Genomic DNA, 54,270 nt, shown 5'->3' with positions numbered 1-54,270 from the left:
GCCCGGGGGGCAGAGCCCCCCGCTCAAGCATCCGGGGCAGCGCCCCCCGTCCGCCATGTCAGCTCCGGGCCGCGTCCATCAGCCGGCGCATTTCGCCGATCGCCGCGGGCAGGCCGCGGAAGATCGCCTCGCCGATCAGGAAATGGCCGATGTTCAGCTCCATCACCTCCGGGAAGGCCGCGACCGGGGCGACCGTGTCATAGGTCAGGCCGTGGCCGGCATGAACCTCGAGCCCCAGCGAATGCGCGAAGGCCGACATCTCGCGCAGCCGCGCCAGCTCGGCGTCGCGGGCCGCGAAATCGCCCTCTGCATGGTGGTCGCAATAGGCGCCGGTGTGCAGTTCGACCACCGCGGCCCCGATCCGGGCCGCCGCCTCGATCTGGGCGGCATCGGCGGCGATGAAGATCGACACCCGGCAGCCCGCATCGCGCAGCGGCGCGATGAAATGCGCCAGCCGGTTCTCTTCGCGCGCCACCTCTAGCCCGCCCTCGGTCGTGCGCTCCTCGCGCTTCTCGGGGACGATGCAGACCGCGTGCGGCCGGTGGCGCAGCGCGATCGCCTGCATCTCCTCGGTCGCGGCCATCTCGAAGTTAAGGGGCAGGCTCAGCGCCTCCATCAGCCGCTCGATGTCGCGGTCCGAGATGTGGCGGCGATCCTCGCGCAGATGCGCGGTGATGCCGTCGGCCCCGGCCTCTTCCGCCAGCTTCGCCGCCCGCACCGGATCGGGATAGGCCGAGCCGCGGGCGTTCCGGACGGTGGCGACATGGTCGATGTTGACGCCGAGACGCAGCCGGCCAAGGGGGGCGGTCATCCTGAAACCTCCGGGACTAGGTGACGGGGCGCAGACTAGACGCCGGGCGGGCCGGGAAAAAGGCCCCCGATTGTACCTGCATCAATCGCTCGCGGGTTCAGTCCGCCAAGGGTGCGGGGGGCGGTGGCGACGCCTCGGCGGCAAGCTCGGCGCGGGTGCGGGCCGCGGCGCGCAGCTTCTCGGCCCGCTCGCGCAGCTTCTTGGTGCGGCGCTTCTGGTAGGCGGCGATGACCGGCAGCGTCAGGTAGTGCCCGGCCACGGCCGCGATCAGCCCCAGCACGCAACCGCCCAGCATGTAGGGCAGGAAGACGTTGTCGTAGAAGAGCTTCAGCCCCGACCAATGCATCGCCTCGCCGGCGAACAGCGCCAGGAAATTGTCCCACAGATCCTGCGTGGCATGCGAGAAGGCGGCGACCAGCCGGTGGAAGCGCATCTCGGCATCGATGCCCAGCATCCAGCCGCCCAGCCGCATCGAGACATAGGCGATGAAGGGGAAGGTCACCGGGTTGCCGACGAAGGTGCCGACTAGGGCGGCGAGCACATTGCCGCCGATGATCCAGGCCAGGATCCCGCCCCCGAAGAAATGCGCGCCGAAGAGCGGCGTGAACGAGATGAAGATCCCCGCGCCGACGCCGCGGGCAATGCGGTGCGGCCGGTCGGGCAGGCGGCGCAGCCGGTACCAGGTGTAGGTCGCGGCCCTCAGCCAGCCGCCGCGGGGATAGACGACATCCTGCGCGCGTTGGACATAGGTTTTCGGGGTGCGCCGTCTGAAGACCATGTCCGTTCCGTTCCGCCTCGGCTGTGCTCAGGGCCTGCGCGACAGGTCGCGCCAGCGCTCGACCTGGGCCACGTCGCTTTCCGCCTCGAGCGCGGTCAGGATCATGTGCAAGTGCTCGACATCCCTGAGATCCACCTCGACCACCAGCCGGAAGAAGTCCGACTTGCGGTCGATGAAATGCAGGTCCGAGATATTCGCCCGCTGCTGGCCGATCAAGGTGCAGATCCGCCCCAGAACGCCGGCATCGTTCGCGATGGTGAGATTGAGAGACACCGTGTGCACCGCCGGGTGGCGGCCGGGCTTCCAGTGCAGGTCGATCCAGCGGTCGGGCTGGTCCTCGAACTCGGCCAGTGCCGGGCAGTCGATCGCATGCACGATCGGGCCCTGCCCGCGATAGGTGATGCCGACGATGCGCTCGCCCGGCAGCGGCTGGCAGCAGTTCGCGCGGCGATAGGGCTGGTCGGGGGCAAGGCCTGCGACGGGGCGCTGGGCATCGACCTCTTCGGTGGTGCGGATCGCAAGCTCCGGGTAGATCGCGCCGATCACCTCGCGCGCGCTGATCTCGGACGAGCCGATGCGCGCCAGAACCTCGTATTCGTCGGCCAGCCCCAGCGTCTTTGCCGCGGTGCGCAGCGCCTTGTCGGTCAGCTTGCGGCCCACATGCTCGAACGCGACGCGCGCCAGTTCCTGTCCCAGCTTCACGAAGCGTTCGCGGTCGTCCTCGCGCAGCGACTTGCGGATCGCGGCCTTGGCGCGGCCCGTCACAACGATGTCGAGCCAGGTCGCCTGCGGGCGCTGTCCGGCGGCGGTGATGATCTCGACGGACTGGCCGTTGCGCAGCCGCGTCCACAGCGGCACCCGGATGCCGTCGACCTTGGCGCCGACGCAGGAATTGCCGATCCGGGTGTGGATCGCATAGGCGAAGTCCAGCGGCGTGCCGCCCTTCGGCAACTGGATCACGTCGCCCTTCGGCGTGAAGCAGAACACCTGGTCGGTGTACATCTCGAGCTTCACGTTCTCGAGGAACTCGTCGTGGTCGCCCTCGTCGAAACGGTCGGTCATCGCCTTGATCCACTTCGCCGGATCGACGGCGAAGGGGTTCTTGGCAAGCTTGCCGTCGCGATAGGACCAGTGCGCGGCGACGCCGGCCTCGGCGACCTCGTGCATCTGCCGCGTGCGGATCTGCACCTCGACCCGCTTGCCGTCGCGCCCCGACACCGTGGTGTGGATCGAGCGGTAGCCGTTGGCCTTGGGCTGGCTGATGTAGTCCTTGAACCGCCCCGGCACCGCGCGCCAGCGGGTGTGGACGGCGCCCAGCACTTTGTAGCAGTCGGCCTCGTTCCGGGTGATCACCCGGAAGCCGTAGATGTCGCTGAGGCGCGAGAAGGCGAGGCTCTTCTCCTGCATCTTGCGCCAGATCGAATAGGGCTTCTTCGCGCGGCCGAAGACATCGGCCTCGATCCCCGCCTTCTCCAGCTCCAGCCGGATGTCGCCCGAGATCTTGGCAATCGCGTCGCCCGATTCGCGCTGCAGCATCAGGAAGCGGCGGATGATCGAGTTGCGGGCCTCGGGGTTCAGGACCTTGAACGACAGGTCCTCGAGCTCTTCGCGCATCCACTGCATGCCCATCCGGCCGGCCAGCGGCGCGAAGATGTCCATGGTCTCGCGCGCCTTCTGCGCCTGCTTTTCCGGGCGCATCGACTTGATCGTGCGCATGTTGTGCAGCCGGTCGGCCAGCTTGACCAGGATCACCCGCAGGTCCTTGGACATCGCCATGAACAGCTTGCGGAAGTTCTCGGCCTGCTTGGTCTCGGACGAGCTGAGCTGCAGGTTCGTCAGCTTGGTGACGCCGTCGACCATCTCGGCGATGTCCTCGCCGAACTTGCCCGCGATCTCCTTCCACGAGGCGCGGGTGTCCTCGATCGTGTCGTGCAGAAGGGCGGTGACGATGGTCGCATCGTCGAGCTGCATCTCGGTCAGGATCGCGGCGACCGCGACGGGATGCGTGAAATAGGCCTCGCCCGACTGGCGCGTCTGGCCGTCGTGCATCTTGAAGCCGTAGTCATAGGCCTTGCGGATCAGCTCCGCATCGGTGCGGGGATTGTAGTTGCGGACCAGTGCGATCAGGTCTTCGACGTCGATCATCTGGCTCTCGCGGTCCGCGCGCCCGGGGCTGTCCGGGCGCGGCCGTTTCCGGCGGTCACTCCTGCCCTTGCGCTTCCATGAGTTGGCGCAGCAGGCGCTCTTCGTCCATGTCGTCGGCGACGGGGCGGTCCATCTCGACGGTGCCGCTGCCCATCAGCAGCGACATCGAGTCCTCTTCCGGCTCGTCGACCTCGATCTGGGTCTGGTAGCTGGCGATCATGCGCTCGCGCAGGTCGTCGGCGCCCTGCGTCTCTTCCGCGATCTCGCGCAGGCTGACGACGGGGTTCTTGTCGTTGTCGCGGTCGATGGTCAGACCCGAGCCCGAGGCGATCTCGCGGGCCCGGTGCGCGGCGAGCATCACCAGCTCGAAGCGGTTCGGAACCTTGTCGACGCAGTCTTCTACCGTCACGCGAGCCATGGGCTTCTCCTGTCGGGGCTTGGAGATGAGATCGCGTATGTAAGGGTTTCGCGCCCTATTGACAAGCAAGTTTCCTTGGCCCGAGGGCGCGGGGCGGATTCAGGCGGCAAGCGGGGTCAGCCCGGCGCGGGCCGCGGCGGGCAGGGCGGCGGCCATCTCGGCCACGGTGCGGCCGCTCACCGGATCGCGCCAGCCCGGCGCCACCTCGGCCAGCGGCAGCAGCACGAAGCCGCGCTCGGCCAGGCGCGGATGCGGAAGCATAAGGTCCTGCGGGGTTTCTTCCGTCTGCCGGTCGGGCGGCAGCGCGCGCCAGCGCGCCTGTTCCGCCGCGTCCGGCAGCACCAATCCGCCCCAGCCCACGAGGTCGAGATCGATCACCCGCGCCCCCCAGCGCTGCCCGCGCACCCGGCCCAGATCGGCTTCGACCGCGTGCAGCACCTCGAGCAGGCGCCGGGCGGCGGCGGCCGAGGGCGCCGCCTTCGGGGCCAGCACCGCGGCGGCGTTGACATAGTCGGGACCGCTGCCCGGCGGCCAGGCCGGCGAGCGCCAGAATCGGCTGACCGCGGCAAGGCCCACATCGCGTGCGAGGGCCGTCAGGGCTGCCCGCAAAGTGACCTCTGGCGCGCCCAGTCTGCCCGGCAGATTCGCCCCTAGCGCGATAGGCGCGATTCCGCCACACTCGGCCGGCGTTGTGTCTTGCGACATTCTTGACAACCTCTATTTTTAAACTTCGCTTCGCTGTTCATGATTATATCCGTGCCCGTCCACTCCGGCGCACATGTTGTTTTCCTCCCCGGGCCGGCGAAGCGGTTTGAAAGGGAAATATATGTTCTACAAGGACGAACGGCTCGCGCTGTTCATCGATGGATCAAATCTCTATGCGGCTGCGAAGGCGCTGGGGTTTGACATCGACTACAAGCTCCTGCGCCAGGAATTCATGCGCCGGGGCAAGCTGCTGCGTGCGTTCTACTATACGGCCCTGCTGGAGAACGACGAGTATTCGCCGATTCGCCCGCTTGTCGACTGGCTTCACTACAACGGCTTCAGCATGGTGACGAAGCCCGCGAAGGAATACACCGACAGCCAGGGTCGCCGGAAGGTGAAGGGCAACATGGACATCGAGCTTACCGTCGATGCCATGGAGCTTGCGCCGCGCGTCGACCACATCGTGCTCTTCTCCGGCGACGGCGATTTCCGTCCGCTGGTCGAAAGCCTGCAGCGTCAGGGCGTCCGGGTGTCGATCGTCTCGACCATCCGTTCGCAGCCGCCGATGATTGCCGACGAACTGCGCCGCCAGGCCGACAACTTCATCGAGCTCGACGAGCTTCGCGAAGTCATCGGCCGCCCGCCGCGGGAAGACCGTCAGCCCCGCGACGAAATTCCGGCCGCGACGCATTGACCCGACATGGCCCGGCGCGGCTGGACCCGCGCCGGACCGACCGCCCCCTGCGCGCCGTGGCTGGACCCGCGACGCCCCGGGGCGGCAAGGACGCCGGCGCGGCCGGCGAAGAGTGCGGCGAAGATCGTGCCGGCGTTTTGCCCGCCATGGCTGGACCCGAGCCGGCCCGGACCCCATCTTTCGTCCGGCGCGGCTGGACCCGCGCGGGACGAGCGCCTATGCCTGTCCCGGACTGAACGGGAGCCTTCCATGACCGAAGCCCAGCCGAAATCGCCGCTGACGCTGTATCTCGCGGCCCCGCGCGGCTTCTGCGCCGGCGTCGACCGCGCGATCAAGATCGTCGAGATGGCGCTCGAGAGATACGGCGCGCCGGTCTATGTGCGCCACGAGATCGTCCACAACCGCTTCGTCGTCGACGGGCTGCGCGACAAGGGCGCGGTCTTCGTCGAGGAACTGGACGACTGCCCCGACGACCGCCCGGTGATCTTCTCGGCCCATGGCGTGCCCAAGGCGATCCCGGCCGAGGCGCTGCGCCGCAACATGATCCATGTCGATGCGACCTGCCCGCTGGTGACCAAGGTCCACAACGAGGCCGCACGCCATCACGAGAACGGCCTGCAGCTGGTGATGATCGGCCATGCCGGCCACCCCGAGACGCTGGGCACCATGGGCCAGCTGCCAGAGGGCGAGGTGCTGCTGGTCGAAACCGTCGATGACGTGGCGACCCTTGCTCCGCGGGATGAGACGAAGCTGGCCTTCATCACCCAGACCACGCTTTCGGTCGACGACACCGCGGGCATCGTCGCGGCGCTGAAGGCGCGGTTCCCCGCGATCCTTGGCCCCGCGCGCGAGGACATCTGCTATGCCACCACCAACCGGCAGGCGGCGGTGAAGGCGATCGCGCCGAAGATCGACGCGCTTCTGGTGATCGGCGCCCCGAACTCGTCGAACTCGCGCCGGCTGGTCGAGGTCGGCTCGGCCGCGGGCTGTGCCTATTCGCAGCTCGTGCAGCGCGCCGGCGACATCGACTGGCGGGCGCTGGGCGCGATCCGGTCGGTCGGCGTCACCGCCGGCGCCTCGGCGCCCGAGGTGCTGGTCAACGAGGTGATCGCGGCCTTCCGCGACCGTTTCGACGTGACCGTCGAAATCGTCGAGACCGCGACCGAGACCGTCGAGTTCAAGGTGCCGCGCGCCCTGCGCGAACCGGCGTGAGCGCCGGCGAGGCTTGGGACGGCCAGCCCTTCACCGGCGCGAAGCTGGTGGCGCTGGCCCCTGACGGCGCGTTGCTGACCTATCTGCGCGACGATTTCGACCATCTGCCCTGGCCCGGCTGCTGGGATCTTCCCGGCGGCGGCCGCGAGGGCGACGAAACCCCGGTCGAGACCGTCCTGCGCGAACTTGACGAGGAATTCGGCCTTGCCCTGCCGCCGGCGCGGCTGGTCTGGCACCACCGCCGCGCGGCCGGCGCGCTGCCCGGCCATTACTACGGCGCGCATCTGACGGTGGCCGAGATTGCGGCGATCCGCTTCGGCCCCGAAGGCCAGTTCTGGCAGCTGAGCCCGCTTGACGCCTTTTATGACGATCCGCGCACGATCCCGCATCAGATGCAGATCGTGCGCGCCTTCGCGGCCTCTCAGCGGGTCGGAACCGGCACCTCGCCGCGATAGTCGTAGAAGCCGCGGCCCGACTTGCGGCCCAGCCAGCCGGCCTCGACATATTTCGTCAGCAGCGGGCAGGGGCGGTACTTGGTGTCGGCCAGCCCGTCATGCAGCACGTTCATGATCGCAAGGCAGGTGTCGAGCCCGATGAAATCGGCCAGCTCCAGCGGGCCCATCGGGTGGTTCGCGCCCAGCTTCATCGACTCGTCGATCGACTTCACGTTCCCCACGCCCTCGTAGAGCGTATAGACCGCCTCGTTGATCATCGGCATCAGGATGCGGTTGACGATGAAGGCCGGGAAATCCTCGGCCGAAGCCGCGGTCTTGCCCAGCTTCGCCACCACCGCATGCAGCGAGTCGTAGGTGTCCTTGTCGGTGGCGATGCCGCGGATCAGCTCGACCAGCTGCATCACCGGCACCGGGTTCATGAAGTGGAAACCCATGAACTTCTCGGGCCGGTCGGTGCGGCTGGCCAGACGGGTGATCGAGATCGACGAGGTGTTCGAGGTAAGGATCGTCTCGGGTTTCAGATGCGGGACCAGATCCTCGAAGATCGCCTGCTTCACCGTCTCGCGTTCGGTCGCGGCCTCGATCACCAGGTCGGTCTGGCCAAGGTCGGTCAGCGTCAGCGTCGTCTTGATCCGTGCCAGCGCGGCGGCCTTGTCCTCGGCCGAGACCTTGCCGCGGCTCACCTGCCGTTCAAGGTTCTTGTCGATGGTGATCAGCGCCTTGTCGAGGCTGTCGCGCGAGATGTCGTTCATCAGCACGTCGAAGCCGGCCAGCGCGAAGACATGCGCGATGCCGTTGCCCATCTGGCCCGCGCCCACGATGCCAACCGTCCGAATGTCCATGTCGTTCCCCGAGGCCTGATCCTTGTGTGACCGCGACTCTAGGCAGTGGCGCGGGCGCGGGCAAGAAGCCTGCGGCACTGCGGCATCGCCCCCGGCCGACCCGGCGCAACGTCACCACGCCCGCACGCCCGGCCCGGCGGGTGCCCGCGGCGGTGGGCGAAATCCCCCGAAGCGTTCGCCCGCCGCCGGATTTTTCGCGTTTTGCGGCGAAAAGGCGCACAATCATTGCGCTCGACCGCGATGGCGGGGGCTATTTTTCTTTTTTGGAAAATTGAGACGCTAATGATCCGAAAATGACATACAACAGGGTAAGTGCGATGACCCGAGTGACCCCGATGATTCCCGACACGCTTTCCGCCCTGGAAGACCGCCTGGCCGAGGACCTGCTCTGGCTGAACCTGCCGGCGAAGGACTGGATGGTCCCGCAGCCGGGCGTGCTCGACGTGGCGGTGATCGGCGGCGGGGTGATGGGGCTGGTGACGCTGGCGGCGCTGCGCCGGCTAGGCGTCTACAACGTCCGCGCCTTCGACCGTGCCCCGGCCGGGCGCGAGGGGCCCTGGGTCACCTTCGCCCGGATGGAGACGCTGCGCACCCGCAAGGAGGCCGCGGGCCCGGCGCTGGGCGTGCCTTCGCTGACCTTCCGCGCCTGGTTCGAGGCGAAGTTCGGCCGCGACGCCTGGACCCGGATGACCCTCGCCCCGCGCGAGATGTGGATGGACTACCTCGTCTGGTATCGCCGCGTGCTCGACCTGCCGGTGGTCAACGAGACCAGCGTCACCGCCGTCGTTCCCGAAGGCCCGCTGGTGCGGCTCGAGATCGCGGGCCCGCAGGGGCCCGAGACGCTGCGGGCCCGCCGGGTGGTGATCGCGACCGGGCTCGACGGGCTGGGGGCGCCGTCGCTGCCGGCGGTGGCGCGCAGCGTCGATCCGCGCTTCGTCGCCCACGGGGCCGACATGATCGACATGGCCGCGCTGAAGGGCCGCCGGGTCGCGGTGGTGGGGGCAGGGGCCTCGGCGATGGACAACGCCGCCGCCGCGCTCGAGGCCGGGGCGGCGCAGGTCGACATCTTCGTGCGCCGTCGCGATATCCCGCGGGTCGACAAGTTCACCGGCATCGGCTCTCCCGGCATGACCCAAGGCTATCTGGGCCTGCCCGACGCGGTGAAATGGGCCTACATGGTCGAGGGCGAACAGGCGCAGATCCCGCCGCCGCGCCATTCGGTGCTGCGCGTCAGCCGCCATGCCGGCGCGCGCTTCCACCTGTCCAGCCCGATCGACGCGCTTGTCGAGGAAAACGGCGGCATCACGGTGGTGACGCCCAAGGGCCGCTACCCGGTCGATTTCGCGATCTTCGCCACCGGCTTCTCGGCAGACATGGCCGAGCGCCCCGAATTCGCGGCGCTGGCGGGCCGCGTGCGGCTGTGGCGCGATGCGCATCGCCCCGCCCCGGGCAGCGAGCATGCCGGCATCGGCCAGATGCCCTACCTCGGCCCCGCCTTCGAATTCCTGCCGAAGGCCGAGGGCGACAATGTCGGCCACATCCATTGCTTCGCCTACCCGGCGGTGCCCACCCACGGAAAGATCACCAGCGGCGTGCCCGCGATCAGCGATGGCGCGACGCGCCTAGCGCAGGGGATCGCCCGTTCGCTCTTCGTCGAGGACGCAGAGCTTCACCTAGGCCGGTTCCGCGCCTTCGAAACGCCCGAGCTGCTGGGCGACGAGTGGACCGACGCCGATCTCGAGGAACCTACCCATGTCTGAGCCCGTGCTTCAGGCCTTCTACGGCATCTCCTCTCCCTGGGCCTATTTCGGGGCCGAGCGGATGGTGGCCATCGCCCGCGAGGCCGGCGCGAAACTGGTGCTGCGTCCGATCCGGATCATCGAGGCGAACGGCGGCATCCCGCTGCGCACCCGCCCCGACTACCGCCAGCGCTACCACGAGACCGAGCTGCGCCGCTGGCGCGAGCATCTGGGCATCCCGCTGAACCTCAAGCCGAAGTTCTACCCCTGCCGCACGATCGAGACCGCGGCGCAGGCGGTGATCGCGGTGCAGAAGGCGGGCATTGACGCGACCGGGTTCTCGTTCGCGATCCAGCGCGCGCTCTGGGCCGAGGATCGCGACATCGCCGATCTGGACACGCTGAAAGAGCTGGCGCTGAAGACCGTCGGCGCGGCGGGCGCGGCGTTGGTCAAGGACCCGCAAGAGGCCGACATCATCGCCGACTGGCAGGCCAACCTCGCCGAGGCCGAGGCGCGCGGCATCTTCGGCACGCCGACCTACGTGTTCAACGACGAGCTGTTCTGGGGACAGGACCGGCTGGACTTCGTGGCCCGCGCGCTCGCGGCGGCCAAGCAGAAGGAGACCCTGTGATGGAAGATCACGTCTGGACCGTTCCGCCCGAGGCACAGGCCCTGCACGACCGCGCCATCGTCGTCGACGGGCTGCAGACCTCGCTCTGGGGGCGCCCGATCTTCGAAGAGATGCGCGCGGGCGGCATCACCGCCGTCAACGTCTCGACCGTGCTGTGGGAGAACTTCAAGGAAGGCATCGACTACGTGTCGATGTGGAAGCACTTCCTGCGCGAGAATTCGGACATCCTGCGCCCGGTGCGCAGCGTCGCCGACATCGAGGCGGCGAAGCGCGAGGGCAAGACCGGGATCATCCTCGGCTGGCAGAACACCTCGCCGCTGGAGGACAAGCTCGATTACGTCGAGATCTTCAAGGATCTGGGCGTCAACATCATGCAGCTGACCTACAACACCCAGAACTACTCGGGTGCCGGCTATCTGGAAGAGCATGACTCGGGCCTGACCGGCTTCGGCCGCGAGGTCGTGGACGAGATGAACCGCCTGGGCATCCTGATCGACCTCAGCCATGTCGGCGACAAGACCTCGGCCGACACCATCGCCTATTCCAAGGCCCCGGTCTGCATCAGCCACATCCTGCCGCGCGCGCTGCACGACGTGAAGCGCAACAAGAACGACGATTTGTTCGTGGCCTGCGCCGAAAAGGGCGGGCTGGTCGGGATCTCGCTCTTCGCGCCGGGCCTCGCCGCCGGCAACGACGCCACGGTCGAGCATGTCATCGACGCAATGGAGCATGTGATCGACCTCATAGGCTTCGACCATGTCGGCATCGGCACCGACTTCTCGCTCGACCGGCCGCGGCCCTCTCCCTGGCTGCTCTACGCCAACAAGGACAAGGGCACCGCCCGCAAGCTGACCGAATTCGGCAGCGTGAAGATCAACAAGCCCGCCGGCATCCGGCGGATGACCGACATGCCCAACATGACCGCCCGCATGCTCGCGCGCGGCTGGGGCGAGGACAATGTGACGAAGATCCTGGGCGGCAACTGGCTCTCGCTCTTCGACAAGACCTGGAAACCTTCCGCCTGACGGCGATCCCATAGGAGCAAGACCATGAAGACCGGACTGTCCCTTTCCCTGATCGCCCTTCTGGCGGCCGGCACCGCGCAGGCGCAGGACAAGACCACGCTGAACGTCGTGGGCTTCTCGGGCGTCTTCGCCGAGAACTACGAGAACTTCATCATCAAGCCCTTCGAGGCGGCCCATCCCGACATCGACGTGGTCTACCAGCCCTCGAAGAACTCGGCCGAGACGCTGGCGCTGCTGACCCTGCAGAAGTCGGACCCGACCGTGGACGTGGCGCTGATCGACGTGTCGGTTGCGATCAAGGCCAATGGCGAAGGGCTCTTCGCGCCGCTCGACGCGGCCTCGGTCCCGAACCTGGCCGAGCAGCCGGACTGGGCGCGCATCGACGGCGACAAGTCGATCGCCTTCAGCCAGGACAACCTGACGATCCTCTACAACACCGAGAAGGTGAAAGAGCCGCCGACCAGCTGGGCCGACCTCGCCGACCCGAAGTGGAAGGGCAAGATCGCCGCCAAGCTCGCCGACACCCGCGGCGTGATCCTGATCCCGATCCTGACCAAGATGGCCGGTGGGGATTATAAGCAAAGCATCGACCCGGCGATCGAGGCGATGAACAAGTTTGGCCCCAACGTCTCGACCTGGGAACCGGCGCCGGACTGCTACGCGGTCGTTCAGTCGGGCGAGGTCGACCTGTCGATCTGCTGGAACGGCCGGTCGCAGTTCCTGCATGACACGCAGGGCGGCGTCATCGGCGTCTCGGCCCCGAAAGAGGGCTCGATCGGGCAGACCAACACCATCAACCTCGTCGCGGGCTCGAAGCACGCCGACGCGGCCAAGGCCTTCATCAACTACGCGCTGTCCGCCGAGGCGCAGGGCACCTTCGCCGAAAAGTCGTTCTACGGCCCGGTGAACACCAAGGTGACGCTGGCCCCCGAAGTGGCGACGCGGATCTACGGCTCGAAAGAGGCGCAGGACGCGCAGATGTCGCTCGACTGGCCCTGGATCGCGACCGTCTATTCGCAGTGGATCCAGCGCATCAACCGCGAAGTCATCGCGTTCAACTGACCTGAAGCCAGCGGAGGGCGGATCATGGCCGAACAGCACGTCGTCGTCGAAAACCTCGTGAAGACCTATCCGGGTGCCGCCACGCCCTCCGTCGACCATGTCAGCTTTTCGCTGCCCAAGGGCGAGATGCTGGCCTTGCTGGGCCCCTCGGGCTGCGGCAAGACCACGATCCTGCGGATGATCGCCGGGCTGATCGACCCGACCGGCGGCGCGATCCGCGTCAATGGCCGCGAGATCTCGCAGACGCCGGTCCACAAGCGCAACATGGGCATGGTCTTCCAGGCCTATGCTCTGTTCCCGCACATGAGCGTGGCCGAAAACGTGGCCTTCGGGCTGGAAATGCGCGGGATCCCGAAATCCGAGCGCGCGGCGAAGGTCGCCCGCGCGCTCGACATGGTGAAGCTCGGGGCGCTGGGCGACCGCAAGGTTACCCAGCTGTCGGGCGGCCAGCAGCAGCGCGCGGCCATCGCCCGCTCGCTGGTGATCGAGCCCGAGCTGCTGCTTCTGGACGAGCCGCTGTCGAACCTCGACGCGAAACTGCGCGACGAGATGCGCGACGAGATCCGCGACATCCAGTCCCGCACCGGCGTGACCGCGATCTTCGTCACCCACGACCAGGACGAGGCCCTGTCGATGGCCGACCGGCTGGCGGTGATGTCGGCGGGCCGGCTGGAACAGATCGGCACCCCGCGGCAGATCTTCGACGCCCCGGCGACCGAATTCGTCGCGGGCTTCATCGGCGCCGGCAATTTCCTGTCGGGCCGCGTCACCGCGCCGGGCGAGGCCGAGATCGAGGGGCTGGGCCCGATGCGCTTCGCCGCGCCCGATCCGGGTGTGGCCGTCGGCAACCGGGTGAAGCTGATGGTGCGCCCGCACCGCTTCACCCTTGCCCAACCCGCTCTTGCACAAACCGGCCCGAACAGCTTCACCGGCCGGGTCGAGACGCTGGTCTACCGCGGGCAGGTGCTGACGCTGGGCGTCGATGTCGGCGGCAAGCGGCTGACCGCGGACCTGCACACCCATGCCGGCCACCTGCCGGCGCGGGGCGAGACCGTGACCCTTGCCGTCGCGCCCGAGGATGTCACCTTCCTGTCCGGGGCAGCGGCATGAGCGCGACCGCCTTTCCCGCCCAGCCCGCCGCCGGCTCGGCGCGCTGGATGCTGCTGGCGCTGCTGGTGCCGGGGCTTCTGGCGCTGATGGCCACCTTCCTGCTGCCGATGGCCTGGCTGCTGCGGGCCTCGTTCTCGACCTCGTCGATGTCGGCCTTCGGCGGGGGCATGACGCTCGAACATTACCGCGCCGCGATCACCGATCCGTTCTACTGGAAGGTCGCGGTGAACACGCTGTGGCTGGGGGTCACTGTCAGCTTCTTCGCGGTGGTGCTGTCCTATCCGATCGCGCTGTTCCTCACCCGCAGCGAAAGCCGCTGGCGGGGCGTGCTGACGGCGCTGGCCGTGGCGCCGCTGCTGACCTCGGCCGTGGTGCGCACCTACGGCTGGATGGTGATCCTCGGCGACCGCGGCGTGATCAACGGCACGCTGCAGTCGCTGGGCCTGACCGATGCGCCGATCCGGCTGTCGAACAACAGCTTCGGTGCCACCGTCGCGCTGGTCGAGATCCTGATGCCCTACGCGATCCTCGCCATGCTGGCGGGCTTCGGCCGGCTGAACCCGCAGCTGGAGGAAGCCGCGGCGATGCTGGGCGCCAACAAGGCGCGCGTCTTCTGGCGCATCGTCCTGCCGCTGTCGCTGCCCGGCGTGCTGACCGCGGCGCTTCTGGTCTTCGTCCTTGCCATCTCCAGCTTCGTCACCCCGCGGCTGATGGGCGGCGGCCGGGTCTTCGTGCTGGGCACCGAGGTCTTCCAGGAGGCGACGGTCACGCTGAACTGGCCGCTGGCTGCGGCGCTGTCGGTGGTGCTGCTCGCGCTCTTCTCCTCGGTCATCGTCATCTACCAACGCGCCCTGCGCCGGCTGGAGGCCTGAGATGTCGCGCATCCTCTGGAAGGGCCTGATCGCACTTCTCTACCTGTTCCTGCTGGCGCCGATCCTCGTCGTGGTGATCGTCAGCTTCGACACCCGCCAGTATCTGGCCTTCCCGCCGGAAAGCCTGTCCTTCGGCAGCTATGCCAAGGTCTTCGCCAACCCGACCTTTCTTTCTGCCTTCGGGCGCTCGGTGGTGATCGGGCTGGTGGTCGGGCTGGCCGCGGTGGCGATCGGCACGCTGCTGTCGCTGGCGCTGGTGCGCTACCGCTTCCGCGGCCGCGAGGGCGTGAACTTCCTGATCCTCGCGCCCTTCCTCGTGCCGCACATCGTGCTTGCCGTCGGCATCATGCTGGTGCTCGCGCCGATGAGCCTGCTGGACAGCTACGCCGGCATCATCCTCGCGCATCTGGGCATCACCGTGCCCTACACCGTGCGCACCATCACCATGAGCCTGATGTCCGTCGACCGCCGTGTCGAAGAGGCGGCGATGGTCCATGGCGCGGCGCCGTTCACCGTCTTCCGCCGCATCACCCTACCGCTGATCGCGCCGGGGCTGATCGCGGGCGGGGTGATCGCCTTCCTGATCTCGTTCGACGAGGCGACGATCTCGCTCTTCATCGTCTCGGTGAAGGTCTCGACCCTGCCGACCGAAATCTACAACTACCTCGAGGTCTCGACCGATCCCCAGATCGCCGCGCTCTCGGTCCTGCTGATCGCGATCTCCATCGTCGTGGTGATCGCGGTCGAGCGGCTCATCGGCCTGAGGCGCGCGCTGTGAGCGCCGTCCCCTCCCCGGCGCTTCCGGTTGTCGAGACCGGATCAGGGCGCGTCTCGGGCCGGTTCGAGCCCTGGGGAGGCATCGCCTTCCTCGGTCTTCCCTATGCCGCGCCGGTCACCCCGGCGCAGCGTTTCGCGGCCCCCGAACCGGTGGCGCGCTGGGCGGGCATCCGCGCCTGCGACCGGCTGGGGCCGGTCTGCCCCCAATCGCCCACCTACGGGCCCGTCGGCACCGCCGCGGCCTCGGCCCTCGGGCAGGGCGAGGATTTCCTGACGCTGAACATCCGCACGCCCTCACTGACCGGGCGCGCGCCGGTGCTGGTCTGGATCCACGGCGGCGGCTATGCCGTGGGCTCGGCCAACGAGCCGGTGGTGCAGTCGGGCGCCTTCGCCGCCTCGGGCGTGGTCGAGGTGACGGTGAACTACCGCCTTGGCGCGCTGGGTTTCCTCAGCCTGCCGGGCTGCCCCGAGAACCGCGGGCTGCTCGACCAGATCGCGGCGCTGGGCTGGGTGCGGGACAATATCGCGGCCTTCGGCGGCGACCCCGCGCAGGTCACCTTCGCCGGGCGGTCGGCCGGCGGCTTCTCGATCGCCGCGGTGATGGCGATGCCCGCCGCGCGCGGGCTCTTCGCGCGGGCGATGCCGCAGTCGGGCGCGTCGACCGGCCTCGCCCGACGCGAGGATGCCGCGAAGCTGACCGCGCGGATGGCCGCGGCGCTGGGCTGCACCCCTGACCGGATCGCAGAGGCCCCGCTGCAGGCGCTGATCCTTGCCCAGCGCGACCTCTGCAACGAAAGCTACGAGCGTCACGACGCGACCCGTGACGGGCGCGCGGCGATGCTGGGCGTGCCCTTCGTGCCGGTGATCGACGGTGACAGCCTGCCCGACCACCCCGAGGCGCTGGCCGCGCGCGGCCAGACCGCGCCGGTGCCGATGATGATCGGCTGCACCACCGCCGAATACCTGACCCATTCCAGCGTCCTGCCCGCCGATCTCGACTTCGCCGGCGCCGCGCGGCTGCTGCACGAACGCGTCCGCCCCTGCGGCCTGAGCGGCGACGAGATCGTCGCGCGCTACCGCGCGGCCCTGCCGGACCATGGCCCGCAGGGGATCTGGCGCGCGGTCGCGGGCGATCTGGTGTTCCAGAACCCCACGACCCGCTTCGCCCGGGCCCATGGCCGCCACCAGCCGGTCTGGAAATACCTCTGGGGCGCGCTCGGGCCCGACGAGACCGGTGCCGCCCATGGCGCCGAGGTCGGCGAGGTCTGGTATCGCCCCGGCATGGACCAGTCGCAGCGCCCCGCCCGCCAGCGCGTGGCCGACCCCGCGGCGGCGGCGCGGACCCATGCGCTGTGGCTGTCGTTCCTGCGCGGGGACATCCCTGCGACCGGCGGCGTCACCGCCCCCCGCCACGCGGTCGACGCGCCCGAGGTGCTGTGGCTCGACCCGCTCGGCGCCCGCAGCACCCGCGATCCCTTCGATGCGCGCACCGCGCTGTGGGACCAGCCGGCAGGGCAGGGGGAATGAGCGCCCGCGGCGACCGATATGCCGCAGTCCCGGCCGATCCCGCGGTCCGTCCCGGCTTCGCGCTCGACTTCCGCCCCCGTGGCGGGATGATCGGCGCGAACCTCGCGGCGGGGACCCGGACCGAATGCAGCCCATGACCAGCCCCTATCTCGACACCCGCCAGCTCGAGGCTTTCGTCGCCGTGATCTCGATCGGCTCGATGACAGGGGCCGCGCGGGCGCTCGGCCGCTCGCAGCCGGTGATCACCCGCCTGATCCAGGAGCTCGAGGCCGAGCTCGGCTTCCCGCTGCTGCACCGCAACGGCCCGCGGATCTCGCCCACCCAGCAGGGCGTCGCCTTCTACGAACAGGCCGAGGTGATCCTCGGCGGCCTGCGCACCATCGCCGAGCGTGCGCGCGGCATTTCGACCGCCGCGCCGCAGCCGATCGAGATCGCCTCGCTGCCCTCGCTCGCCGCCAGCGTGGTGCCGAAGGTGCTGGCCGGGCTCGACCCCGCGCAGGTGCCGGCGCGGGTGCACCTGCGCTCGACCGCGGCAGAGACCATCGTGCAGGCGGTGGCCGACCGCACCGCCGACCTGGGCCTGACCTCGCTGCCGCTCGACAACCCCGGCGTCGAGGTGCACTGGACGGCCGAGGTGCCCTGCGTCGCCGTCGTCGCCCGCAGCCATCCGCTGGCCGACCGGGCCGAGATCTCGCCCGCCGACCTGGCCGGCGAACGGCTGATCGCGTCGCACAATCCCTACCGGCTGCGGCTGGCGATCAACCAGGCGCTCGGCGCCTTCTCGGTCGATCCGCCGGCGCTGATCGACAGCAACTCGAGCCCGGTGTCGATCGCGCTCGCCCGCGAGGGGCTGGGCGTCGCGGTGGTCGAGGCGCTGACCTCGACCGGGCTGCCGGTCGCCGATGTGGCGGTGCTGCCCTTCAGCTTCCGGATCCCGTTCCGCTTCGGCGTCATCACTGCCGCTGGCCGGCCGCTGTCGCCGCTGGTCGAGCGGTTGATCGGCGACCTGCGCGACAGCGCCGCGCGGCTGGTGCCCGGCTTCCGCCTGCTCGACGGGACCGAGACCGCGCAACCCTCGAACCTCGGTGGACAAGGTCCCGCCTGAGCCACCGCCATCCCCCCGCAGTGCACCCTCCGCATCCCGCGCATCGCGGCAGCGGCGCGGGCTCAGCCCATTTGCGCGCCTCCGCAGTCAAAGAAGGACTCCGGATGACGACGCTTTCCCGTCTTGGCTGCACGGCGGGTCATCATCGGGTCGAACCAGATCGCGAGAGACCCGCGCCGGCGCAGAGCGGCCCATGATATTGGGCGCGGACCGTTGGCGCCGCGATCGCACGATAATTGAGCCAGTTCGTCGCGTGGTAGCGAAGGGAAGAGGGCCTCGGAAGGACGCAAAGCTGACGATCAGATGTCGCGACGTGGCTCTGTCTCGTCGATAAGTGCCGCAACGCGATGCAGGGATCGCAACGGTCCTCCGGCCGTCGCCTGAACTGAGCGAGGTGGGTCAGCGCCTCCAGCCGATGCCCAGCGTCGGCATGATCGTCGCCGCCATACTCATGGCCAAACCGTCAGCGATCGACACGACTGGCCGCCGAAAGATCGCAGCGCTCATTAGTTTTGCGGCGATGGGCCAGAGAACCTGCCCCGAAGGTCAGGCTCTCTGGCGGGTCAGTGGTTGTTCCGGGGCAGGCTCGCGCGGGCGATGTCGTGGTAGGCATCCGCCCCGTCGAGGACCATCCCGGCGTCGAGCTGGCCGGTGAGGGACCGGAAGATCCCCTGCCAGGGCGTCTGGCTCGGCGGCACCGGGTAGCCGCCGGCCGCCTGCATCGCCGCACGGCGCGCGGCCAGCTCCGCCTCGGGCAGCAGGACGTCCACCCGCGCCTTGCGCAGATCGATCCGCAGCCGGTCGCCGTTGCGCAGCAGGGCAAGGCCGCCGCCGGCCGCCGCCTCGGGCGAGGCGTTCAGGATCGAGGGCGATCCCGAGGTGCCCGATTGCCGGCCGTCGCCGATGCAGGGCAGGGCGGAAATCCCGCGCTTCAGGAGGTAGGCGGGCGGGCGCATGTTCACCACCTCGGCCGCGCCGGGGTAGCCGAGGGGACCGGCGCCGCGCATGACCAGCACCGCGTCCTCGCCGATCGCCAGCGCGGGATCGTCGATCACCGCGTGGAAATGCTCGGGCCCGTCGAAGACGAAGACCGTGCCCTCGAAGGCTTCGGGATCCGCGGGGTTGGACAGGTAGCGGGCCCGGAAATCGGCCGAGATCACGCTGGTCTTCAGGATCGCGCTGTCGAAGAGGTTGCCCGACAGGTTCAGGAAGCCCGCCTCGGGCTTGAGCGGTTCCGCGACGCCGTGGATCACCTCCGGCGACAGGCTGCGGATGGCGGCGGCGGACAGCGGCGCGCCGGACACGGTCGGCGCATCGGGATGCGGCAGCAGCCCGGCGGCGATCAGTTCGCCCAGCACCGCCGGCACGCCGCCGGCACGGTGGAAGTCCTCGCCCAGATACGTGCCGGCCGGCTGCAGGTTCACCAGCAGCGGCACGCGGTGGCCCAGCCTTTGCCAGTCATCGTTGTCCAGCGCGACCCCGGCATGGCGCGCGACGGCGTTCAGGTGGATCGGCGCGTTGGTCGATCCGCCGAAGGCCGAGCAGGCCACCACCGCGTTCTCGAAGGCGGCGCGGGTCAGGATGTCGGAGGGGCGCAGATCCTCCCACACCATCTCGACGATGCGGCGCCCCGTGGCGTGCCCCATCTGGCCGCGCTCGCGGTAGGGGGCGGGGATCGCGGCCGAGCCCGGCAGCTGCATCCCCAGCACCTCGGCGAGCGAGTTCATGGTCGAGGCGGTGCCCATCGTGTTGCAGTAGCCGACCGAGGGGGCCGACGAGGCGACGAGTTCGTAGAAGCCCTCTTCGTCGATCTCGCCACGGGCCAGCAGTTCGCGCGCCTTCCACACCACGGTGCCCGAGCCGGCGCGTTCGCCGCGGTGCCAGCCGTTCAGCATCGGACCCACGGAATAGGCGATGGCGGGGATGTTGACGGTCGCCGCCGCCATCAGAAGCGCGGGCGTGGTCTTGTCGCAGCCGATGGTCAGCACGACGCCGTCGATCGGATAGCCGTGCAGCGCCTCGACAAGGCCGAGATAGGCGAGGTTGCGGTCGAGGCTGGCGGTCGGGCGCTTGCCGGTCTCCTGGATCGGGTGGACCGGGATCTCCATCGGGATGCCGCCGGCGGCGGTGATGCCGTCGCGCACGCGTTTGGCCAGTTCGACGTGGTGGCGATTGCAGGGCGACAGGTCGCTGCCGGTCTGGGCGATGCCGATGATCGGCTTGCCGCCCTGCAACTCGGCCCGCGTCAGGCCGTAGTTCAGGTACCGCTCGAGGTAGAGCGCCGTCATCTCCGGATCGTCGGGGTTGTTGAACCACAGCCGCGAGCGAAGCTGGTCGGGGGTGATCCGGGGGCGTTGGGTCATGACGGGTCCCTGTGTATGGACGGCGGTCAAAGGCAAGGAGGGCGGGGCCTGAGCCCCGCCCTGTCCGGTATCAGTACATCGCGATGCCGGGGAAGAGGATCATCACCGCAAGGCCGAGGATCTGCAGCGCGATGAAGGGCACCAGCGCCTTGAAGATGTCGCCGAGCGAGATCCCCGGAGGCGCCACCGACTTCAGGTAGAAGGCGGCGGGGCCAAAGGGCGGCGACAGGAAGCTGACCTGCATGTTCATGCAGAAGAGCACCCCGAACCACACCGGGTCGAGCCCCAGCGACTTCACGATCGGCACGAAGATCGGCATGGTCAGAAGCGCGATCCCCACCCAGTCCAGGAACGCTCCCAGCACGAAGAGGATCGCCATCATCAGCAGGATGATCACGGTCGGATTGTCCGACACGCCGGTGATCAGGCCCGAGACGAAGCTGATGCCGCCCATCAGGTTGTAGACGCCGACGATCGCGGTGGCGCCGATGCCGATCCAGACGATCATCCCGCAGGTCGCGAGGGTCTGCATCGCGCTGTCGCGGACGAAGGCCCAGTTGAACTCGCCGCGTAGCAGCGCCGACAGGGCGACACCGCCGACACCCACGGCCGAGGCCTCGGTCACCGAGGCGATGCCGCCGTAGATCGAGCCCAGCACGAAGACCACCACCATGATCGGCAGGATCAGGCCCTTCAGCAGGCGCAGCTTCTCTGACGTGGGGATCTTCTCGTTCGTCGGCGGGGGGGCGGTGCCGGGCACGAAGTAGGACATGACCAGCACGTAGATGACGTAGAAGCCCGCCAGCATCGCCCCGGGGATGAAGGCCGCCGAGAAGAGCGAGCCGATCGAGACGTTGGCGGTCAGCCCGTACATGATCAGCACGATCGAGGGTGGGATCATCGCGCCCAGCGAGCCGCCGGCGCAGACCACGCCGATCGCGAGGTTCTTGTTGTAGCCCAGTCGCAGCATCTGCGGCAGCGCGAGCAGGCCCAGCAGCACGATCTCGCCGCCGATGATGCCCGACATCGCCGCCAGGATGACCGAGACGAAGATCGTCTGCACCGCGACGCCGCCGCGGATGCGCCCGCCGATCAGCTTCATCGCGTCGAACAGGTCGCGCGCCACGCCGGAACGGTCGAGCATCGCCGCCATCAGCACGAACATCGGCACCGAGACGAAGATGAAGTTGTTGACGAAGGTATAGATGCGGCTGGTGATGATGCCGACCGCCATCGGGCCGAAGCCCAGAAGCGCGAAGATCAGCGCCACCAGCAGCGTGACGAAGGCCAGCGGCATGCCGGTCAGCAGCAGCACCACCATCGTGCCGAACATCAGCAGCGTCGAGGTGCCGATCCCCAGCGCCGCGAGGTCGAGGATCGCGTTCATGCCGCGCCTCCGGTCCGCGTTTCGGCGCTGCGGCGCAGTTGGTTCCAGGCGAAGATGGCGAACTGCAGGGTCATGACGATGAGCACCACGAAGAGGAAGATCTTGGTCCAGGCCGGGATCGCCGGATTCCAGGCGCTGCCCGAGCGTTCGAAGCGGACCTCGCCGCTGGGGGCCCAGACCGATTTCGCCACCATCAGCCAGGCCGCCCAGGCGAAGAAGGCCGAGGCCAGTGCCGACGAGGCAGAGATGAAGATGTCGAGCCCGCGCCGGATCCCGGCGGGCAGCGCGTCATAGATCAGCACGACGCGAATGTGGGTGTCGCGCGCCGCGACGAAGAGCCCGCCGTAAAGGAAGGCCAGCGCGCAGAGGAAGGTCGATGTCTCGTGCGCCCAGATCGTCGGGCGGTTCAGCACGTAGCGCAGGAACACTTCCATCAGCAGCATCACCGCGGCGGCGACGATGCCCGCGGCGAAGATGAAGCCGAAGCGTTCGACCACGCGGCCAAGCGCGCCAGCGGCGCGCGGCACGCCCAAGGGGCTTTCGACCGGCAGCACCGAATGGTCGCCGGCGGGGTGGGTGTTGGGATCCGACATGGGGCCTCCTCCGCGGGGAATGCGGCCGGGCATCGGCGACGTCCGGCCCGCAGGGAACGACGGGCCCCGACGCGGCAATGCGCCCGGGGCCCGTCTTCGCGTCACTTCGCCATCAGGCCCTTGTCGGTGAGATAGGCGACCAAGGTGTCGTAGACCTTCTGCGACATCGGCGATTTGGTCGCGACCTTCTCCCATTCGCCCCGCGCGATGCCGCGGAACTTGGCGCGCTCTTCATCCGACCAGTTGTGCACGGTGATCTTGCCGCCGGCCTTTGCCGCCTCGACGGCCTTCAGGTCGCGCTGGTGCAGCGTGTCGATCTGGGTCTGCTGGAAGATCTTCTCGGCTTCCTTGATCTTGCCCTGGAGCTCGGGCGAGAGCGCATCCCATTTCGCCTTGTTCATCGACACTTCGATGAGCGGCAGCGAGTGGAAGCCCGGGTAGACCGGGTTCATCGCGATGTCGTTCATGCCGGTGTCCTGGTTGACCGAGAAGACCGAATAGTCGGCCGCGTCGATCACGCCCTTGTCGAGCGAGGTGTAGACCTCGGACGAGGGCAGGTTGACCGGGTTCGCGCCGGCGGCGGCGAAGACGTTGGCGATCAGCCCCTCGGGCGAGCGGATCTTGACGCCCTTCAGGTCATCCACCTTGTCGAGCGGCACCTTCGAGACGAAGGCCTCGAGCCCCGGGGTCGAGACGCCGATGAACTCGAGCCCGTAGGGGTTGATCAGCTCGTTCATCAGCTCCTTGCCGCCGCCGTTCTCGACGAAGTCGATCATCTGCGCGGGGTCGGCCCAGGCGCCGACCGGGTTCGCGATCAGGCCGAAGGCGGGATCGCGGCCGGCGAAATACGAGGTGTCGGTGATGTGGCCATCCAGAAGCCCCGCCTGGATCGCGTCCGGCGTCTCCTTGTAGTCGACGATGGTGCCGACCGGCAGCAGCTCGATCGTGACCTCGCCGTTGGTCAGTTCCTTCACCTTGTCGACGAAGACGTGCTGAAGCTCGAAGTTGGGGTTGCCCGCCGGGTCCGAGGACTGGAAGCGGAAGTGCTGCTCGGCCATCGCGGCAGAGCCGGCACCGAGGGTGGCGATCAGCGCCACGGCGGTCGTCGTCAGGTAATTCATCAGGTCTCCTCCCTTACTGAATGCGTCATCTGAACAGCAGCCCGCCCCATCACGGGGACGGGAAGGCGATCTGCACCTTCATCGCCCGGCTCTTGTCCGAGGCGAGGTCGAAGGCGTCGGTGGCCTCTGCGACGGGCAGGACCCGGGTCAGCAGCGGCGACACGTCGATGCGGCCCGAGGCGATGGCCCGGGCGGCGGTGGCGAATTCCGCGTCGAAGCGGAAGCTGCCCTGCATGCGGATCTCGCGCGCGACCAGCGCGGTCACCGGCAGCGTCACCTCGGGGCCGAGGCCAACGGCGACCAGAAGGCCCTGCGGCCGCAGCACCTTCAGTGCGGCCAGGATCGCCGGCGGCGCGCCCGAGCATTCGAAGGCGACATCGATTTGGCCCTTGGCTTCGGCGTAAGGCGCAAGCGCGTCCGCGTCGCCGGCAAGGTCGAGCACGGTGTCGGCGCCGACCGCGCGGGCGCCGGCCAGTGCCGGGGCGGCGATGTCGGTGGCGATGATCTCTTCTGCCCCGGCTGCGCGAGCGGCGAGGATCGTCAGGCAGCCGATCGGGCCGCAGCCCGAGACCAGCACGCGCCTGCCGATCAGGCTGCCGGCGCCTGCAACGGCGTGCAGGCACACGGCGAGCGGTTCCGACATGGCCGCTAGCGCGAGGTCGGTGCCCGCGGGCAGGCGCACCGCCTGGGCCGCAGGCAGGGTGACCGCGGCGCGGAACAGGCCCTGCTCATGCGGGAAGCGCATGGCCGAGCCGTTGAAGCGCATGTCGAGGCAGTGATGCGCCAGCCCCTTGCGGCAGTAGTCGCAGTGCCCGCAGGGACGCGAGGGGTTCACCGCGACAAGGTCGCCTTCGGTCAGGCCAGTGACCCCGGCGCCCAGCGCGGTGATCGTGCCCGAAACCTCGTGGCCAAGCGCCATGGGTTCGCGCACACGCACGGTGCCGAAGCCGCCGTGGTGGTAGTAATGCAGGTCGGACCCGCAGATGCCGCCATGGCTGACGGCGATCTGCACCTCGCCCGGCCCGGGGGCGGGCGCGGGGGCGATGTCGTCGAAGCGCAGATCGTGCGGGGCGTGAAGGACGACCGCTTTCATCACAGCACCGAAATCATGCCGCCGTCGGCATAGATGATCTGCCCCGAGACATAGTTCGACGCATCCGAGGCAAGGTAGATCGCGGTGCCGGCCAGTTCCTCGGGCAGGCCCCAGCGGCGCATCGGCGTGCGTCCCTTGACCCAGCCGTCGAACTCGGGGTTCGACAGCAGCGCCTCGTTCATGTCGGTGACCATGTAGCCCGGGCCGATGGCGTTCGACTGGATGCCCTTCTCGCCCCATTCGGCGGCCATGGCCTTGGTCAGCATCTTGATGCCACCCTTGGCGACCGTGTAGGGCGCGACCGTCGCGCGGGCGAGCTCCGACGTCAGCGAGCCGATGTTGATGATCTTGCCGCGGCCGCGCGCGGCCATGCGCTTCGCCGCCTCGCGCCCGATGACGAAGGCCGAGGTCAGGTTGATGTCGATCACCCGCTGCCAGTCGGCGGTGTCCAGCTCCAGCATCGGCTTGCGGAACTGGATGCCCGCGTTGTTCATCAGGATATCGACCTCGATGCCGTCCGCGTCGAGCCTGTCGAACGCAGCCTTGATCGCGGCCTCGTCGGCCACGTCGAAGGCCGAGGTCAGCACGTCGAAGCCCGCCGCGCGCATCTCTGCCGCGGCCTCTTCGAGCCGCGCGGTGTTGACGCCGTTCAGGATCACGCGGGCGCCCGCACCGGCCAGACCTTCGGCAAAGGCGCGGCCCAGACCGCGGGACGAGCCGGTGATCAGCGCGGTGCGCCCGGTCAGATCGAAGAGTTTCAGCGACATCACGCGGCCTCGGACAGACGGGTGGACAGGTCGGAGCGTTCGAAGAACTGCGGCACAAGCTCGGTGCCGAGGCCCGGGCCCTCCATCGGGTAGACATAGCCGCCCTCGATGCGCGGCACCTCGGTGACCAGTTCGCGGTACCAGCCCTTGTAGAAGGCGCGCACCGATTCCTGGATCAGGGTGTTGGGCTGGCTGATCGACATGTGGATCGCGGCGGCGAAGCCCACCGGGCCGATGCAGTCATGCGGCGCGAAGGGGCGGTGGTAGGTGTCAGCCATGGCCGCGATCTTGCGCCCCTCGGTCAGCCCGCCGGTCCAGCACAGGTCGGCCATGACGACATGGGTCGCGTCGCGGTCGAGATATTCCTTGTAGGCGAAGCGCGAGCCCAGCGTTTCCGAGGCGCAGGTCCAGGTCGTGGTCGAACGCGCGAATTCCGCCAGCGCCTGCGGCGAGTTCATGCGGATCGCGTCCTCGTACCAGCGCGGCTGATAGGGTTCGAGCGCGCGGGCGATGTCCATGGCGACCGGCAGGTTCCACAGGCTGTGCATCTCGACCATGATTTCCATCTTGTCGCCGACGGCCTTGCGGATCAGCTCGAAGGGCTTGATCGCGGTCTTCATCTGCTCGGCGGTGATGAACATGCCCTTGTTCTCGATCGCGGCCGGATCGAAGGGCCAGATCTTCATCGCCGTGATGCCGTTCGACAGCAGGTCCTCGGCCAGCTCGCCCGCACGGGTCATGAAGGCGTCGAGATCCTCGTAGGGCGAGGGCGCGTCGGCCCCCTTCGCGCCGAGGTTCCAGGTATCGACCGGTTTGATCTTGTTGGTGCGCACATAGCGGGTGCCGGCACAGGTGTTGTAGATCCGCATCCGGTCCCAGCTCTGCCCGCCCAGCATCATGTGCACGGGCTGGCCGGCGACCTTGCCGAAGATGTCCCACAGCGCGATGTCGATCGCCGAAGCCGCGCGGTACTCGACCCCGGTCGAGGCCTGCGCGTTCGGCAGCGACACCATTTCCTTGTGCAGAAGCTCGATGTTCAGCGGGTTCTGGCCCACGAGGCGGACGGCGAGCGTGTTGTGGATATGCGCCTCGCAGGCCTCGGCGCCGTAAAAGGTCTCGCCCAGCCCGGTGATGCCCGCGTCGGTCTCGACATGGACCCACAGCACGTTGGCGAATTCCTCGACCCGATAGGTCCTGATCGCGGTGATCTTCATCCGTCCTCCTCCGCGGCGGCGCACCGGCCGCCCGCCCTGCCGCGGTGATGCCGCGGTCCTGTCCCCTGCGCCCCGAAGGACCACGCCTCCCTGCGCAGTTCCCCTGACCTAGGCCGGGGGGCGAAATCAGTCAACCCGAATCGTCAATGCGAACACACCAAAGGATGTAACCTGTCTTACAATACGGCGCCATCCGGCGCGCGCGGGTCTATGGCGCGGGCCTGGGCGACGGCGTCCCCCGTGGCCTGCATCAGCTCGATCTCCAGCCCGTCGGGCATCCGCAGCCAATTGCGCCCGGCCGGCAGCGTGACCCCGCCATGCGCCAGCGCCCCCTCGATCGCGGCGTCGAGATCCGCGACCATCAGGCCCAGGTGCAGGCAGCGCCCCTCGGGCCCGGCGAAGCCGTCGCGGCGCACCAGCTGCAGGCCGCCGTCGAGCCAGACCGAGCTTGGCGCGTCCTCGGGCCCGGCGGTGCGGTTGATGCCCATGCCCAGCACCTCGCCGAAGAAGGCGATGTGCGGCGCGTAGTCGGCGACGATCAGCGCCATGTGTTCCAGATAGCCGCGGGTCTGCATGTCATTCCTCACCATTCCGCCACCGAGCCGTCAGCGTGCCGCCACAGCGGGTTGCGCCAGCGGTGACCTTGTCCGGCGGCGCGGATCACCGCCGCCTCGTCGATCTTGATCCCCAAACCGGGACCGGTCGGGATCGCGACGGCGCCGTCCGCGTAGCGGAAGACCGAAGGATCGACGAGATAGTCCAGCAGATCGCTGCCGGCATTGTAGTGGATGCCCAGGCTCTGTTCCTGGATGAAGGCGTTGTAGGACACCGCATCCACCTGCAGGCAGGCCGCCAGCGCGATCGGGCCGAGCGGGCAGTGGAAGGCCACGGCGATGTCGTAGGCCTCGGCCATCGCGGCGATCTTGCGGCATTCGGTGATGCCCCCGGCGTGGCTGAGGTCAGGCTGGATGATGTCGACGCAGCGCGTCTCGAACACGCGCTTGAAGTCCCAGCGCGAATACAGCCGCTCGCCCAGCGCGATCGGGGTCGCGGAACCGCGGGTGATCTCGGGCAGCGCCTCGAGGTTCTCGGACAGCACCGGCTCTTCGATGAACATCAGCCGGAACGGCTCCAGCTCGCGGATCAGCACCTTCGCCATCGGTTTGTGCACGCGCCCGTGGAAGTCGACGGCGATGCCCACGTGGGGGCCGACCGCGTCGCGCACGGTGCCGATCGTCTCGAGGATGCGGTCGACCTTGTCGTGGCCGTCGACGATCTGCAGTTCCTCGGCGCCGTTGAGCTTGAGGGCAGTGAAGCCGCGCGCCACTGCGTCGCGTGCGCCCTGCGCCACCTCTTCGGGGCGGTCGCCGCCGATCCAGGAATAGACCCGGATGCTGTCCCGGCAGGCCCCGCCCAGCATCTGGTGGACGGGCAGACCCGCTGCCCGGCCCTTGATGTCCCACAGCGCCTGGTCGATGCCCGCCAGCGCGCTCATCAGCACCGGGCCGCCGCGGTAGAAGCCGCCGCGATAGAGCGCCTGCCAGTGATCCTCGATCCGCAGCGGGTCCTGTCCGATCAGGTAGTCGGCCATCTCCTGCACCGCGGCCTCGACCGTCAGTGCCTTGCCCTCGACCACCGGCTCTCCCCAGCCCGAGATCCCTTCATCGGTCTCGATCTTCAGGAACAGCCAGCGCGGCGGCACCAGATAGGTCTTGAGCGCGGTGATCTTCATCTGGTCTGGCGTCCCGGGTCCGAAAGCGGCGATGGATTGGCAATATCATTAGTAGTATTATTCGAGTCGGTAAATAGGATTAAATTGTTCCGCAACGGCCTTCTCGGGGCTGCTGGTTTGGGATAGGGATCGCGCATGTCCGCATCTCCCGCTTCACCACGCGTCCACCCTGCCGCCGGCCCGAAAGGCGCGGGCCAGCATGTGGCGCGGGAACGGGATCTTCCGGCGGGGCGGGTGATGCGCGAGGTGCTGCTGCATTTCGTGGACGCGATCGTCTCGGGACAGTTCGCCCCGGATACGCCCCTGCCGGGCGAGGCCGAGCTGATGCGGCAGTTCGGCGCGAGCCGCACCACCCTGCGCGAGACCATGCAGCGCCTTACCGCGCTGGGCATGCTGCGCGCCCGGCCGCGGTCGGGAACCATGGTGCTGCCGCGGGCCCGCTGGAACATGCTGGATCCGGTGGTGCTGGATGCCGCGCTGCGTCAGGAGCCCGACATCGAGTTCTTCACCGCGCTGCTCGACATCCGCGCGCTGATCGAGCCCGCGGCGGCGGCGGCCGCGGCGCAGGCCGGCAACCTGCCGGCACTGATGGCGATCGGCGACGCGCTCGACCGGATGGCGGCCGCCTCGGGGCGGGACGCCGAGGCCTGGAGCCTTGCCGATCTGGATTTTCACAGCGCGATCATCGAGAGCAGCGGCAACTGGGTCTATGCCCAGCTGATCTCGGCGGTGCGTGCGGCCCTGCTGGCGATCTTCCGGCTGACGAACCGCGGTAGCCAGTCCCACGAAGAGGCGATCGCGATGCATCGCGCGGTGCTCGAGGCGATCCGCCTGCGCGACCCCGAGGCCGCCCATGCCGCCATGCTGGCCGTTGTGGCGCGCGGCAGGGTCGATCTTGAAAGGGCCCTGCGCGCGGCCGCGGCCGCGGCCAGAACGGCGCCCGGCGCCTGAGCGCGGCTTTGAAGGCGCTGACAAAGCGCCAATCCTCGGTTATACCGCACGGATGCCGTGCATTGTAGGGCGCTATGACTGATATTGTCAGACAGGACGAAGAGGGGCCGCGCGTCGGCCTTGTCGAACGCACGATGGAGGGTCTGCGCAGGCTGATCCGCCAGCGCGGGCTGCGGCCGTCCGACGCCATGCCGTCCGAAACGGTGATCGCCGAGATGCTGTCGGTCTCGCGCCCCGTCGCGCGCGAGGCGCTGCGCGGTCTTGCGACCCTGGGCATCCTCGAGGTCGGCAACGGTCGCAAGGCGCGGGTGGCGATGCCGGACGCGCGGGCGCTGAGCCTGATCCTCGATCACACGACCTGGACCGGGCAGCTGACGATCCAGCAGGTGCTCGACGTGCGCCGGACGCTCGAGATGCGGACGACCGCGCTGGCCGCCATGCGCCGCAGCGACGCGATCGCGGCCGAACTGCTCGAGATCGTGGCGCAGATGTTCGCGGGGCTCGACGGGCCGCCAGAGGCGCTCATGGAGCTCGACATCAAGTTCCACGAACTGATCGCGAAGGCCTCGGGCAACCTGCTTTACGAAATCCTGATCCAGAGCTTCGGCGTCACCACCCGCCAGACTTGGCCGATCGGCTGGCGGTCGCGCGGCACCCGCGAGAACCGGCTCGAGAACCTGCGCTGTCACGAACGCATCGCGACGGCGATCCTCGCGCAGGACGCGGCGCGGGCCGAGGCCGCGATCTCGGACCATTTCGACAGCGCCGTCACCGTGCTGCTGCGCGCCGGCGTCACCTGATCTGCCTCTTGGGGCGAGCGGTTCAGGCCACGAGCCGCGCGCCGTCGAGGATCGAGAACACCGGCCGCTCGGTCGCGCGGCGCAGCGCGGCCGCATAGGGCGGCAGGTTGCCGCATTCCAGCACCAGCGCCGCGATCCCGGGATGGGCTGCGACAAGCGCCGCGGCGCGCGCCAGAACCGCGGCCTCCATCGCGGCGGGATCGAAGCTTTCGCGTTGCTGCGCCTTGGCGTTCAGAAAGGTCTCGGCGAAGGCGGGCTCGGCCTCCATCCCCGCGACATGCACCTGCAGCCCCTCGCATCCGGCGGCGGCGAGAGCGGCGGGCCCGAGGCTTCGCGACGACGCGGTGAGAATGCCGATCGCGCGACCGCCCACCAGCCGCGACACCATCGGCACCAGCGACAGGCCGGACAGCAGCACCGGGACCCGCACCGCCTGCGCCACCTCGGCCTGGACGCTCACCAGGAAGCCGCAGGTCGAGGTGATCAGCACCGCGCCCTCCGCCTCCAGCGCGCGGGCCGCGGCGATGAACCGCGCCACGAGCGCGGGGTCCGGGCGGCCGTCGCGGACGATGTCGGGGCTGCCCGCGCCCTCGACCACGCTGACGCGGGCGGGCAGGTGGTAGCTGCCGGGGTTTCCCGCATCGCCCGCGATCCGCGGAAAGCGGGTGTCGAGGCTCAGGATTCCGATGAAAGGCTGCATCTGGCGAGGATCCGGTCGTAAAGGCCCAGCAGGGCAGGGGTGAGGTAGATCGGCACCTGGGCCAGACCGACGAAGAAGGCGATGGTCGGATCTGGCATCGCGGCCAGGATCACCGAGGTGTTCCGGTTTCCGAAGACCAGCCCGAAGCTGGCCGCGACCGGGGCGGGCAGGCGGTGCCCGAGGGTGCCGCGCATCAGCAGGTTGCCCCCGAAGTTCAGCAGGCAGGCAAGCCCGGCCAGCAGCGCGGCCAGCTGCGGCATCGCGACGATCCGCGCGGCCAGCCCGTCGACCAGCGGCAGCAGGAAGGCCAGCATCAGCAGCGCCGCCACGCCATCGAGCGCGCGGGCCTGCCGTGCGATCCGGTCCCGCCCGATGGCCTTGCGCGCGCAGAGCCCGAGAATCAGGCCGCCGGCCAGCATCGCGCCGGTGCGCAGCGCCATCTCCAGCGGCAGGCTGCCGGGCAGGTCCGCCAGCCAGAAGCTGACCGGCACCATGAGCGGCGACAGCAGGGTTCCGGCCAGCATCAGCCTGAGCGCGACCGTCGCGTCATAGCCCAGCATCAGTGCCAGCGCCGGGGCAGAGCTGAGCGGCGGCGCGGCGGCGAAGACCACCAGCACCAGGATGACGGTCTGAGGCAGGTCCAGCCAATGGCCGGCCTGCGACAGGACGAGGGCCAGCACGGGCTGGAACAGCGTCAGGACCGCCAGCAGGCCCAGCGCGCGCCGCGGGCGGGCGAGGTCGCGCGAGAGCGGCCTCAGGTCGATGCGGGTGAAGGTCATCGCGATCAGCGCACCGACCAGCCAAGGCACCAGCGGGGCAAGGCGGCCACCGCTCGAGGGCAGCAGCGCCACCAGCACGAGGCCGGCGGGCAGGATCGGCCGGGCATGCCGGCCGATCCGATCAAGCAGCGCGAGCAGGGTCACATCACGGGCCGTTCTGCTTCATCACCGCCGGCAGCCAAGTGGCAAGCCCGGGGAAGGCCACCAGCACCCCGACCATCAGGATCATGATCAGGAACATCGGGAAGGCGGTGCGGGCGATATAGCCCATGTCGTGCCGGGTCATGCCCTGCAGCACGAACAGGTTGAAGCCCACCGGCGGCGTGATCTGCGCCATCTCGACGACGACGACGATGAAGATGCCGAACCAGATCAGGTCGATGCCGGCGGCGCGGATCATCGGCTCGATGATCGCCATGGTCAGCACCACCGCCGAGATCCCGTCAAGGAACATGCCGATGATGATGTAGAACACCGTCAGCGCCGCGATCAGCGCGATCGGCGACAGGTTCATCTCGGCGATCCAGCCCGCTAGCGCGCGCGGCACGCCGGTGAAGCCCATCGACAGCGTCAGGAACGCGGCCCCCATCAGGATCAGCGCGATCATCGCAGAGGTGCGCACCGCTCCCAGCAGGCTGTCGCGGAACGACACCCAGGTGACCGATCCCTGCAGCGCCGCCAGCGCGAGCGAGCCCAGCACCCCGAAGGCCGCGGCCTCGGTCGCCGTCGCCCAGCCGGTGTACATCGACCCGATCACCAGCACGATCAGCGCGATCACCGGCAACAGCAGGACCGAATTGCGCAGCTTCTCGCGGAAGGTCATGTGCGGCTCGGCCGGTGGGGTCTGGTCGCGGCGGATCACCGACCAGGCGGCGATGTAGGCCATGAACAGCCCCGCCAGAACCAGCCCCGGGAAGACGCCGGCCATGAACAGGCTGGTGACGCTTTCGCGGACCGAGACGCCATAGACGATCAGCGTCATCGAGGGCGGGATCATCAGCCCCAGCGTCGCCGCGCCCGCGAGCGTGCCCACGATCATGTATTCGGGATAGCCGCGGCGGCGCAGTTCGGGGATCGACATCTTGCCCACCGTGGTCAGCGTCGCGGCAGAAGACCCCGACACGGCGGCGAAGATCGTGCAGCCGACGACATTGGTGTGCAGCAGCCCCCCCGGGAAGCGCGACAGCCAGGGGGCGAGGCCCTTGAACATGTCTTCCGACAGGCGGGTGCGGTACAGGATCTCGCCCATCCAGATGAACAGCGGCAGCGAGGTCAGCGTCCAGCCCGAGGCGCTGGTCCAGGTCGTGATCGACATCGACGAGCCCGGGTTGCGCGAGGTGAAGCCGATCATGCCGACATAGGCCACGCCCATCAGCGCAAGCCCGACCCAGAGGCCAGAGCCCAGCAGGAAGAACATCACGAACAGGAAGACGCCGATCTTCAGCCCCGTCGCCTGCGGATCGAACCCGGTCATCGCACGCAGCGCGCCCCAGACCAGCAGCAGGCTGAGCCCCAGCATCACGATCCGCAGCGGCTTGCCGGCGAAGCGGTCGCGCAGCGGCGTCTCGCGCGGGGTGTCGATGCCATAGCCGCGGCTGAACAGCACCTGCACCAGGTTCTCGATCAGCGCCAGCGCCAGGATCACCGCGCCCACCGCCATCGCCAGCTGCGGGATCCACAGCGGCGTGCCGTCCTGCCCCTGCGAGACGTCGTTGAAGCGATAGCTCAGGATCGGGGTGCGCACCGCGTACCAGGCGAAGAACACCGCGATGGCAGAGCCTGCGGCATAGCTCCAGATCTCGACCCCGCGCCGCCAGCTGCCGGACTGGTCGACGAAGAGGTTCACCCGGATGTGCTCGTTGCGCGAGAAGGTGTAGCCCAGCCCCAGGAACGAGGCGGCGGCCATCGCGTAGCCGGCATAGTTGGCGCCGCCGGGGAACAGCACGCCGAACCAGCGCGCCAGCATCTGGGCGACGACCAGCGCGAGGATCGCGATCAGGGCCAGCGCCGCGCCGGCGCCGCACAGGGAATAGAGCGCGTCAAGGCCGCGACGCAGCAGGACGGGACGGCCGCCGGCAGCGACGCCGGGGGCGAGCGGAGGGGCGGGGGAAGAGGCGGGGGAGGACAGCTCTGCCATGGCGGATCGCCCCCGGGCGCCGGGCCCGGGGGCATGTCCTCAGTTCGCTTTGTAGGCGTCGATGATCGCCTTGCCGTCGTCGCCGGTCGCGGCCAGCCAGTCGGCGGTCATCTTCTCGCCGATGGCGGTCAGGTCGGCCTTCAGCGTGTCAGAGGGTTCGGCGATCTTCATGCCGTTCTTGCCCAGCGTGTCGACGAAGCCCTGCGCGAGGCTCGCGGCTTCGGCGGTGCCGCGGGTCTGGGCGGTCTGGGCCGAGGACTTGACGCAGTCCTGCACCTCGGCCGGCAGCGCCGCGAAGGCCTCGGTGTTCACGAAGACCGTGTTGCGCGGCAGCCAGGCCTTCACGTCGTAGAAGTGGCTGAGGTCTTCCCAGACCTTCTCGTCCACACCGGTCGCCCCCGACGAGATCATCGAGGCCACGACCCCGGTCGCCAGCGCCTGCTTCAGCTCGGCCGCCTCGATCTGGGTGGGGACCATCCCGGTCAGCTCGGCCACCTTGGCGGTGGTGGCGTTGTAGGCGCGGAACTTCACGCCCGCCATGTCGGCGACCGAGTTCACTTCCTTGCCGAAATACAGGCCCTGCGCCGGCCACGGCACCGAATAGAGCAGCGTCATGCCCTGCGATTCCAGCAGTTTGCCCAGCACCGGCGCGGCCGCGTCGCGAAGCTTGTCAGAGGCTTCGAAGGACGAGGCCAGGAAGGGGATCGAGTCATAGGCGAACAGCGGGTTCTCGTTGGCATGGGCCGACAGCAGCCGCTCGCCGATCTGCGCCTCGCCCATCTGCACCGCGCGCTTGATCTCGTCGCCCTTGAACAGCGAGCCGCCCGGATGGACCGTGATCTCGAGCGCGCCACCCGAACAGGTCTTCACGTCCTCGGCGAAGGCCACGTCGTTCTTGGTCTGGTAGTTGTCGGCCGGATAGGCGACCGGCATGTCCCAGCTTTCGGCGGCGGCGGCGCCGGCCAGCACGGTGGTCAGGGCGGTCGTCAGGACTGCGGCACGCGCGGCAGAGGGGAGGATCGCAAGGGTCATGGTCTTCATCTCGGGTCTCGCTGTTGGAAAGGGTGTTGTTCTTGTCGAGCCTTGCCGGCCCTTCCGGCCGATCTTGTCAGAAGCGGGCGCGGGCACCCATTTCCGAATCTTCGCGCATTCATGACGAAAAGTCATCCTCGCGGCCCGGATCGTCGAGCCGCACCGGGCCGATCTCCGGGTAGAGGTCGCCCGGACCGGGGTTCGCGGCGGGGGTGGTCCCGCCCAGATGGGCGAGGATCCCCCAGACGGCATTGAGCCCGGTCTGCACCGCGCCCTCGACCCAGGCCGGGGTCCAGCTGACGCCGTCGCCCGCCAGGAACAGGCCGCGCTCGGCCTCGGGCAGGGTGTCCTGCATGAAATGGCCGTAGATGCGGTGGTTGTAGCGGTAGTGCCCCGGCAGCGCGCCCTTGAAGGCGCCCAGGAAGTTCTCGTCCGCCTCCCAACTGACGCAGATCGGCGCGCTGCGGATGTGGCGGGCGATGTCGACGCCGGGATAGATCTTGGCCAGCGCCTTCAGCGCCAGTTCGGTGCGCTTCTCGGCCGAATGCGGCAGCACCTTCAGCGCGTCGGTCATCCAGGCGTAGCTGAGGCAGATCACGCCCGGCCTGTCGTCGCCGTTGTCGAACAGGTAGGTGCCGCGCGTCAGCCGGTCGGTCAGGGTCATCGACATGACTGGGCGGCCCGTGGCGGGGTCGATGTCCTTCCAGAACGGCCGGTCGGTCAGCACGAAGGTCTTGGCGGCCTGCATGTAGCGGGTGCGATCCAGCGCCATCCACATCTTCTGGCTGAACAGGCTTTCGTCGGTGTCGATCGCCGTGGTCAGAAGGTGGCTCTGGCAGGTGGCGAGCACCGCGGCATAGGCGGTCTCGGTGCCCCACTGGTCGGTCACCGTCAGTGCGCCCGCGCCGTTGCGGCCGATCGCCACCGCGCGCGACCGCGTCGCCCCGCCGTTGAGTGACGACAGCGACGTGCCCTCGGGCCAGTGCGCGCAGGGCGGCGTCGCGCGCCACAGGCGCCAGAGCACCTGCTCGACCCCGCCCTCGACCAGCTGCTGGTCGTCATCGAGCCCCAGCAGGTTCACCCGCAGGATCTCGAGCATCGAGTTCGGGAAGTCGCTGTCCCAGCCGCCGGTGCCGAAGCCGACCTGACCGAAGATCTCGCGGTGCTGGAAGTCGAGCCGCCGGAACGCCTCGGAGCCGGCGACGAAGTCGTAGAAGGTGCGCTCGTCCCAGGCCGCGACCAGCGGGTCCCACAGCGCCTTGATCTGGCCCACGTCGCGCAGCCGGATCGCGGCCTGCAACTCGGGGAAGGCGGCCTGCGCGGCCAGCGCCTCGGAATAGGCCTCGGCGATCTCGCGGTAGAAGGGGGGCAGGTCGCCCAGCGTCCGCGCGAAGAGCGTGCGTCCTTCCAGATCGATGACGGTCGAGCCCGCGGCGGGCGTCAGCGGGTTCGGGAACGGCCGGGTCTTCAGCCCGACCATGTCGAGATAGTGGAAGAAGCCCCGCGACGAGGCGGGGAAGCGCATGCCGCCCAGCTCGGCCACGATGCCATCCGTGCCCTCGAACGGCACCGAGCGCAGGCGCCCGCCGAAGCGCGCGGCCTCGTAGATCACCGGGCGCAGGCCCAGCTTCATCAGCTCGAAGGCCGCGATGATGCCCGAGGCGCCGGCGCCGATCACCGCGACCTCGGTCCCGGCCATGTCCTTCGGCAACCGGCCGAGGCCTTCGGGGTGGCGGATCCAGTCGTCGAAGGCGAAGGGGAAGTCGGGTCCGAAGGCGGAAAGCTGGGTCATGTCGGCACCTTTGGGCGGCGGGGATCGCGGTCAGAGCCCGGCGGCATGGCACAGCGTCACCGCCGCCAGTCCGAGCAGGGTCAGTAGAAACACATATCGGGCGTTCCATCCCAGCGCGACCTTGCGGGAGCTGACGCCGCAGAAGCGCGCGGTGATCAGGCACATCGCGCTGAGCGGCGAGACGCAGATCGCAAGCCCCCAGCCGATGCAGAGCGCCAGCGCCAGCGTCAGCGGATGGCCGGTGCCCAGCGGCGTGTGCCCCAGAAGCTGCGCCCCCATCACGACGACGATGGTGTTCGGCAGGTAGACAGAGGCGGCCAGCGGCACGGCGACAAGGCAGGCCAGCGCCAGCGGCAGTCCGGCCGCGTCGCTCGCGACCAGCGCGTGCCAGACAGGCGTCGCCTGCAGCCCCATCGACAGCACCGCGCCGATGACATTGGCCGACAGGAAGGTCGCCCCTTCCGAGCGCAGGTCGCCCAGCGCGGTCAGGGCCAGACCCAGCCGCGGGCCGAATCTGCCGGGGGCGCCCCGGCTTTCGAGGGCCAGCCAGACCAGCGCGAAGGCTGGCAGAACGCTGACAGAGGCGACGGTGAAGCTCGGACCGGCAAGGCGGTGCAGAGCATAGGTCGCGGCCAGCAGCAGGCCCGAGATCGCGAGGATCGCCAGCATCGGCCCGATGCCCGGTGCCATCATCGGCCCCATCGGCCCCATCGGCGACACGGGCGGGGCGGGGCGGTCCTCGGGCTGCACGCTGGCCTCGGGCGGCAGCAGCGGCCAGCGGCAGCCGATCAGCACCGCGACCGCGGTGAAGGCGGCGGCGGCCAGCACCAGCCGCACCGGGTCCAGCGTCGGGATCCCGGCGCTGACGATCGCGAAGCCAAGGCCGATCGGCGACCAGATCGCGACCAGCGCCGCGCCGCGCATCGCCGCCATCACCATCGCCCGACGGCTTGGATCGCGGCTGAGGTCGCGCCCGTCGCGACTTTCCGTCAGGTCGCCGATCATCGCGATGATGCCGACGTTGAACATCAGGCTCATCAGATGCGCCCCGGCGAACAGCGCGGCGAAGCGGCGGGCCGGCGGAACCGACAGCAGATAGCCCGTCGCGCCGATCGCGGCGCGCGAACGGCGCACGGGGTCGCGCAGCAGCCCCAGCACCATCATCAGCGCGGCGAAGCCGGTGCCCTGGATGACGGCGGTCTCGATCCGGGCGAAAGCTCCGGGCATCACGGCCAGCGCCACCGCCGCCAGCACCGCGGCCAGCGCCAGAAAGACCTGCGCCAGCCGGATCATCCGCTGCACCTGCGTCGCCATCCAGGCCAAGGCCAGCAGGGCGGCAAGCTGCAGCGCCGCCGGCGTGTGCCCGAGCGATCCGCCCACCAGGCAGAGCAGCATCGCGATCTGCAGCCAGGTTGCCGGCGCGGGCAGGGGGCCTGCCGGACGCGGCAGGGCGATCTGGTCCGCCATCGGTCAGCCCCGCAGCGTCAGCGTCGCGCAGGCGCGGGCGATGCGATCCATCGCCTCTGCCAGTTCCGCCGCGCCGGTCGCGTAGGAGATGCGGAAGAACGGCGACAGCCCGAAGGCCGAGCCCGGCACCATCGCGACATGCGCCGTCGCGAGGATCCAGGAACAGAAGTCGCGGTCGCTCGCGATCGTCGTGCCTTCGGGCGTTCCGGCCCCCAGCAGGCCCGCGCAGCTTGCATAGGTGTAGAAGGCCCCTTCGGGGCGGCGGCAGGACAGGCCGGGAATGGCGTTCAGCGCATCGACGACCAGATCGCGGCGCTGGCGGAAGCTTTCGGCGCGCGCGGCCAGGAAGTCCTGCGGCCCGTCGAGCGCGGCGATGGTCGCCGCCTGCGAGATCGAGCAGGGGTTCGAGGTCGACTGGCTCTGCACCACCGCCATCGCCGAGATCAGCGCCGCCGGCCCGGCCCCGTAGCCGATCCGCCAGCCGGTCATCGCATAGGCCTTCGAGACGCCGTTGACGATCAGCGTGCGCGCGCGCAGCGCCGGGCACAGCGCCGGCGGCGAGACGCAGCGGAAGCCGTCATAGGTGATGTGCTCGTAGATCTCGTCCGACATCAGCCAGACATGGGGATGGCGTTCCAGAACCTCCGCCAGCGCGGTCAGGCCAGCCGCATCATAGGCCGCGCCGGTCGGGTTCGAGGGCGAATTCAGCATCAGCCAGCGGGTGCGCGGGGTGATCGCGGCCTCGAGCCGTTCGGGTGTCAGGCGGAAGCCGTCCTCGGCGCCGCAGGCGATGGTGACGGCGGTGCCCCCGGCGATCTCGACCATCGCCGAATAGGTCGTCCAGTAGGGCATCGGGATCACGACCTCGTCCCCGGGGTCGAGCGTCGCCATCAGCGCGTTGTAGATCACCTGCTTGGCGCCGTTGGCGACGGTGATCTCGGCGGGCGCGTAGTCCAGCCCGTTCTCGCGCGCGAATTTGCGGACGATCGCCGCCTTCAGCGCGGGCGTGCCGTCAAGGGCGGTGTATCTGGTGTCGCCGGCCAGCATCGCGCGATGGGCGGCTTCGACCACATGGGCGGGCGTGTCGAAATCGGGTTCGCCCGCGCCGAGGACGATCACCGGGGCGCCGGCGCGCTGCATCTCGGCCGCGCGGGCGCCGACGCGCAGGATCTCCGAGACCTGCTGCGTCGCCAGCCGGCCGGCGCGGCGGAACGGGGGGATCTGGTCCAGCATCGCCCGCCCCTCAGACGATGCCGTTGACGAGATCGGCACGCCCCGCCCACAGCCGCGACAGGTTCTCGTCCAGCACGGCCAGCACGTTGCGTTCGTATTTCCGGGTCTCGCCCGCCGCATGCGGGGTCAGCACGACATTGCGCAGGCCCCACAGCGGGCTGGTCGGCGGCAGCGGCTCGACCCGGGTCACGTCCAGCCCGGCGCCGGCAAGGCGCCCTGCCTCCAGCGCGGCGATCAGCGCCTCTTCGTCGACGCAGCCCCCCCGCGCGACGTTGATCAGCAGGGCCGAGGGCTTCATCACGGCCAGCGCCGCGGCATCGATGATGTTCGCGGTCTCGTCGGTCAGCGGGCAGCTCAGCACCACCACGTCGGCGCGCGGCAACACCGCCCTCAGGTCGCGGAAGCCGTGCACCTCGTCCGCGGCGCCCGCGCCTTTCGAGGCGTCGCGCCGGACGCCGATCACCGTCATGTCCAGCGCCCGGGCGATCCGCGCGATCCGGTCGCCGATGCCGCCGGTGCCGACCACGATCATGGTCTTGCCGGGCAGCTCGTCCTCGCGCTGCGCGGGTTCGGTCTGTTCGGGGCGCCAGTGGCCGGCGGTCTGGTTGTCCCGGGCCAGCGAAAGGCGCCGCGTCAGCGACAGCAGCAGCCCGATGGCATGTTCCGATACGGCGTTCTTGTTGACGCCCTGACCCGAGGCCAGCCGGATGCCCTGCGCGCGGAACGCCTCCCTGTCGTACTGGTTGGTGCCCGAGCTGACGGACTGCAGGTATTTCAGCCGTCCCGCCAGCGGCAGCAGGTCGTTCTTCCACAGCATCGAGGTCACGAGGACATCCGCCTTGGGCAGCGCCGCCGCCAGATCCGCATAGGTCGAGACCTGCGTGGTGCGGATGTCGCCATGCGCCGCGTCGAAGATCGGCTTCATGTCATAGGCGCCATGGGCGAAAAGGATGTGCAGCTTGTCCCGGGTGGGCAGCATCGGGGCCGGCGCGGCGTGCAGGGTCATGGCAGGTGTCCTGAAGTCGTGACTGGGGAGGCCGGTGCCCGAGGGCCCGGAGCAGGAAGGTCCGACCGGCGGGCCGGTCGGTGAAAGCGGTTGGTGAAAGCGGTTAGCGGAAGCGGTCTGGCGAGAACGGCGCGATGTCGATCGGCGGCTCGCGCCCGGCGATCAGCGCCGCGACGATCTCGGCCGTCATCGGCGACGAGGCAAGGCCGATATGGCCGTGCCCGAAGGCATGGACGATCTGCGGGCAGGCGCGCGCCGGGCCGATGACCGGCCGCCCGTCCGGGGTCGAGGGGCGGTTGCCCTGCCAGCGGCGGATCTCGCCCCCGGTGGCAAGGCCCGGCCAGGTGCGGCGCAGGTGCCCCAGCAGGATGTCCGCGCGGCGCCAGTCGGGCGCGGCCTCCTCCGAGGCCAGCTCGACCTGCCCCGAGGCGCGCAGGCCCCCCGCGGTCATCGTGTTGGCCATCTTGCCGTCCTGCGGCATGACCGGGGCGGACAGCGCGATGCCGGGCGCGGCGATCTCGACGTGATAGCCCCGTTCGCTTTCCATCGGGATGCGGTCGCCCGCCGCCCGCGCCAGCCGTTTCGAGCGGATACCGGCCGCGATCACCACCGCATCGCAGGGGATCGCGCCCGCCGCGGTGACGAGCGCCCGCAGTCTGCCGCCCGCGATCTCGAAACCGGTGGCTTCGGCCCGGACCCGCCGGGCCCCGCGCCGCTCTGCCTCGGCGACGATGGCCGCGGTATAGGCGCCGGGGTCGTGGCAATGGCCGCCGTCTTCGACCAGCAGGCCGAAGCGGTAGCTGTCCGCAAGCGCCGGCAGCCTCGCGTGCAGCTCCCCGGCTTCAAGCTCGCGGGTCTTCACCCCGAAGCGGCGGCGCAGGCGCCAGCTCAGCGCCTCGCCGGCCAGCGCGGCGCGGTCGGCGAAGGCATAGACCAGCCCGTCGCGACGGATCAGCTCGGGCCGGCCGATCGCTTCGGCCAATGCCACGTGGCGCGAGGGGGCGCCCTGCAGCAGGTCGTTCAGCGCGGCGGCGGTGCGTTCGACCCGCGCCTCGGTCCAGCCCGACAGTAGGAACCGCCAGAGCCAGGGCAGAAGCCGCGGCAGGTGGCGCCAGCGGATGGTCAGCGCCCCGGCGGGATCGCACAGATAGCCCGGCACCTTGCGCCACAGCCCCGGCCCGGACATCGGGATGATCGAGGCGGGGCTGAGGAAGGCGCCGTTTCCGTGGCTGGCGGCCTGCGGCCCGCCGGGCTCTGCCGGCTCGACGATGGTCACCCGGTGGCCATCCTGCACCAGCCGCAGTGCGGTCGCGGCACCGACGATCCCGGCACCGATCACCACGACCTCCTGTTTGCGTGCTGCGGCCTGCATGGCGCGCGGATCTCCGTTCCTGGTCCGGCGGGCATGCCCGCGGCCCCCGCCGCGCCCGGTCGGGGCCACGGCCGGGCCGGGGGCGCCCCGGTCGGTTGAGTGGTCACAGGTCAGGGCGGTGGCCGGCCCTTTTGCCGGCGGCTGTCCTTGCCTGATGCTGTTGTGGCGCAGCGCCGAGGCGCTGAAAATGCTTGAAAACCTCACACAGGCATGACTTTTGATCATGAGAGGTGCCCATGCGCAGATTTCTTCCCTCGCTTTCCGCCCTGCAGGCCTTCGAGGCCGCCGGCCGCCACGGCAGCTTCACCCGAGCGGCCGAGGACATGTCGATCACCCAAAGCGGCGTCAGCCGGCAAATCACCAACCTGGAAGGCTTCCTGGGGGTGCGCCTGTTCGAGCGGATCGGGTCGCGCATCGTGCTGACGCAGGCCGGCAGCAGCTATCTTGCCGACATCACGCTGCTGCTCGACCAGATCGAACAGGCCTCGATCGACACGGTGCGCGGGCGCAAGCTCGACGACCGGCTGATGATCCGGACACTGCCCGCCTTCTCGTCCCGCTGGCTGACCCCGCGCCTTGGCGGGTTCATCGACGCCCATCCCGGCATCATGGTCGAGATCGGCAGCACCGAGGGCGAGCTGAACTTCGAGGACACCGACACCGATGTCGCGATCCTGCGCGGCCGGGGCTCGTGGCGCGGGGCGATCGCGCAGGAACTGTTCGGCGAGCGGATCGTCGCCGTCGCCTCTCCGCGGCTGATCCCGGTGGGCGAGGCGCCGGCGCATCTCGACTTCGGCGCGATCCGCAGCCTGCAGAACGCCGGGCGGCCGGACCTGTGGCTGACCTGGCTGCGGATCTCGGGGCAGAAGCACAGCGGCGCGATCCAGGGGCCGCGGCTGCCCAACAGCGACACGCTGATCTCTGCCGCCATCGCGGGTCTGGGCATCGCGGTGGTGCCGCTGGCCTATGTCGAGGCGGAACTGGCCCGCGGCGAACTCTGGGCGGTCTTCGGCCCCCCGGTGGTGACCGAGGACAGCTTCTGGGTGGTGATGCCCGAACGGCAAAGCCAGAAGGCCTCTGCCAAGGTGTTCCGCTCCTGGCTTCTGCAGGGCTTCCGACGCCGGGTCCCCGGCGCCACCGCGGACTGACGCGGCGCGGCCCCGGTCGGGGTCAGCACCGGGGCGCCGGGCACAGCCGCTCGAACGCGTCCCCCAGCCGCAGAAGCTGCGCATCCGCGCCGGGCAGGCCCAGCAGGGACAGTCCGATCGGGAGGTTGCCGCGGACGATTCCCAGCGGGACCGAAAGCTCGGGGAAGCCGGTCGCCGGGGCGATATAGGCCGCGGCATAGGGGTCCGCGGCGGCGCTTGCAGGGTGCACGGCGTCGCACCCGCCAATCAGCGATGCCGGGCGGTCCATCGTCGCGAAGATCAGCGCATCGAGCCGGTCGTGCCGGAACAGCCCGGCCAGCTCGGCCCGCAGCGCCGGCATCCTGCGGGTCAGGATCGCGATATAGCCCGGCGTGGCCGCCCGCGCGCTGAACGCCTCGCGCAGGCCCCTGTAGCGGGCCGGGTTGATCCGCTCGGTCCCGCCGGCGGTCAGGCTGTCCAGAAGACGCAGGAAGCCGGCCATGTCGCGGGGCTGACCCGGCGCCAGCCGCGAGAGATAGGCATCGAACTGCGGGCGGAACTCGGCGGTGCCGATCGGTTCGAGCACCTGCGACCAGAGGTCCTCGAACCGGTCGGGCAGGCGTACCTCGACCAGATCTGCCCCTGCGGCGGCCAGCGTCGCGCGGCCGGCCGCCAGCGCGGCATCGACCTCTGCGCTGCGGCCGAGGAAGTTGGTGACGACGCCCAGTCGCACGCTGCGCAGCGCATCGCCGCCAAGCCCTGCGGCGAAGGGCTCGGGGGGATGCGTGACCTCGGCGGTCGCCGGATCGGCAGGGTCGGGCCCCCGGATCGCGTCGAGCACGATCGCCTGGTCGGCGACGGTGCGGGTGATCGCCCCGACGGTGTCGAAGCTCAGTGCCAAGGGGATCACGCCCGCGCGGCTGGTCAGGCCCAGCGTCGGGCGCAGGCCGACGGTGCCGGTGGTGCTGGCCGGCGCCCGGATCGAGCCGCTGGTGTCGGTGCCCAGCGCGAAGGGCGCGAAGCGCGCGGCCACGGCGACGGCCGAGCCGCTGCTCGACCCCGCGGCGTCATGCAGCGGGTTGAACGGGTTCACCGTCTGGCCGCCGACCGCGCTGTAGCCAAGCCGCCCGTACGAGGCCGCAAGCTCGGACAGGTTGGTCTTTCCAAGCAGGATCGCGCCACCGTCCAGCAGCCGGCGGATCACCGTCGCGTCTTCGGGCGGCACCGACCGCGCAAGGGCAAGCGAGCCGCCGGTGGTGGGCATCGCCGCGGTGTCTATGTTGTCCTTCGCAAGGAAGGGAATCCCCGACAGCGCGCCCGGCACCGCGCGCCCCTGCGCCTTGGCGGCATCCCAGGCGCGCGCGGCAGCGGTCGCGGCGGGGTTCACGGCGATTACTGCGCGCAACGCCTTGCCGTCGGTGTTGTCCGCCGCGATCCGCTCGAGACAGGCGGCGACCACCGCGGTCGCGGTCACGCGCCGGGCATCGAGCGCCGCGCGCAGCCCGGCCAGCGACAACTCGAGGATCTGGTCGGGGTTCATCATGACCGGTCGGCCCTGATCGGGGAGGGGGCAGCGCGGCCCTGGCCGCAACGGCGGGAAGACGCAAGCCGGTGGCCTTGCCGCGGGCCGCGAAGCTGCCCGCGCCGTCCGCCGGCACGCCGGTTCAGCCCATCCGCTCGGACACGTAGCTTCCGGGCGAGGCGGGGAAGACAACGGTCTTGTTGCCGTTCAGGAAGCTGCGGCGGCGGATATGGGCATGGATCGCGCGGGCCAGCACCTGGCTTTCGACATCGCGGCCAAGGCTGACGTAGTCGTCGGGCGACTGCGCATGGGTCACGCGGATCGTGTCCTGTTCGATGATCGGGCCCTCGTCGAGATCCGCGGTCACATAGTGCGAGGTCGCGCCGATCAGCTTCACCCCGCGCTCGAACGCCTGCTTGTAGGGGTTCGCGCCCTTGAAGCTGGGCAGGAACGAGTGGTGGATGTTGATGATGCGGCCCGACATCTCGCGGCACATCTCGTCAGACAAGACCTGCATGTAGCGCGCCAGCACGATCAGCTCGGCCCCCGTCTCGCGCACGATCTGCATCTGGCGCGCTTCGGCCTCGGGCTTGTTCTCTTTGGTCACCTTGATGCAGTGGAACGGGATGTCGTGGTTCACGACGACCTTCTGGTAATCCATGTGGTTCGAGATCACGGCCACGATGTCGATCGGCAATGCGCCTATCCGCCAGCGGTAGAGCAGGTCGTTCAGGCAATGCCCGAACCGGCTGACCATCAGCACCACCTTCATCTTGCCTGCCTCGTCATGGAAGCGGCCGTCGATGCCGAACTGCTGCGCGATCGGTGCGAAGCCCTTGTCCAGCGCGGCGAGCGTGCTGCCGGTCTCTGCCGTGAAGGACACGCGCATGAAGAAGCGCCCGGTCTCGGCATCGTCGAACTGGGCGCTGTCGGTGATGTTGCAGCCGTGTTCGGCCAGATAGGTCGCGATGGCGGCGACGATGCCGCGTTGCGCGGGGCAGGCGACGGTGAGGCAGTACTTGGTCATGTCCGGTCTCCGAAGGAGGCGCGCGCGGACCCCGGTCGCGGGGCCGGGCGAATGGCGCGGGGAAGGGGCGGGGGATCAGGCGGTCAGGCCGCGGGGCTCTGGCAGGCCCGCCGCGCGGCAGCAGGCGCTGAGCGTGTTGGCCAGCAGGCAGGCGATGGTCATCGGGCCGACGCCGCCCGGAACCGGGGTGATCGCGCCGGCGACGGCGGACACCTCGTCGAACCGCACGTCGCCGACCAGCCGCGCCTTGCCGTCACGCTCGACCCGGTTGATGCCGACGTCGATCACCGTCGCGCCCGGCTTCACCCAGTCGCCCCGGATCATCTCGGCCCGGCCGACGGCGGCCACGAGAATGTCGGCCTGCCGGCAGACCGCGGGCAGGTCGCGCGTGCGGCTGTGGGCCAGCGTCACGGTGCAGCTGTCGCCCAGCAGCAGTTGCGCCATCGGTTTGCCGACGATGTTCGACCGCCCGACCACCACCGCATTCAGCCCGGCCAGCGACCCCAGATGGTCGCGCAGCATCATCAGGCAGCCCAGCGGCGTGCAGGGCACCATCGCCCGCTGTCCGGTGCCCAGCAGGCCCACGTTCAGGATGTGGAACCCGTCGACATCCTTGGCCGGGTCGATCGCGGTGATGACCCGGGTCGCGTCCATCCGGCCCGGCAGCGGCAGCTGGACAAGGATGCCATGCACCGCGGGATCGGCATTCAACCGTGCGATCAGCGCCAGCAGCTCGGCCTCGGGCGTGTCGGCGGGCAGCCTGTGCTCGAAGCTCGCCATGCCGGCCTCGCGGGTCTGCACGCCCTTGTTGCGCACATAGACGGCCGAGGCGGGGTCTTCGCCCACCAGCACCACCGCAAGACCCGGCACGATGCCGTGCTCGGCGGCCAGCGCCGCGACATGTTCCGCGACCCGGGCGCGGAGGCCGGCGGCGAAGGCCTTGCCGTCGATCATCCGCGCGCTCATGCCGTCACCCGGGTGGTGATGGCCTGCAGCGTATGCCAGAGGCTGCCCGCGGCAGAGCGCATGCCCAGCACCGTCACCTGCTCGGCCGACCGGCGGACGACGAAGACCGACATGTGGTCAAGGCCGGTGCGCACCGCCATCCCGGGTGCAAGCCGGGCGGGGTCGATGTTGGCGATGCGCGACAGCAGGCACAGGATCGGCCCCTCGCCCCAGTGCGAGGTGACGTCGAAGGCCGCGAAGCCGTCGGTCTCCTCGGTCACCGAACAGCCCGGCGCTTCGGCCGCGACCTCGGCCGCGAAATCGCGCCCGGCCGCGCCCGCGCCCTCGATCATCCACTGGTCGGGACCGGTCCAGAAGGCCGAGATCGCGCCGTGGCGGGCACAGTTCCCCGCCGTGGGAAGGGTCAGGCCGAAGGGCGCCGGGGCCTGCGTGCCGCGTCGCAGGGCCAGCGAGGCGAGGCCGAGGTCGGGCACCTCCGCCAGGGTCAGGCGGTCAAGGCGCAGCAGCCGCGCGGTCTGCGCGCCCAGCGCGGTGACCGGCGCAAGGGGGGACAGGTGAAGATCAGGCACGAAGACGCTCTCCCTCGGGATCGACGAAATGGGCGGACACGACGCGCAGGGCGATGTCCTGACCCTGAATCGGGTTGGCCGCGGTGACGATCTCGCCGATCCGCTCCTGGCCACGGGCGAGGAATCCGATGCCGATGGCCGAGCCCAGATGCGGCGAATGGCAGGCCGAGGTGATCCAACCCTGATCGTTGGCCGTCACCTGCGCGGCCCCTGCCGCGAAAAGATGCGCGCCCGCCACCACCGGGTCGGCGGCATCGACTGGCCGGAAACCGACAAGCACGCGACCCTCCGCCAGAAGCCCCTCGCGCCGGGTCATCACCGTGCCGATCGCATCCTTCTTGGCCGAGACCATACGCCCCATCCCCAGCATCTGCGCCGTGGTCTGGCCGTTCAGCTCGTTGCCCGCGGCATGGCCCTTTTCGATGCGCAGCACGCCAAGCGCCTCGGTCCCGTAGGGGGTCGCGCCCAGATCCGCGCCCGCCTCGACCAGCCGCGCCATCAGCGCCGCGCCGTAGCGCGCCGGCACCGCAAGCTCATAGGCCAGCTCGCCCGAGAACGAGATCCGGAACAGCCGCGCCCGAAGTCCGCCGCAGACGGTGAGGCCCGCGCAGGCCATGAAGGGGAAGGCCGCGTTCGACAGGTCGAACCCGTCGACGATCCGCTCCAGCAGACGCCGCGCATTGGGGCCCGCGACCGAGATCTGAGCCCAGGCATCGGTGGTCGAGATCAGCTGCACGTCAAGCTCGGGCCAGAGGCACTGGCGCGCGAATTCCATGTGGCGATAGACCGGGCCCGCCTGTGCGGTGGTCGTGGTGACGACGTAGTGATCCTCGGCCAGCCGCGCGCAGGTGCCGTCGTCCCAGACGTGGCCGTCCTCGCGCAGCATCAGGCCGTAGCGGACCCTGCCGACCTTCAGGCTGGCCGTTGCATTGGCATAGAGCCGGTCGAGGAACAGGCCCGAATCCGCGCCCTGCACGTCGACCTTGCCCAGCGTGGTCACGTCGCACAGGCCGACGCCCGCGCGGGTCGCCAGCACCTCGCGGTCGACCGTCTCGCGCCAATGCGTCTCGCCGGGGCGGGGGAAGTATTGCGCCCGCATCCAGGGGCCGACCTCGACGAAGACCGCGCCCTGCGTCTCGGCCCAGGGATGGGTGGGCGTCAGGCGACGGGGGCGGAACTGCGTGCCGGTGTCGCCGCCGCCGAGGACGGACAGCGAGACGGGCGTGTAGGGCGGGCGGAAGATCGTGGTCCCGGTCGCGGGGATCGACTGGCCGGTCAGCTCTGCCATCACCGCGATCGCGGTCACGTTCGAGGTCTTGCCCTGATCGGTCGCCATGCCCAGCGTCGTCCAGCGTTTCAGATGCTCGACGGGACGCATGTTCTCCTGATGGGCCAGGCGGATGTCCTTGACGGTGACATCGTTCTGGAAATCGACCCAGGCGCGGCCCTTGCCCGGCACCTGCCACAGCGGCTGCTGGGCCATCTGCCGGTCCTCTGCATGGGGCAGGGCGGGACGCGCTGCGGTGATCCCCAGCGCCGCCAGCGTCGTGACGGCCGCCTCGACCCCCGAGGACAGCGCGGCGGCCGTGCTGCCCGCACCCGCGCCGGCCCCCGCCACGGCCATGCCGGCGGGAAGCGTGCCGGGCAGGAAGGCCGCGCGGCCCTCGTCCCAGACCGGGCGGCCGCGCTGGTGCGAGGTCAGGTGGACATTGGGGTTCCACCCGCCCGCGACACCCAGCGCGCCGCAGTCGATCCAGCGCGCGCTGCGTCCGTCCTCGACGCGGATCGCGCGCAGCCCCAGCCGCCCGCGGCTGTCCGTGACCCGTGCGCCCGCCTGCAGGGGATAGTCGCCGAAGGCCCGCGCGCCCGCGCGGCTGTCGATCACCGCCGCGATCTCCACGCCCTTCGCCGCGAGGTCCAGCGCGGTGCGGTGCCCGTCGTCGTTGTCGGTGAAGATCGCGACGGTCTTCGCCGGACTGACCGCCCAGCGGTTGGCATAGGCGCGCATCGCGCCGGCCAGCATGATGCCGGGGCGGTCGTTGTTGGCGAAGGGGATATGCCGCTCGGTCGCGCCGGCGGCGACGATCGAGCGTTTCGCGGTGATCCGCCACAAAGTCTGGCGCACGCCCGCGCCGGGGGTGGCAAGGTGGTCCGCCACCCGCTCGACCGCGCCGAAGATGCCGTGGTCGAAGGTGCCCCAGACCGTGGTGCGCCGCATCACCCGCAGGTTCGGCAGGCTGGCGAATTCAGCCTCCAGCGCCGCGATCCAGTCGGTCGCGGGCGCGCCGTCCATCACGTCGCTCTCGGCCAGCAGCCGCCCCCCCAGCCGGTGGTCCTCGTCGGCAAGGATCACCCGCGCGCCGGCGCGCGCCGCGGTCAGTGCCGCGGCAAGGCCGGCCGCGCCGCCGCCCACCACCAGCAGGTCGCAGTGCAGGAAGCCCTTGTCATAGCTGTCCGGATCGGCCTGCATCGACAGCGCGCCCAGACCGGCGGCCCTGCGGATCGCGGGCTCGTAGAGCTTTTCCCAGAAGGCGCGCGGCCACATGAAGGTCTTGTAGTAGAACCCCGCCGTCAGGACGTCCGAGAAGAGGTCGTTCACCGCCATCAGGTCGAAGCGCAGCGAGCCCAGGCGGTTCTGGCTGCGCGCCGCGAGCCCGTCGAGCAGTTCGACCACCGTCGCGCGGGTGTTGGGCTCGTCGCGCGCGCCCGCGCGCAGCTGCACCAGCGCGTTCGGCTCTTCCGAGCCCGCAGAAAACACGCCGCGGGGCCGGTGATACTTGAAGCTGCGGCCCATCAGCCGCACGTCGCTGGCCAGCAGCGCCGAGGCCAGCGTGTCGCCGGGATGGCCGGTGAACGCCTTGCCGTCGAAGGTGAAGCGCAGCCTGCGGCTGCGGTCGATCAGCCCACCCGAAAGTCTCATTCCGCACCTTTCCGGGCCAGCGCCACGTCGCGCGCCAGTTCCGCGCCAAGGATGTCATGGGTGAGGGTGTCGCGGGTCACGACCAGCCAGCTGCGGTCGCCCTGTTCGTGGAACCACAGCTCGCGATGCAGCCCGGCGGGGTTGTCGCGCAGGTAGACATAGTCATTGAACGCCGCGGCCGCGCCCTCTGCCATGCCGTCGGGCCGGTCGAGCAGCGACGCATCGCCAAGATAGGTGAACTCCTGCGCGTCGCGCAGACCCAGAAGGGGATGGGGGATCAGCATCGCGCGCCTCAGTGCAGATTCGGTTGGGCGCCCACGCCCTTTTCGTCGATCACGTAGCCGCGTTCGAACCGGTCGAGCCGGTAGGCGGTCGCGGTCTCGTGCGGGCGGTCGGTGCTCAGCAGATGCGCGAAGGCGTAGCCCGAGGCGGGCGTCGCCTTGAACCCGCCGTAGCACCAGCCCGCGTTCAGATAGAGACCCTCGACCGGGGTGCGGTCGATGATCGGCGAGCCATCCATCGACATGTCCATGATCCCGCCCCAGACGCGCAGCAGCCGCGCGCGCCCGATCATCGGCATCAGCGCCATGCCGCCCTCGGCCACGTCCTCGATCACCGCGAGGTTGCCGCGCTGGGCATAGGAGTTGTAGCCGTCGATGTCGCCGCCGAAGACCAGCCCGCCCTTGTCGGACTGGCTGACGTAGAAATGCCCGGCGCCGAAGGTGATCACGCCCGGGATCACCGGCTTCAGCCCTTCCGAGACGAAGGCCTGCAGCACGTGGCTCTCGATCGGCATCCGCATCCCGGCCATCGCCATCACCCGGCTGGTCGCGCCCGCGACCGCGACCCCCACCTTCTTCGCGCCGATGAAGCCGCGCGAGGTCTCGACGCCCCGGATGCGGCCGTTCTCGATCCGCATCCCGGTGACTTCGCAGTTCTGGATCAGGTCCACCCCCGCCAGATCCGCGCCACGGGCATAGCCCCAGGCCACGCCGTCATGGCGCGCGGTGCCGGCGCGGCGCTGCAGCAGGCCGCCCTTGATCGGGAAGCGGGCATTGTCGAAGTTCAGGAACGGGCACATCTCGCGCACCGCCGCCTGATCCAGCAGTTCGGAATCCGCGCCCGCGAAGCGCATCGCATTGCCGCGGCGGCGATAGGCGTCGCGCTGGCCGTCGGAATGGAACAGGTTCAGGATCCCGCGCTGGCTGACCATCGCGTTGAAATTGAACGCCTGCTCCAGCCCCTCCCAGAGCTTCATCGAGAATTCGTAGAAGGGCTCGTTGCCCGGCAGCAGGTAGTTCGAGCGGATGATCGTGGTGTTGCGCCCGATGTTCCCCGATCCGAGCCAGCCCTTTTCCAGCACCGCGATGCGGGCTTGCCTGAAGGTGTTGGCCAGGTAGTAGGCCGTCGCCAGCCCATGCCCGCCGCCGCCGACGATGACGTAGTCATAGGCGGGCTGCGGGTCGGGATCTCGCCAGAGCGGGCGCCAGCCCCTGTGTCCGGTCAGGGCCTCTTTCAGAACCCGGAAAGCCGAATAGCGCACGTCCGATCCACCTCGATATGCCTGTCTTCCGACCCTTGTATTGCCCGAGATCCGAACGGATCGCTTTGCCGTGGCGGACGTTTTCTTGCCCGTCGCGGACGGCTTGGCTAGGCTGCGCCGAACCGCAGGGAAAACGCCCCATGAGCCTGCCCGAACCGCTGTCGATCGGCTTCGTCCTGACCCCGGATTACGCGCTGATGTCGCTCGCCTCGGCGGTCGAGCCGCTGCGCGCGGCGAACCATCTGGCGGGGCGCACGCTGTATCGCTGCAGCTTCCACTCGGTCGCGGGGGGCTTTCTTGCCTCGACCTCGGGCGGGGGCTTCCACACCGAGCCGCTGTCGGTCGCCGGCGCGATCCCCGACCTTGTGCTGGTCGTCGCCGGCGGCAACCCGATGCTCTACGAAGACCCTGCGCTGACGCAGGCGCTGCGCGGCCTTGCCAGCCGCGGCGTGCGGCTGGGCGGCATCTCGGGTGGGGCTGCGATCCTCGCCAAGGCCGGGCTGATGGCGGGGCGGCGCTTCACGGTGCATTGGGCCCATATCGACCCGCTCGCCGAATACGCGCCCGACCTGCTGATCGAGCGCGCGCTCTATGTCATCGACCGCGACCGCTACACCTGCGCGGGTGGGGTTGCGGCGATGGACATGATGGGGGCGCTGATCGCACGCGGCCAGGGCGCGGCCTTCGCGCGCGAGGTCAGCGACTGGTTCATCCATCCGCGGCTGCGGCTGGCGGACGAGCCGCAGCGGCTGGCCGCGGCGCAAAGGTTCAACCTGCATCACCCGGTGCTCGAGGCCGCGGTCGAGCTGATGGCGAGCCATCTGGCCGATCCGCTGTCGCCCGATCAGCTGGCGGCGCTGTCGGGCTGCAGCGCGCGGCAGCTGCAGCGGCTGTTCACGGGGCGGTTCGGCCTGTCGATGATGACCTTCTATCGCGACCTGCGGCTGGCCAAGGCCGATGAGCTTCTGCAGCAGACCGCGCTGCCGCTGATCGAGATCTCGACGATGACGGGCTTCGGCAACGTCTCGCATTTCACGCGCTGCTTCAGCGGGAAATTCGGCGTGCCGCCAGCGCAGAAGCGTCGGGCGGCGATGGTGGGTGAACGCCCGGTGCCGGCAAGACCGAAAAGGTCCGCACCCGGGGCGCGGACCTGACGGTGCCGGATCGAAGGGCCGCTCAGATCAGGCCCCTCGGGTGAGGATGCACTTGGCGAAGCGTTTCTGCACGCGTCGGTGCGGAAGATTTATAATATGAATACAAATGGTTAGCACTGGATCGTGCCGAAGCCTTCCCCTCTCCGCTACCGCACGACGAACGGGCCTAGTCTAAATGAGACTCTGCGCTGCCGCGCCTCAGTGTCGATCTGATTCGAACCGACGGTGACCTGACATGTGGTCTCGGCGCACTGATGTGGTCCACCTCTTGGAGTAGTTTATGCCGTTTTACGGAAGACTGCGGCGCCGGCAGGCAAACGAGAGAAGCCTGCAGACATCCTGCAGGTTCAGGCCGGATGGTGGGCGACCCATAAGCGTGCGGAACGAACATGGCGGCGTGAGGGGCTCGAGGTTCCGCCCAAACATCAGAAACGCGGCTGGCGGATCGCTCATGCCCGCGCTTGCGCCGGGAACGACCGAACCACGTCTGGTCCCATGACTTCGTCCAGCACCGGACGGCGGATGGGCGCGCTTGCCGCATGCTCATGCCCCGCGTAAAGCGCAAGCTCCACGCTGTCGACGTGGTGGATGCGCTGACCGGCCTGTTCATCCTGCGGGGCCCGCCAGTGTATATCAGGTCGGACAACGACCCGGAGTTCATCGCGAGACTGCCCGCATCGAGCCGGAATCCCTTGGGAAGACGGCTGCGTCGAGAGCTTCGACGCGAGGCTCCGTGACGACCTGCGCGACGCCGAGATCTTCCATTCTCTGAGGGCGGCGCAGATCCCGATCGAACGATGGTGCCGCCATTACGATGCCGTCCGCACCCACATCGCTTCGGGCTATCGGCCGCCAATACCTGAGGCGCCCCTCCCGATGGACCACAGGCCACTCCTGCACTGCCTTCAAACCAGACCGCCCGAGAGGGGCAGTCCCGGTCTTCCGAAGCGCTGCAACCGGTCAAAGCCTCGGGCCGCTGCCCTGTCCTGACCCTGCGTTTCAGCAACATTCTCGCGCAAATACCGTGAAAGCCCGTCCCCCCGCCGAACGGCGTCAGGGGAACCCTCCAGCGCTGGAAGGTCGTTCGCTTTGCGTGAACCCGACCGGAGGCCGCCATGTCCTACTCACGCTTCGCCCTGATGATCCTTGCCTCGACGGTGGTGATGTTCGGGCTCATGTATCTGAACACCTACGCGCTCGAGCATGTCTTCTTCAGCGAGACGCGCGGCTACATGGCGCTGGTCATGGGGGCGGCGATGGCTCCTATCATGCTCCTGTTCATGTGGGGCATGTACAAGGGCCGCGGCACGAAGATCGCGATTCTCGCCGCCAGCGCCGTCGTCTTCGCGGGCGCGCTCTGGCTCGTGCGCAGCCAGGTCACCGTCGACGGCGTCAGCTACATGCGCGCGATGATCCCGCACCACTCGATCGCGATCATGACCTCCGAGCGTGCCGGGATCGAGGATCCGCGCGTGCGCAAGCTCGCCCGCGGCATCGTCGAGGCTCAGGAACGCGAGATCGCCGAGATGCGCTACCTGATCGCGGACATCGGTCGGAACGGAGAGGCGACCGAGATCTACCGCGATCCGGAGGCGCGACCGGGCAGCCTCGGCGATGCGCTGGCCAACACGCTGCGGGCCGGGCTCGATCCCGCCCAGATGAGCGACCGCGAGATCGGCGAGACCGTCGCCGCCCCCGCCTGCCGCTTCCGCCAGACCGAGGCGGCGGCACCGATCCTCGTCTCGGGCCCCGAGGGCGCCGGGATGAAGCTCAACGGCATCCTGTTGCGCCTCGCCCCGACCGGGAACACCGCATGGCAGACCGAGGGCGCCTCGGTCACGGTCACGCCCGAGGCCGACCCGGGCCCGCGCGCCGATGCCGAGATGGTCTTCGCCCTGCAGGACGGCCCGACCGTCGGCTACCGCGGCTTCTGGTCCTGCGACGGGTGAGCGGTCAGTCGATCAGGCCATTCGCCTGCTGGAGCGCGCGGACGTA

The 54,270-nt window shown here is 69.5% G+C and carries 49 protein-coding genes and 2 pseudogenes (1 of these 51 cut by a window edge); 18 read left to right on the top strand and 33 right to left on the bottom strand.

What is annotated here, in order from left to right; all coding sequences use genetic code 11:
• Positions 1-58: 58 nt before the first annotated feature.
• The 5 genes from V8J36_RS02940 to folK all read right to left on the bottom strand — a co-directional run bounded on the left by V8J36_RS02940 (position 59) and on the right by folK (position 4,857).
• Positions 59-811: a pyridoxine 5'-phosphate synthase gene (locus V8J36_RS02940; protein ID WP_336465748.1), complete on the bottom strand. Its 753-nt coding sequence runs from the start codon at positions 809-811 to the stop codon at positions 59-61.
• A gap of 97 nt (positions 812-908) precedes the next feature.
• A complete protein-coding gene (locus V8J36_RS02935) occupies positions 909-1,589 on the bottom strand; it encodes a DUF2062 domain-containing protein (protein ID WP_336465747.1) in 681 nt (226 codons plus the stop codon).
• 27 nt (positions 1,590-1,616) lie between these two features.
• Positions 1,617-3,734, bottom strand: a complete 2,118-nt coding sequence (locus V8J36_RS02930) for a RelA/SpoT family protein (RefSeq protein WP_336465746.1) — start codon at positions 3,732-3,734, stop codon at positions 1,617-1,619.
• Positions 3,735-3,789: 55 nt separating this feature from the next.
• Positions 3,790-4,152 (bottom strand): DNA-directed RNA polymerase subunit omega, encoded by a 363-nt coding sequence (gene rpoZ / locus V8J36_RS02925; protein WP_336465745.1) that lies wholly within the window; start codon positions 4,150-4,152, stop codon positions 3,790-3,792.
• A 99-nt stretch (positions 4,153-4,251) separates the two neighbouring features.
• Positions 4,252-4,857, bottom strand: coding sequence for a 2-amino-4-hydroxy-6-hydroxymethyldihydropteridine diphosphokinase (gene folK, locus V8J36_RS02920; RefSeq protein ID WP_336465744.1), 606 nt, complete (start codon positions 4,855-4,857; stop codon positions 4,252-4,254).
• Between the two features lie 121 nt (positions 4,858-4,978).
• Here folK and V8J36_RS02915 point away from each other — a divergent pair, with 121 nt between their 5' ends.
• The 3 genes from V8J36_RS02915 (at position 4,979) to V8J36_RS02905 (ending at position 7,218) form a co-directional block, all read left to right on the top strand.
• Complete coding sequence (locus V8J36_RS02915; protein WP_336465743.1) at positions 4,979-5,551, top strand: LabA-like NYN domain-containing protein; 573 nt, start codon at positions 4,979-4,981, stop codon at positions 5,549-5,551.
• 249 nt (positions 5,552-5,800) lie between these two features.
• Positions 5,801-6,763, top strand: a complete 963-nt coding sequence (gene ispH, locus V8J36_RS02910; protein WP_336465742.1) for a 4-hydroxy-3-methylbut-2-enyl diphosphate reductase — start codon at positions 5,801-5,803, stop codon at positions 6,761-6,763.
• Positions 6,760-7,218, top strand: coding sequence for an NUDIX hydrolase (locus tag V8J36_RS02905; protein ID WP_336465741.1), 459 nt, complete (start codon positions 6,760-6,762; stop codon positions 7,216-7,218). The genes ispH and V8J36_RS02905 overlap by 4 nt, the downstream gene beginning before the upstream one ends.
• Here the strand turns inward: V8J36_RS02905 and V8J36_RS02900 are convergent.
• Positions 7,185-8,060 carry a 3-hydroxybutyryl-CoA dehydrogenase gene (locus V8J36_RS02900; protein WP_336465740.1) on the bottom strand — a complete coding sequence of 292 codons (876 nt, stop codon included), beginning with the start codon at positions 8,058-8,060 and terminating at the stop codon, positions 7,185-7,187. The two genes, V8J36_RS02905 and V8J36_RS02900, sit on opposite strands and share 34 nt — an antisense overlap.
• 317 nt (positions 8,061-8,377) lie before the next feature.
• Here V8J36_RS02900 and V8J36_RS02895 point away from each other — a divergent pair, with 317 nt between their 5' ends.
• The 9 genes from V8J36_RS02895 (at position 8,378) to V8J36_RS02855 (ending at position 17,908) form a co-directional block, all read left to right on the top strand.
• The gene (locus tag V8J36_RS02895; RefSeq protein ID WP_336465739.1) at positions 8,378-9,820 is read left to right on the top strand and encodes an NAD(P)/FAD-dependent oxidoreductase; all 1,443 of its coding nucleotides are present in this window, start codon (positions 8,378-8,380) and stop codon (positions 9,818-9,820) included.
• Entirely contained in the window at positions 9,813-10,430 is a 618-nt protein-coding gene (locus V8J36_RS02890; protein ID WP_336465738.1) for a 2-hydroxychromene-2-carboxylate isomerase, read from the top strand. Before V8J36_RS02895 ends, V8J36_RS02890 begins: the two co-directional genes overlap by 8 nt.
• Positions 10,430-11,455, top strand: a complete 1,026-nt coding sequence (locus V8J36_RS02885) for a dipeptidase (protein ID WP_336465737.1) — start codon at positions 10,430-10,432, stop codon at positions 11,453-11,455. The genes V8J36_RS02890 and V8J36_RS02885 overlap by 1 nt, the downstream gene beginning before the upstream one ends.
• 24 nt (positions 11,456-11,479) lie before the next feature.
• Positions 11,480-12,517 (top strand): ABC transporter substrate-binding protein, encoded by a 1,038-nt coding sequence (locus V8J36_RS02880; protein ID WP_336465736.1) that lies wholly within the window; start codon positions 11,480-11,482, stop codon positions 12,515-12,517.
• Between the two features lie 24 nt (positions 12,518-12,541).
• On the top strand, positions 12,542-13,627 hold the full coding sequence (locus V8J36_RS02875) for an ABC transporter ATP-binding protein (protein ID WP_336465735.1): 1,086 nt from the start codon (positions 12,542-12,544) through the stop codon (positions 13,625-13,627).
• A complete protein-coding gene (locus V8J36_RS02870) occupies positions 13,624-14,499 on the top strand; it encodes an ABC transporter permease (protein ID WP_336465734.1) in 876 nt (291 codons plus the stop codon). Before V8J36_RS02875 ends, V8J36_RS02870 begins: the two co-directional genes overlap by 4 nt.
• Position 14,500: 1 nt before the next feature.
• A complete protein-coding gene (locus V8J36_RS02865; protein WP_336465733.1) occupies positions 14,501-15,277 on the top strand; it encodes an ABC transporter permease in 777 nt (258 codons plus the stop codon).
• The gene (locus V8J36_RS02860; protein ID WP_336465732.1) at positions 15,274-16,803 is read left to right on the top strand and encodes a carboxylesterase/lipase family protein; all 1,530 of its coding nucleotides are present in this window, start codon (positions 15,274-15,276) and stop codon (positions 16,801-16,803) included. Before V8J36_RS02865 ends, V8J36_RS02860 begins: the two co-directional genes overlap by 4 nt.
• A gap of 124 nt (positions 16,804-16,927) precedes the next feature.
• Positions 16,928-17,908 carry a LysR family transcriptional regulator gene (locus tag V8J36_RS02855; protein ID WP_336465731.1) on the top strand — a complete coding sequence of 327 codons (981 nt, stop codon included), beginning with the start codon at positions 16,928-16,930 and terminating at the stop codon, positions 17,906-17,908.
• A 563-nt stretch (positions 17,909-18,471) separates the two neighbouring features.
• On the opposite strand, the gene V8J36_RS02850 is transcribed toward V8J36_RS02855, so the two are convergent.
• The 9 genes from V8J36_RS02850 to dgoD all read right to left on the bottom strand — a co-directional run bounded on the left by V8J36_RS02850 (position 18,472) and on the right by dgoD (position 28,178).
• Positions 18,472-20,271, bottom strand: coding sequence for an IlvD/Edd family dehydratase (locus V8J36_RS02850; RefSeq protein WP_336465730.1), 1,800 nt, complete (start codon positions 20,269-20,271; stop codon positions 18,472-18,474).
• Positions 20,272-20,341: 70 nt separating this feature from the next.
• Positions 20,342-21,658: a TRAP transporter large permease gene (locus tag V8J36_RS02845; protein ID WP_336465729.1), complete on the bottom strand. Its 1,317-nt coding sequence runs from the start codon at positions 21,656-21,658 to the stop codon at positions 20,342-20,344.
• A complete protein-coding gene (locus V8J36_RS02840; protein WP_336465728.1) occupies positions 21,655-22,251 on the bottom strand; it encodes a TRAP transporter small permease subunit in 597 nt (198 codons plus the stop codon). The genes V8J36_RS02845 and V8J36_RS02840 overlap by 4 nt, the downstream gene beginning before the upstream one ends.
• A gap of 101 nt (positions 22,252-22,352) precedes the next feature.
• Positions 22,353-23,372 carry a TRAP transporter substrate-binding protein gene (locus V8J36_RS02835; protein WP_336465727.1) on the bottom strand — a complete coding sequence of 340 codons (1,020 nt, stop codon included), beginning with the start codon at positions 23,370-23,372 and terminating at the stop codon, positions 22,353-22,355.
• Between the two features lie 49 nt (positions 23,373-23,421).
• The gene (locus V8J36_RS02830) at positions 23,422-24,465 is read right to left on the bottom strand and encodes an L-idonate 5-dehydrogenase (RefSeq protein ID WP_336465726.1); all 1,044 of its coding nucleotides are present in this window, start codon (positions 24,463-24,465) and stop codon (positions 23,422-23,424) included.
• The gene (locus V8J36_RS02825) at positions 24,465-25,232 is read right to left on the bottom strand and encodes an SDR family oxidoreductase (protein ID WP_336465725.1); all 768 of its coding nucleotides are present in this window, start codon (positions 25,230-25,232) and stop codon (positions 24,465-24,467) included. The genes V8J36_RS02830 and V8J36_RS02825 overlap by 1 nt, the downstream gene beginning before the upstream one ends.
• Positions 25,232-26,446 carry a mandelate racemase/muconate lactonizing enzyme family protein gene (locus tag V8J36_RS02820; RefSeq protein ID WP_336465724.1) on the bottom strand — a complete coding sequence of 405 codons (1,215 nt, stop codon included), beginning with the start codon at positions 26,444-26,446 and terminating at the stop codon, positions 25,232-25,234. The genes V8J36_RS02825 and V8J36_RS02820 overlap by 1 nt, the downstream gene beginning before the upstream one ends.
• A gap of 176 nt (positions 26,447-26,622) precedes the next feature.
• A complete protein-coding gene (locus V8J36_RS02815; RefSeq protein ID WP_336465723.1) occupies positions 26,623-27,036 on the bottom strand; it encodes a VOC family protein in 414 nt (137 codons plus the stop codon).
• Positions 27,030-28,178 carry a galactonate dehydratase gene (dgoD, locus tag V8J36_RS02810; RefSeq protein WP_336465722.1) on the bottom strand — a complete coding sequence of 383 codons (1,149 nt, stop codon included), beginning with the start codon at positions 28,176-28,178 and terminating at the stop codon, positions 27,030-27,032. The genes V8J36_RS02815 and dgoD overlap by 7 nt, the downstream gene beginning before the upstream one ends.
• Positions 28,179-28,313: 135 nt before the next feature.
• Here dgoD and V8J36_RS02805 point away from each other — a divergent pair, with 135 nt between their 5' ends.
• Both V8J36_RS02805 and V8J36_RS02800 read left to right on the top strand, forming a co-directional pair.
• Positions 28,314-29,129 carry a FadR/GntR family transcriptional regulator gene (locus V8J36_RS02805; protein ID WP_336465721.1) on the top strand — a complete coding sequence of 272 codons (816 nt, stop codon included), beginning with the start codon at positions 28,314-28,316 and terminating at the stop codon, positions 29,127-29,129.
• A 74-nt stretch (positions 29,130-29,203) separates the two neighbouring features.
• Positions 29,204-29,929: a FadR/GntR family transcriptional regulator gene (locus tag V8J36_RS02800; protein WP_336465720.1), complete on the top strand. Its 726-nt coding sequence runs from the start codon at positions 29,204-29,206 to the stop codon at positions 29,927-29,929.
• Positions 29,930-29,951: 22 nt separating this feature from the next.
• Here the strand turns inward: V8J36_RS02800 and V8J36_RS02795 are convergent, their stop codons facing one another.
• The 10 genes and pseudogenes from V8J36_RS02795 to V8J36_RS02750 all read right to left on the bottom strand — a co-directional run bounded on the left by V8J36_RS02795 (position 29,952) and on the right by V8J36_RS02750 (position 41,447).
• Positions 29,952-30,629 (bottom strand): aspartate/glutamate racemase family protein, encoded by a 678-nt coding sequence (locus V8J36_RS02795; protein WP_336465719.1) that lies wholly within the window; start codon positions 30,627-30,629, stop codon positions 29,952-29,954.
• Positions 30,605-31,552 carry a hypothetical protein gene (locus tag V8J36_RS02790; RefSeq protein WP_336465718.1) on the bottom strand — a complete coding sequence of 316 codons (948 nt, stop codon included), beginning with the start codon at positions 31,550-31,552 and terminating at the stop codon, positions 30,605-30,607. The genes V8J36_RS02795 and V8J36_RS02790 overlap by 25 nt, the downstream gene beginning before the upstream one ends.
• Before the next feature lies 1 nt (position 31,553).
• Positions 31,554-32,882 carry a TRAP transporter large permease gene (locus tag V8J36_RS02785; protein ID WP_336466177.1) on the bottom strand — a complete coding sequence of 443 codons (1,329 nt, stop codon included), beginning with the start codon at positions 32,880-32,882 and terminating at the stop codon, positions 31,554-31,556.
• Positions 32,883-33,020: 138 nt separating this feature from the next.
• A pseudogene (locus tag V8J36_RS02780) lies at positions 33,021-33,545 on the bottom strand (TRAP transporter small permease); the annotation flags it as partial.
• A gap of 39 nt (positions 33,546-33,584) precedes the next feature.
• A complete protein-coding gene (locus V8J36_RS02775) occupies positions 33,585-34,586 on the bottom strand; it encodes a TRAP transporter substrate-binding protein (RefSeq protein WP_336465717.1) in 1,002 nt (333 codons plus the stop codon).
• 109 nt (positions 34,587-34,695) lie between these two features.
• Positions 34,696-36,369 carry a flavin monoamine oxidase family protein gene (locus V8J36_RS02770; RefSeq protein ID WP_336465716.1) on the bottom strand — a complete coding sequence of 558 codons (1,674 nt, stop codon included), beginning with the start codon at positions 36,367-36,369 and terminating at the stop codon, positions 34,696-34,698.
• Between the two features lie 30 nt (positions 36,370-36,399).
• Positions 36,400-37,836 (bottom strand): hypothetical protein, encoded by a 1,437-nt coding sequence (locus V8J36_RS02765; protein WP_336465715.1) that lies wholly within the window; start codon positions 37,834-37,836, stop codon positions 36,400-36,402.
• Positions 37,837-37,839: 3 nt separating this feature from the next.
• The gene (locus tag V8J36_RS02760; RefSeq protein WP_336465714.1) at positions 37,840-39,069 is read right to left on the bottom strand and encodes a pyridoxal phosphate-dependent aminotransferase; all 1,230 of its coding nucleotides are present in this window, start codon (positions 39,067-39,069) and stop codon (positions 37,840-37,842) included.
• 10 nt (positions 39,070-39,079) lie between these two features.
• Positions 39,080-40,075, bottom strand: coding sequence for a D-2-hydroxyacid dehydrogenase (locus V8J36_RS02755; RefSeq protein WP_336465713.1), 996 nt, complete (start codon positions 40,073-40,075; stop codon positions 39,080-39,082).
• 103 nt (positions 40,076-40,178) lie between these two features.
• Positions 40,179-41,447, bottom strand: coding sequence for an NAD(P)/FAD-dependent oxidoreductase (locus V8J36_RS02750; protein ID WP_336465712.1), 1,269 nt, complete (start codon positions 41,445-41,447; stop codon positions 40,179-40,181).
• 236 nt (positions 41,448-41,683) lie between these two features.
• On the opposite strand from V8J36_RS02750, the gene V8J36_RS02745 reads away from it, so the two are divergent.
• Positions 41,684-42,595, top strand: coding sequence for a LysR substrate-binding domain-containing protein (locus V8J36_RS02745; protein ID WP_336465711.1), 912 nt, complete (start codon positions 41,684-41,686; stop codon positions 42,593-42,595).
• A gap of 22 nt (positions 42,596-42,617) precedes the next feature.
• Here V8J36_RS02745 and V8J36_RS02740 read toward each other — a convergent pair whose 3' ends face one another.
• From V8J36_RS02740 to V8J36_RS02710, 7 genes are all read right to left on the bottom strand, one after another.
• Positions 42,618-44,117, bottom strand: coding sequence for an amidase (locus V8J36_RS02740; RefSeq protein WP_336465710.1), 1,500 nt, complete (start codon positions 44,115-44,117; stop codon positions 42,618-42,620).
• A 121-nt stretch (positions 44,118-44,238) separates the two neighbouring features.
• Positions 44,239-45,123, bottom strand: coding sequence for a formyltetrahydrofolate deformylase (gene purU / locus V8J36_RS02735; protein ID WP_336465709.1), 885 nt, complete (start codon positions 45,121-45,123; stop codon positions 44,239-44,241).
• Between the two features lie 75 nt (positions 45,124-45,198).
• Entirely contained in the window at positions 45,199-46,089 is an 891-nt protein-coding gene (gene folD / locus V8J36_RS02730) for a bifunctional methylenetetrahydrofolate dehydrogenase/methenyltetrahydrofolate cyclohydrolase FolD (protein ID WP_336465708.1), read from the bottom strand.
• Entirely contained in the window at positions 46,086-46,658 is a 573-nt protein-coding gene (locus V8J36_RS02725; protein ID WP_336465707.1) for a sarcosine oxidase subunit gamma, read from the bottom strand. The genes folD and V8J36_RS02725 overlap by 4 nt, the downstream gene beginning before the upstream one ends.
• Positions 46,651-49,578: a sarcosine oxidase subunit alpha family protein gene (locus V8J36_RS02720; RefSeq protein WP_336465706.1), complete on the bottom strand. Its 2,928-nt coding sequence runs from the start codon at positions 49,576-49,578 to the stop codon at positions 46,651-46,653. Before V8J36_RS02720 ends, V8J36_RS02725 begins: the two co-directional genes overlap by 8 nt.
• Positions 49,575-49,862: a sarcosine oxidase subunit delta gene (locus V8J36_RS02715; RefSeq protein WP_336465705.1), complete on the bottom strand. Its 288-nt coding sequence runs from the start codon at positions 49,860-49,862 to the stop codon at positions 49,575-49,577. Before V8J36_RS02715 ends, V8J36_RS02720 begins: the two co-directional genes overlap by 4 nt.
• Positions 49,863-49,870: 8 nt before the next feature.
• Positions 49,871-51,121, bottom strand: coding sequence for a sarcosine oxidase subunit beta family protein (locus V8J36_RS02710; protein WP_336465704.1), 1,251 nt, complete (start codon positions 51,119-51,121; stop codon positions 49,871-49,873).
• 140 nt (positions 51,122-51,261) lie between these two features.
• On the opposite strand from V8J36_RS02710, the gene V8J36_RS02705 reads away from it, so the two are divergent.
• The 3 genes and pseudogenes from V8J36_RS02705 (at position 51,262) to V8J36_RS02695 (ending at position 54,224) form a co-directional block, all read left to right on the top strand.
• On the top strand, positions 51,262-52,275 hold the full coding sequence (locus V8J36_RS02705; RefSeq protein WP_336465703.1) for a GlxA family transcriptional regulator: 1,014 nt from the start codon (positions 51,262-51,264) through the stop codon (positions 52,273-52,275).
• Positions 52,276-52,626: 351 nt separating this feature from the next.
• Positions 52,627-53,175: pseudogene (locus tag V8J36_RS02700) on the top strand (integrase core domain-containing protein); the annotation flags it as partial.
• Positions 53,176-53,390: 215 nt separating this feature from the next.
• Positions 53,391-54,224 carry a DUF6692 family protein gene (locus V8J36_RS02695; RefSeq protein WP_336465702.1) on the top strand — a complete coding sequence of 278 codons (834 nt, stop codon included), beginning with the start codon at positions 53,391-53,393 and terminating at the stop codon, positions 54,222-54,224.
• A 4-nt stretch (positions 54,225-54,228) separates the two neighbouring features.
• On the opposite strand, the gene V8J36_RS02690 is transcribed toward V8J36_RS02695, so the two are convergent.
• Positions 54,229-54,270 carry the final stretch of a c-type cytochrome gene (locus tag V8J36_RS02690; RefSeq protein ID WP_336465701.1) on the bottom strand. The gene runs 357 nt beyond the window's last position, so only the last 42 of its 399 coding nucleotides appear in the window; its start codon lies off the right edge, out of view — the gene reads right to left on this strand; the stop codon is at positions 54,229-54,231.

The organism is Frigidibacter sp. MR17.14, assembly GCF_037095735.1.
Lineage (GTDB): Bacteria > Pseudomonadota > Alphaproteobacteria > Rhodobacterales > Rhodobacteraceae > Frigidibacter.
This window is presented reverse-complemented; position numbering and strand designations above follow the sequence as displayed.

Coding starts and splice junctions, on each gene's coding strand:
- V8J36_RS02940 (WP_336465748.1), bottom strand. CDS start 811: ATGACCGCCCCCCTTGGCCGGCTGCGTCTCGGCGTCAACATCGACCAT.
- V8J36_RS02935 (WP_336465747.1), bottom strand. CDS start 1,589: ATGGTCTTCAGACGGCGCACCCCGAAAACCTATGTCCAACGCGCGCAG.
- V8J36_RS02930 (WP_336465746.1), bottom strand. CDS start 3,734: ATGATCGACGTCGAAGACCTGATCGCACTGGTCCGCAACTACAATCCC.
- rpoZ (WP_336465745.1), bottom strand. CDS start 4,152: ATGGCTCGCGTGACGGTAGAAGACTGCGTCGACAAGGTTCCGAACCGC.
- folK (WP_336465744.1), bottom strand. CDS start 4,857: ATGTCGCAAGACACAACGCCGGCCGAGTGTGGCGGAATCGCGCCTATC.
- V8J36_RS02915 (WP_336465743.1), top strand. CDS start 4,979: ATGTTCTACAAGGACGAACGGCTCGCGCTGTTCATCGATGGATCAAAT.
- ispH (WP_336465742.1), top strand. CDS start 5,801: ATGACCGAAGCCCAGCCGAAATCGCCGCTGACGCTGTATCTCGCGGCC.
- V8J36_RS02900 (WP_336465740.1), bottom strand. CDS start 8,060: ATGGACATTCGGACGGTTGGCATCGTGGGCGCGGGCCAGATGGGCAAC.
- V8J36_RS02895 (WP_336465739.1), top strand. CDS start 8,378: ATGACCCGAGTGACCCCGATGATTCCCGACACGCTTTCCGCCCTGGAA.
- V8J36_RS02890 (WP_336465738.1), top strand. CDS start 9,813: ATGTCTGAGCCCGTGCTTCAGGCCTTCTACGGCATCTCCTCTCCCTGG.
- V8J36_RS02885 (WP_336465737.1), top strand. CDS start 10,430: ATGGAAGATCACGTCTGGACCGTTCCGCCCGAGGCACAGGCCCTGCAC.
- V8J36_RS02880 (WP_336465736.1), top strand. CDS start 11,480: ATGAAGACCGGACTGTCCCTTTCCCTGATCGCCCTTCTGGCGGCCGGC.
- V8J36_RS02875 (WP_336465735.1), top strand. CDS start 12,542: ATGGCCGAACAGCACGTCGTCGTCGAAAACCTCGTGAAGACCTATCCG.
- V8J36_RS02870 (WP_336465734.1), top strand. CDS start 13,624: ATGAGCGCGACCGCCTTTCCCGCCCAGCCCGCCGCCGGCTCGGCGCGC.
- V8J36_RS02865 (WP_336465733.1), top strand. CDS start 14,501: ATGTCGCGCATCCTCTGGAAGGGCCTGATCGCACTTCTCTACCTGTTC.
- V8J36_RS02855 (WP_336465731.1), top strand. CDS start 16,928: ATGCAGCCCATGACCAGCCCCTATCTCGACACCCGCCAGCTCGAGGCT.
- V8J36_RS02850 (WP_336465730.1), bottom strand. CDS start 20,271: ATGACCCAACGCCCCCGGATCACCCCCGACCAGCTTCGCTCGCGGCTG.
- V8J36_RS02845 (WP_336465729.1), bottom strand. CDS start 21,658: ATGAACGCGATCCTCGACCTCGCGGCGCTGGGGATCGGCACCTCGACG.
- V8J36_RS02840 (WP_336465728.1), bottom strand. CDS start 22,251: ATGTCGGATCCCAACACCCACCCCGCCGGCGACCATTCGGTGCTGCCG.
- V8J36_RS02835 (WP_336465727.1), bottom strand. CDS start 23,372: ATGAATTACCTGACGACGACCGCCGTGGCGCTGATCGCCACCCTCGGT.
- V8J36_RS02830 (WP_336465726.1), bottom strand. CDS start 24,465: ATGAAAGCGGTCGTCCTTCACGCCCCGCACGATCTGCGCTTCGACGAC.
- V8J36_RS02825 (WP_336465725.1), bottom strand. CDS start 25,232: ATGTCGCTGAAACTCTTCGATCTGACCGGGCGCACCGCGCTGATCACC.
- V8J36_RS02820 (WP_336465724.1), bottom strand. CDS start 26,446: ATGAAGATCACCGCGATCAGGACCTATCGGGTCGAGGAATTCGCCAAC.
- V8J36_RS02815 (WP_336465723.1), bottom strand. CDS start 27,036: ATGGTGAGGAATGACATGCAGACCCGCGGCTATCTGGAACACATGGCG.
- dgoD (WP_336465722.1), bottom strand. CDS start 28,178: ATGAAGATCACCGCGCTCAAGACCTATCTGGTGCCGCCGCGCTGGCTG.
- V8J36_RS02805 (WP_336465721.1), top strand. CDS start 28,314: ATGTCCGCATCTCCCGCTTCACCACGCGTCCACCCTGCCGCCGGCCCG.
- V8J36_RS02800 (WP_336465720.1), top strand. CDS start 29,204: ATGACTGATATTGTCAGACAGGACGAAGAGGGGCCGCGCGTCGGCCTT.
- V8J36_RS02795 (WP_336465719.1), bottom strand. CDS start 30,629: ATGCAGCCTTTCATCGGAATCCTGAGCCTCGACACCCGCTTTCCGCGG.
- V8J36_RS02785 (WP_336466177.1), bottom strand. CDS start 32,882: ATGACCGGGTTCGATCCGCAGGCGACGGGGCTGAAGATCGGCGTCTTC.
- V8J36_RS02775 (WP_336465717.1), bottom strand. CDS start 34,586: ATGAAGACCATGACCCTTGCGATCCTCCCCTCTGCCGCGCGTGCCGCA.
- V8J36_RS02770 (WP_336465716.1), bottom strand. CDS start 36,369: ATGACCCAGCTTTCCGCCTTCGGACCCGACTTCCCCTTCGCCTTCGAC.
- V8J36_RS02765 (WP_336465715.1), bottom strand. CDS start 37,836: ATGGCGGACCAGATCGCCCTGCCGCGTCCGGCAGGCCCCCTGCCCGCG.
- V8J36_RS02760 (WP_336465714.1), bottom strand. CDS start 39,069: ATGCTGGACCAGATCCCCCCGTTCCGCCGCGCCGGCCGGCTGGCGACG.
- V8J36_RS02755 (WP_336465713.1), bottom strand. CDS start 40,075: ATGACCCTGCACGCCGCGCCGGCCCCGATGCTGCCCACCCGGGACAAG.
- V8J36_RS02750 (WP_336465712.1), bottom strand. CDS start 41,447: ATGCAGGCCGCAGCACGCAAACAGGAGGTCGTGGTGATCGGTGCCGGG.
- V8J36_RS02745 (WP_336465711.1), top strand. CDS start 41,684: ATGCGCAGATTTCTTCCCTCGCTTTCCGCCCTGCAGGCCTTCGAGGCC.
- V8J36_RS02740 (WP_336465710.1), bottom strand. CDS start 44,117: ATGATGAACCCCGACCAGATCCTCGAGTTGTCGCTGGCCGGGCTGCGC.
- purU (WP_336465709.1), bottom strand. CDS start 45,123: ATGACCAAGTACTGCCTCACCGTCGCCTGCCCCGCGCAACGCGGCATC.
- folD (WP_336465708.1), bottom strand. CDS start 46,089: ATGAGCGCGCGGATGATCGACGGCAAGGCCTTCGCCGCCGGCCTCCGC.
- V8J36_RS02720 (WP_336465706.1), bottom strand. CDS start 49,578: ATGAGACTTTCGGGTGGGCTGATCGACCGCAGCCGCAGGCTGCGCTTC.
- V8J36_RS02715 (WP_336465705.1), bottom strand. CDS start 49,862: ATGCTGATCCCCCATCCCCTTCTGGGTCTGCGCGACGCGCAGGAGTTC.
- V8J36_RS02705 (WP_336465703.1), top strand. CDS start 51,262: ATGAGCCTGCCCGAACCGCTGTCGATCGGCTTCGTCCTGACCCCGGAT.
- V8J36_RS02695 (WP_336465702.1), top strand. CDS start 53,391: ATGTCCTACTCACGCTTCGCCCTGATGATCCTTGCCTCGACGGTGGTG.